The organism is Bacillus swezeyi (assembly GCF_001969815.1).
Classification (GTDB): domain Bacteria; phylum Bacillota; class Bacilli; order Bacillales; family Bacillaceae; genus Bacillus; species Bacillus swezeyi.
Genome location: NZ_MRBK01000008.1, coordinates 1 through 55,813 on the forward strand (window position 1 = coordinate 1; position 55,813 = coordinate 55,813).

The 55,813-nt window shown below is 43.8% G+C and carries 58 protein-coding genes, 2 tRNA genes, 1 rRNA gene and 1 pseudogene; 1 reads left to right on the forward strand and 61 read right to left on the reverse strand.

Features of this window, described 5'->3' with window-relative positions; all coding sequences use genetic code 11:
• Positions 1–220: 220 nt before the first annotated feature.
• From lysS to metG, 47 genes are all read right to left on the reverse strand, one after another.
• A complete protein-coding gene (gene lysS / locus BTA30_RS09320; protein WP_076760988.1) occupies positions 221–1,720 on the reverse strand; it encodes a lysine--tRNA ligase in 1,500 nt (499 codons plus the stop codon).
• An 84-nt stretch (positions 1,721–1,804) separates the two neighbouring features.
• Positions 1,805–2,806 (reverse strand): tRNA dihydrouridine synthase DusB, encoded by a 1,002-nt coding sequence (dusB, locus tag BTA30_RS09325; RefSeq protein WP_076760989.1) that lies wholly within the window; start codon positions 2,804–2,806, stop codon positions 1,805–1,807.
• A gap of 16 nt (positions 2,807–2,822) precedes the next feature.
• Positions 2,823–3,032, reverse strand: a complete 210-nt coding sequence (locus tag BTA30_RS09330) for a helix-turn-helix domain-containing protein (RefSeq protein WP_076760990.1) — start codon at positions 3,030–3,032, stop codon at positions 2,823–2,825.
• Positions 2,984–3,484, reverse strand: coding sequence for a 2-amino-4-hydroxy-6-hydroxymethyldihydropteridine diphosphokinase (gene folK, locus BTA30_RS09335; RefSeq protein WP_076760991.1), 501 nt, complete (start codon positions 3,482–3,484; stop codon positions 2,984–2,986). The genes BTA30_RS09330 and folK overlap by 49 nt, the downstream gene beginning before the upstream one ends.
• Positions 3,481–3,843, reverse strand: a complete 363-nt coding sequence (folB, locus tag BTA30_RS09340; RefSeq protein ID WP_076761040.1) for a dihydroneopterin aldolase — start codon at positions 3,841–3,843, stop codon at positions 3,481–3,483. The genes folK and folB overlap by 4 nt, the downstream gene beginning before the upstream one ends.
• Positions 3,836–4,693, reverse strand: a complete 858-nt coding sequence (gene folP, locus BTA30_RS09345) for a dihydropteroate synthase (RefSeq protein WP_076760992.1) — start codon at positions 4,691–4,693, stop codon at positions 3,836–3,838. The genes folB and folP overlap by 8 nt, the downstream gene beginning before the upstream one ends.
• A 17-nt stretch (positions 4,694–4,710) precedes the next feature.
• Positions 4,711–5,568, reverse strand: coding sequence for an aminodeoxychorismate lyase (pabC, locus tag BTA30_RS09350; protein ID WP_076760993.1), 858 nt, complete (start codon positions 5,566–5,568; stop codon positions 4,711–4,713).
• A complete protein-coding gene (gene pabA, locus BTA30_RS09355; RefSeq protein WP_076760994.1) occupies positions 5,565–6,149 on the reverse strand; it encodes an aminodeoxychorismate/anthranilate synthase component II in 585 nt (194 codons plus the stop codon). The genes pabC and pabA overlap by 4 nt, the downstream gene beginning before the upstream one ends.
• On the reverse strand, positions 6,146–7,576 hold the full coding sequence (locus tag BTA30_RS09360) for an anthranilate synthase component I family protein (RefSeq protein WP_076760995.1): 1,431 nt from the start codon (positions 7,574–7,576) through the stop codon (positions 6,146–6,148). The genes pabA and BTA30_RS09360 overlap by 4 nt, the downstream gene beginning before the upstream one ends.
• Positions 7,577–7,772: 196 nt before the next feature.
• Entirely contained in the window at positions 7,773–8,696 is a 924-nt protein-coding gene (cysK, locus tag BTA30_RS09365; protein WP_076760996.1) for a cysteine synthase A, read from the reverse strand.
• Positions 8,697–8,764: 68 nt separating this feature from the next.
• Positions 8,765–9,661 (reverse strand): peptidyl-prolyl cis-trans isomerase, encoded by an 897-nt coding sequence (locus tag BTA30_RS09370; protein ID WP_076761041.1) that lies wholly within the window; start codon positions 9,659–9,661, stop codon positions 8,765–8,767.
• A 54-nt stretch (positions 9,662–9,715) separates the two neighbouring features.
• Positions 9,716–10,585, reverse strand: a complete 870-nt coding sequence (gene hslO / locus BTA30_RS09375; protein WP_076760997.1) for an Hsp33 family molecular chaperone HslO — start codon at positions 10,583–10,585, stop codon at positions 9,716–9,718.
• A gap of 10 nt (positions 10,586–10,595) precedes the next feature.
• Positions 10,596–11,372 carry a type III pantothenate kinase gene (locus tag BTA30_RS09380; RefSeq protein WP_076760998.1) on the reverse strand — a complete coding sequence of 259 codons (777 nt, stop codon included), beginning with the start codon at positions 11,370–11,372 and terminating at the stop codon, positions 10,596–10,598.
• 208 nt (positions 11,373–11,580) lie between these two features.
• Complete coding sequence (ftsH, locus tag BTA30_RS09385) at positions 11,581–13,500, reverse strand: ATP-dependent zinc metalloprotease FtsH (RefSeq protein WP_076760999.1); 1,920 nt, start codon at positions 13,498–13,500, stop codon at positions 11,581–11,583.
• 97 nt (positions 13,501–13,597) lie between these two features.
• The gene (gene hpt, locus BTA30_RS09390; protein WP_076761000.1) at positions 13,598–14,137 is read right to left on the reverse strand and encodes a hypoxanthine phosphoribosyltransferase; all 540 of its coding nucleotides are present in this window, start codon (positions 14,135–14,137) and stop codon (positions 13,598–13,600) included.
• Positions 14,121–15,548 carry a tRNA lysidine(34) synthetase TilS gene (tilS, locus tag BTA30_RS09395; protein ID WP_076761001.1) on the reverse strand — a complete coding sequence of 476 codons (1,428 nt, stop codon included), beginning with the start codon at positions 15,546–15,548 and terminating at the stop codon, positions 14,121–14,123. The genes hpt and tilS overlap by 17 nt, the downstream gene beginning before the upstream one ends.
• A 101-nt stretch (positions 15,549–15,649) precedes the next feature.
• Positions 15,650–16,675 (reverse strand): serine/threonine protein kinase PrkT, encoded by a 1,026-nt coding sequence (prkT, locus tag BTA30_RS09400; protein WP_076761002.1) that lies wholly within the window; start codon positions 16,673–16,675, stop codon positions 15,650–15,652.
• Complete coding sequence (locus tag BTA30_RS09405; protein WP_275666987.1) at positions 16,641–17,399, reverse strand: VWA domain-containing protein; 759 nt, start codon at positions 17,397–17,399, stop codon at positions 16,641–16,643. Before BTA30_RS09405 ends, prkT begins: the two co-directional genes overlap by 35 nt.
• Positions 17,400–17,453: 54 nt before the next feature.
• Positions 17,454–19,943, reverse strand: coding sequence for a stage II sporulation protein E (gene spoIIE, locus BTA30_RS09410; protein WP_076761004.1), 2,490 nt, complete (start codon positions 19,941–19,943; stop codon positions 17,454–17,456).
• Positions 19,944–20,152: 209 nt separating this feature from the next.
• Positions 20,153–20,224 (reverse strand) — tRNA-Glu (locus BTA30_RS09415).
• Positions 20,225–20,234: 10 nt separating this feature from the next.
• Positions 20,235–20,308, reverse strand: a tRNA-Met gene (locus tag BTA30_RS09420).
• Positions 20,309–20,460: 152 nt separating this feature from the next.
• Complete coding sequence (locus BTA30_RS09425) at positions 20,461–20,847, reverse strand: S1 domain-containing RNA-binding protein (RefSeq protein ID WP_076761005.1); 387 nt, start codon at positions 20,845–20,847, stop codon at positions 20,461–20,463.
• Between the two features lie 79 nt (positions 20,848–20,926).
• Complete coding sequence (locus tag BTA30_RS09430; protein ID WP_076761006.1) at positions 20,927–21,304, reverse strand: FtsB family cell division protein; 378 nt, start codon at positions 21,302–21,304, stop codon at positions 20,927–20,929.
• A gap of 16 nt (positions 21,305–21,320) precedes the next feature.
• Positions 21,321–21,947 (reverse strand): spore cortex biosynthesis protein YabQ, encoded by a 627-nt coding sequence (gene yabQ / locus BTA30_RS09435; protein WP_076761007.1) that lies wholly within the window; start codon positions 21,945–21,947, stop codon positions 21,321–21,323.
• Positions 21,944–22,252, reverse strand: coding sequence for a sporulation protein YabP (yabP, locus tag BTA30_RS09440; RefSeq protein ID WP_076761008.1), 309 nt, complete (start codon positions 22,250–22,252; stop codon positions 21,944–21,946). The genes yabQ and yabP overlap by 4 nt, the downstream gene beginning before the upstream one ends.
• Positions 22,253–22,329: 77 nt before the next feature.
• A complete protein-coding gene (locus BTA30_RS09445) occupies positions 22,330–22,593 on the reverse strand; it encodes an RNA-binding S4 domain-containing protein (RefSeq protein ID WP_076761009.1) in 264 nt (87 codons plus the stop codon).
• Between the two features lie 6 nt (positions 22,594–22,599).
• Entirely contained in the window at positions 22,600–24,069 is a 1,470-nt protein-coding gene (gene yabN, locus BTA30_RS09450; RefSeq protein WP_076761010.1) for a bifunctional methyltransferase/pyrophosphohydrolase YabN, read from the reverse strand.
• Positions 24,059–25,651: a putative polysaccharide biosynthesis protein gene (locus tag BTA30_RS09455; protein WP_076761011.1), complete on the reverse strand. Its 1,593-nt coding sequence runs from the start codon at positions 25,649–25,651 to the stop codon at positions 24,059–24,061. Before BTA30_RS09455 ends, yabN begins: the two co-directional genes overlap by 11 nt.
• A gap of 226 nt (positions 25,652–25,877) precedes the next feature.
• The gene (spoVT, locus tag BTA30_RS09460; protein ID WP_076761012.1) at positions 25,878–26,414 is read right to left on the reverse strand and encodes a stage V sporulation protein T; all 537 of its coding nucleotides are present in this window, start codon (positions 26,412–26,414) and stop codon (positions 25,878–25,880) included.
• A 134-nt stretch (positions 26,415–26,548) separates the two neighbouring features.
• Entirely contained in the window at positions 26,549–30,082 is a 3,534-nt protein-coding gene (gene mfd, locus BTA30_RS09465; protein WP_076761013.1) for a transcription-repair coupling factor, read from the reverse strand.
• A gap of 64 nt (positions 30,083–30,146) precedes the next feature.
• Entirely contained in the window at positions 30,147–30,377 is a 231-nt protein-coding gene (gene fin, locus BTA30_RS09470; RefSeq protein ID WP_076761014.1) for an anti-sigma-F factor Fin, read from the reverse strand.
• Between the two features lie 57 nt (positions 30,378–30,434).
• A complete protein-coding gene (pth, locus tag BTA30_RS09475; protein WP_076761015.1) occupies positions 30,435–31,001 on the reverse strand; it encodes an aminoacyl-tRNA hydrolase in 567 nt (188 codons plus the stop codon).
• Between the two features lie 125 nt (positions 31,002–31,126).
• Entirely contained in the window at positions 31,127–31,729 is a 603-nt protein-coding gene (locus tag BTA30_RS09480; protein WP_076761016.1) for a 50S ribosomal protein L25/general stress protein Ctc, read from the reverse strand.
• Positions 31,730–31,809: 80 nt separating this feature from the next.
• Positions 31,810–32,763 carry a ribose-phosphate diphosphokinase gene (locus BTA30_RS09485; RefSeq protein WP_076761017.1) on the reverse strand — a complete coding sequence of 318 codons (954 nt, stop codon included), beginning with the start codon at positions 32,761–32,763 and terminating at the stop codon, positions 31,810–31,812.
• 20 nt (positions 32,764–32,783) lie between these two features.
• Positions 32,784–34,154 carry a bifunctional UDP-N-acetylglucosamine diphosphorylase/glucosamine-1-phosphate N-acetyltransferase GlmU gene (gene glmU, locus BTA30_RS09490; protein ID WP_076761018.1) on the reverse strand — a complete coding sequence of 457 codons (1,371 nt, stop codon included), beginning with the start codon at positions 34,152–34,154 and terminating at the stop codon, positions 32,784–32,786.
• A 319-nt stretch (positions 34,155–34,473) separates the two neighbouring features.
• The gene (gene spoVG / locus BTA30_RS09495; protein ID WP_003178198.1) at positions 34,474–34,767 is read right to left on the reverse strand and encodes a septation regulator SpoVG; all 294 of its coding nucleotides are present in this window, start codon (positions 34,765–34,767) and stop codon (positions 34,474–34,476) included.
• Positions 34,768–34,946: 179 nt separating this feature from the next.
• Positions 34,947–35,324: a 2-iminobutanoate/2-iminopropanoate deaminase gene (ridA, locus tag BTA30_RS09500; RefSeq protein WP_076761019.1), complete on the reverse strand. Its 378-nt coding sequence runs from the start codon at positions 35,322–35,324 to the stop codon at positions 34,947–34,949.
• A 17-nt stretch (positions 35,325–35,341) separates the two neighbouring features.
• Positions 35,342–36,175, reverse strand: coding sequence for a pur operon repressor (gene purR, locus BTA30_RS09505; RefSeq protein ID WP_076761020.1), 834 nt, complete (start codon positions 36,173–36,175; stop codon positions 35,342–35,344).
• A gap of 56 nt (positions 36,176–36,231) precedes the next feature.
• Positions 36,232–37,101, reverse strand: a complete 870-nt coding sequence (gene ispE, locus BTA30_RS09510; RefSeq protein ID WP_076761042.1) for a 4-(cytidine 5'-diphospho)-2-C-methyl-D-erythritol kinase — start codon at positions 37,099–37,101, stop codon at positions 36,232–36,234.
• Between the two features lie 277 nt (positions 37,102–37,378).
• Positions 37,379–37,564, reverse strand: a complete 186-nt coding sequence (locus BTA30_RS09515; protein ID WP_076761021.1) for a small, acid-soluble spore protein, alpha/beta type — start codon at positions 37,562–37,564, stop codon at positions 37,379–37,381.
• Positions 37,565–37,720: 156 nt separating this feature from the next.
• The gene (veg, locus tag BTA30_RS09520) at positions 37,721–37,981 is read right to left on the reverse strand and encodes a biofilm formation stimulator Veg (RefSeq protein ID WP_076761022.1); all 261 of its coding nucleotides are present in this window, start codon (positions 37,979–37,981) and stop codon (positions 37,721–37,723) included.
• 228 nt (positions 37,982–38,209) lie between these two features.
• The gene (gene yabG / locus BTA30_RS09525) at positions 38,210–39,088 is read right to left on the reverse strand and encodes a sporulation peptidase YabG (RefSeq protein WP_076761023.1); all 879 of its coding nucleotides are present in this window, start codon (positions 39,086–39,088) and stop codon (positions 38,210–38,212) included.
• A 154-nt stretch (positions 39,089–39,242) separates the two neighbouring features.
• Entirely contained in the window at positions 39,243–40,121 is an 879-nt protein-coding gene (gene rsmA / locus BTA30_RS09530) for a 16S rRNA (adenine(1518)-N(6)/adenine(1519)-N(6))-dimethyltransferase RsmA (RefSeq protein WP_076761024.1), read from the reverse strand.
• Positions 40,114–40,674, reverse strand: coding sequence for a ribonuclease M5 (rnmV, locus tag BTA30_RS09535; RefSeq protein WP_076761043.1), 561 nt, complete (start codon positions 40,672–40,674; stop codon positions 40,114–40,116). Before rnmV ends, rsmA begins: the two co-directional genes overlap by 8 nt.
• Before the next feature lie 165 nt (positions 40,675–40,839).
• Complete coding sequence (locus BTA30_RS09540) at positions 40,840–42,039, reverse strand: resuscitation-promoting factor (protein ID WP_239693595.1); 1,200 nt, start codon at positions 42,037–42,039, stop codon at positions 40,840–40,842.
• A gap of 245 nt (positions 42,040–42,284) precedes the next feature.
• Positions 42,285–43,052: a TatD family hydrolase gene (locus tag BTA30_RS09545; protein WP_076761025.1), complete on the reverse strand. Its 768-nt coding sequence runs from the start codon at positions 43,050–43,052 to the stop codon at positions 42,285–42,287.
• A 92-nt stretch (positions 43,053–43,144) separates the two neighbouring features.
• Positions 43,145–45,133 carry a methionine--tRNA ligase gene (metG, locus tag BTA30_RS09550; protein WP_076761026.1) on the reverse strand — a complete coding sequence of 663 codons (1,989 nt, stop codon included), beginning with the start codon at positions 45,131–45,133 and terminating at the stop codon, positions 43,145–43,147.
• Between the two features lie 506 nt (positions 45,134–45,639).
• Here metG and abrB point away from each other — a divergent pair.
• A complete protein-coding gene (gene abrB / locus BTA30_RS09555; protein WP_094777310.1) occupies positions 45,640–45,930 on the forward strand; it encodes a transition state genes transcriptional regulator AbrB in 291 nt (96 codons plus the stop codon).
• 48 nt (positions 45,931–45,978) lie between these two features.
• Here the strand turns inward: abrB and rsmI are convergent, their stop codons facing one another.
• The 14 genes and pseudogenes from rsmI to rrf all read right to left on the reverse strand — a co-directional run bounded on the left by rsmI (position 45,979) and on the right by rrf (position 55,765).
• A complete protein-coding gene (gene rsmI, locus BTA30_RS09560; RefSeq protein ID WP_094777311.1) occupies positions 45,979–46,854 on the reverse strand; it encodes a 16S rRNA (cytidine(1402)-2'-O)-methyltransferase in 876 nt (291 codons plus the stop codon).
• Positions 46,829–47,128, reverse strand: coding sequence for a GIY-YIG nuclease family protein (locus tag BTA30_RS09565; protein ID WP_076761029.1), 300 nt, complete (start codon positions 47,126–47,128; stop codon positions 46,829–46,831). Before BTA30_RS09565 ends, rsmI begins: the two co-directional genes overlap by 26 nt.
• Complete coding sequence (locus BTA30_RS09570; RefSeq protein WP_076761030.1) at positions 47,115–47,858, reverse strand: tRNA1(Val) (adenine(37)-N6)-methyltransferase; 744 nt, start codon at positions 47,856–47,858, stop codon at positions 47,115–47,117. The genes BTA30_RS09565 and BTA30_RS09570 overlap by 14 nt, the downstream gene beginning before the upstream one ends.
• A gap of 65 nt (positions 47,859–47,923) precedes the next feature.
• Entirely contained in the window at positions 47,924–48,286 is a 363-nt protein-coding gene (gene yabA / locus BTA30_RS09575) for a DNA replication initiation control protein YabA (RefSeq protein WP_076761031.1), read from the reverse strand.
• A 14-nt stretch (positions 48,287–48,300) separates the two neighbouring features.
• Entirely contained in the window at positions 48,301–49,128 is an 828-nt protein-coding gene (gene ricT / locus BTA30_RS09580) for a competence/sporulation regulator complex protein RicT (protein WP_076761032.1), read from the reverse strand.
• Between the two features lie 2 nt (positions 49,129–49,130).
• Complete coding sequence (holB, locus tag BTA30_RS09585; RefSeq protein ID WP_076761033.1) at positions 49,131–50,120, reverse strand: DNA polymerase III subunit delta'; 990 nt, start codon at positions 50,118–50,120, stop codon at positions 49,131–49,133.
• A gap of 11 nt (positions 50,121–50,131) precedes the next feature.
• The gene (locus BTA30_RS09590; protein ID WP_076761034.1) at positions 50,132–50,572 is read right to left on the reverse strand and encodes a YaaR family protein; all 441 of its coding nucleotides are present in this window, start codon (positions 50,570–50,572) and stop codon (positions 50,132–50,134) included.
• Positions 50,573–50,583: 11 nt separating this feature from the next.
• A complete protein-coding gene (darA, locus tag BTA30_RS09595) occupies positions 50,584–50,913 on the reverse strand; it encodes a cyclic di-AMP receptor DarA (RefSeq protein WP_076761035.1) in 330 nt (109 codons plus the stop codon).
• Positions 50,914–50,989: 76 nt separating this feature from the next.
• Entirely contained in the window at positions 50,990–51,628 is a 639-nt protein-coding gene (tmk, locus tag BTA30_RS09600) for a dTMP kinase (protein WP_076761036.1), read from the reverse strand.
• Complete coding sequence (locus tag BTA30_RS09605; protein ID WP_076761037.1) at positions 51,625–53,067, reverse strand: aminotransferase class I/II-fold pyridoxal phosphate-dependent enzyme; 1,443 nt, start codon at positions 53,065–53,067, stop codon at positions 51,625–51,627. The genes tmk and BTA30_RS09605 overlap by 4 nt, the downstream gene beginning before the upstream one ends.
• Before the next feature lie 165 nt (positions 53,068–53,232).
• Positions 53,233–54,407: pseudogene (locus BTA30_RS09610) on the reverse strand (toxic anion resistance protein).
• Positions 54,400–55,038, reverse strand: a complete 639-nt coding sequence (locus BTA30_RS09615) for a 5-bromo-4-chloroindolyl phosphate hydrolysis family protein (protein ID WP_076761038.1) — start codon at positions 55,036–55,038, stop codon at positions 54,400–54,402. The pseudogene BTA30_RS09610 and the gene BTA30_RS09615 overlap by 8 nt, the downstream one beginning before the upstream one ends.
• Positions 55,039–55,271: 233 nt before the next feature.
• Complete coding sequence (locus BTA30_RS09620; protein ID WP_076761039.1) at positions 55,272–55,463, reverse strand: sigma factor G inhibitor Gin; 192 nt, start codon at positions 55,461–55,463, stop codon at positions 55,272–55,274.
• 186 nt (positions 55,464–55,649) lie between these two features.
• Positions 55,650–55,765, reverse strand: a 5S ribosomal RNA gene (rrf, locus tag BTA30_RS09625).
• Between the last annotated feature and the right edge of the window lie 48 nt (positions 55,766–55,813).

A 55,813-nucleotide genomic window follows, 5' to 3' on the forward strand; every position in this document is an offset into this window, starting at 1 on the left:
TCAAAGATCATTGTTAAAGCGACTTTTATATTATATCTAATCCTCAATATAAAGTCAAGAACTTTTTTCTAAGTTCTTATTTTGTTTCATCGCCGTTTTTGCGGCAACGAATAATAATATACCACCGTATTTATGATTGCGCAATACTTTTTTGAGAAAAAATAAAATTTGTTTTTAAATAAGCAGCTGCCGTTTATATTGCAGCTGCTGCCCGAAGCTCTTAACGATGTCTCATTTGCGGGAATAATAAAACGTCCCTGATTGAAGGTGAATTCGTCAAAAGCATAATAAGCCTGTCAATGCCGATTCCTAAACCGCCGGTAGGAGGCATTCCATACTCTAATGCTTCGACAAAGTCCTCATCCATCATATGAGCTTCATCATTTCCTTCTTCACGTTCTTTTAATTGCGCCTCAAAGCGCTCTTTTTGATCAATAGGGTCATTTAGTTCAGTAAATGCATTTGCATGCTCACGCCCCACAATAAACAGCTCAAAACGGTCTGTAAAGCGAGGGTCTTCAGGATTTTTCTTAGCTAGCGGCGAAATTTCTACAGGGTGTCCATATATAAAGGTTGGCTGAATCAAAGTTTCCTCAACCTTTTGTTCGAAGAATTCGTTTATAATATGTCCCACTGACATACTTTCAGAAATTTCAACATTGTGCTCTTTAGCGTATGCTCTTGCTTCCTCCACCGAAACTTCTTTCCGGAAGTCGACACCTGTTGCTTCTTTAACGGCATCCACCATATGAAGCCTCTTCCACTCGGGTTTAAGATCGACTTCATCATCTCCATATTGAACAGTTGTAGTGCCCAGCACTTCTTCAGCAATATGAGCGATGAGGTTTTCCGTTAAGCTCATAATATCTTTATAGTCAGCATAAGCTTCATAAAGTTCGATCATCGTAAATTCAGGGTTGTGCCGCGTAGACACTCCTTCATTCCGGAATACGCGTCCGATTTCATAGACTTTTTCAAGCCCTCCGACAATCAGCCTTTTCAAATGGAGTTCAATCGCGATTCTCATGTAAAGCGGCATATCGAGCGCATTATGATGAGTGATGAATGGGCGGGCGGACGCTCCCCCAGGAATCGCGTGCATTGTAGGTGTTTCAACCTCTAAGTATCCGTGATCATCCAGGTATCTTCTCATTGATTGAATGATTTTGCTGCGCGTAATAAATGTATTTTTGCTTTCGGGATTCACGATCAAATCCAAATAACGCTGCCGATAGCGCTGTTCTATGTCTTTTAAGCCATGGTATTTGTCAGGAAGCGGGCGAAGAGCTTTTGTTAAAAGATCAAATGATGTTGCTTTAACAGACAACTCGCCGACTTTCGTTTTGAACATAACGCCTGTAACACCAATTAAGTCCCCCAGGTCAGAGCCTTTAAACAATTCGTACTGTTCTTCTCCGACGCTGTCTTTTCTCACGTATATCTGGATTTGGCCTTTTAAATCCTGAATATGTGCAAACCCGGCTTTTCCCTTGCCGCGCTTTGTCATCATCCGGCCTGCAATCGTTACTTCGATTGCTTTCTCTTCTAAATCTTCCTTTGTGTACTCATTATACAAATCAATTAGTTCAGCGGATTGATGGGAGCGTTCAAAACGCTCGCCGAAAGGGTCCTTGCCGCTTTCTCTTAATTGATTCATTTTGTCTCGTCTGACTTGCAGCTGGTCATTTAATTCTTCATGGTTATGCTCTTCATGACTCATCATATATCACTCCGTTACTTTTAGTCTTTCAGGAAAAAAGCAGAAAAACTGCCAGTTAAAACTGGCAGTGAGCAGAGGTCGGATTTATCCTACTTTTACATCCTGAAGCTCTTTTGCCTCGGCTTCAATCGTAAACGCATCTAAAAGCTGAACGAGCTCATCTCTCGTTTCACAATGGTTGATTTCATTCCGGACCTTTGCGTTTCCTCTTATGCCTTTTAAATACCAGGCTGCGTGTTTTCTCATTTCACGAACCGCCACATTTTCTCCTTTTAGTTCGATTAAACGGTCAAGGTGAAGTTTGCAGACGGACATTTTTTCACGCACTTTCGGCTCATCTTTCAATTCGCCTGTCTCCAGATAGTGAACCGTACGGTAAATCATCCAAGGATTTCCTAAAGCTGCACGGCCGATCATCACACCGTCGACTCCTGTTTCATCAAGCATGCGCTTTGCATCTTGAGGGGTTTTAACATCGCCGTTTCCGATAACAGGTATTGAAACAGACTGCTTCACTTCTTTGATGATATCCCAGTTCGCCGTTCCTTCATACATTTGCACGCGAGTCCTTCCATGAAGAGCCACCGCTTTTCCGCCAGCGCGTTCAACAGCTCTCGCATTCTCAACAGCGTATATATGGTCTTCATCCCAGCCCATCCTCATCTTAACGGTGACGGGCTTATCGACGGAATCAACCACAGCAGAAACCATCTCATAAATTTTATTTGGATCAAGCAGCCATTTGGCCCCCGCATCACATTTTGTAATCTTTGGCACCGGACATCCCATGTTAATATCAATAATATCAGCAGTTGTGTTTTGGTCAACGAATTTTGCGGCTTCGACGAGCGTTTCTTTTTCACCGCCGAAAATTTGCAGGCTCAGCGGCTTTTCCCGTTCATCGATGTAAAGCATGCCCATCGTTTTGGCGTTATTGTAAAGAATGGCTTTGTCACTGACCATTTCAGCACATACCAATCCCGCTCCAAATTCTTTAACAGTTAAACGGAAAGCGGAATTGCATACTCCGGCCATCGGCGCCAGCACCACTCTGTTTTTTAATTCGATATCACCGATTTTAAACATTTTTTGTCCTCCTTTCTTATTCTTCTGGTGGAGATAATTCCTCCACTGTTATATTTAAAGTATTGGCTACATCTCTAAGCATGCTTTCCGACGGCATTCGATTTCCCCGTTCTACTTCGCCCAGCACAGAAACGGACATACCCAGAGCTTTGGCAAACCCTTCTTGAGTATAACCTTTCAGCTTTCTGTACGCACGAATTCGTCTACCCCAGATTTCTGCTTCCATACTCTTACACCTTCTTGATTTTTCGCATGATCTACAGACCCCTCATAGTCCGGATAAATCTCCAGCAGCGGGACGAGTACAAACAAACGTTCATGCATTCTCGGATGGGGAACAATGAGTTGCTCTGTCTCAATATTTTCACGATTATACAGCAAAATGTCAAGGTCTGCCGTTCTCGGCCCCCACCTGATGTTACGCGTCCGGCCGAGTTCATTCTCGATACGCTGAGTCAAATCAAGCAATTCAAATGGGGAGAGCGACGTTTTAACGGCAGCAGCCATGTTTAAAAATGGATCCTGATCTGTGTATCCGACTGGATCTGTTTCATAGATAGACGAAACCTTTGTAACCGTCACAGATGGATGTTGATGAAGGAGAGCGACAGCTTTTTTTAAATATTCTTCCCGCGAGCCGATATTCGAGCCCAGCGCTATATATGCCGTGTGTTTCATTTTCGCTTTCTCGTCATCTCTATGGCTACGGATTTATAATGTCCGGGAATCGGCGGATCCGGCTTTATCACTTTAACCGTGCATTCCTGAACCGCTTCAAATTGCTTCAGCACTTTTTCGGCGATGGTTTCTGTAAGGGTTTCAACAAGGTTGACCGGCTCTCCTTCTACGACCTCTTTGCAAACCTTATACAATTCTGCGTAATTAATGGTCGTGTCAATATTGTCGGTCTTCCCCGCTTCACTTAGATCCAAAGATGCCGTCAAATCGACGCGAAACCGCTGGCCAAGTTTGTTTTCCTCCTGAAAAACCCCATGGTATCCGTAAAATTCCATACCCTCTACATATACTTTATCGATGATAAACGCCCCCTTTATCAATCATTGCATCCATCATTTTCGCCATTCTCGAGATTTGTTTAACATCATGGACTCTGACAATGTCGCATCCCTTTTGGATGCCGAGGCATACTGTCGCACCCGTGCCTTCCGCCCGCTCCTCAGGAGGAAGATCCAGGACGCGTCCGATAAATTTCTTGCGCGAGGTTCCCAATAAAACCGGGTAGCCAAACTCGCTGAACCGCTCAAGCTGATTCATGACCGCAAGATTGTCCTGATATGTTTTGGCAAAGCCGATACCGGGGTCAAGGATGATGCGGTGTTCTTGTACTCCAGCTGACTTCGCAACGCTCACGCATTCCATCAGATCAGACAACATGTCCGGTATTAAATCTGTATAATTTCGCTCAGGGCGATTATGCATCAAGATAATCGGTACATCATGCGCGGCCGCGACCGGAGCCATTTCGGGATCAGCTTTAGCCCCCCATACATCATTGATAATGGAAGCCCCGGCTTTAACGGCTTCTTCTGCCACCTGTGCCTTATATGTGTCGACAGAAATCGGCACATCGATTTCCTGTGCAAGCTTTTCAATGACAGGAATAACTCTGGCAAGCTCCTCATCAACAGAAACTTTTTCCGCTCCGGGTCTTGTTGATTCTCCTCCGATATCAAGGATATGGGCGCCGTCTTCTATCATCTGCTTTGCATGAATCACGGCGCGATCTATACTGTTATATTTTCCACCGTCTGAAAACGAATCCGGAGTGACGTTTAAAATCCCCATAATCAATGTCTTGTCTTCATATGACAACTTGTGTTGTTTTGCAATCAGCCGCTTTGGCCGAACCGTTGTTTGCAGCGCCATATCCTTCACCCTTTAGATCAATTATAGTCTTTTGTTGCTTGTCTATCGTTAGTGTATACCTCTTGCAGACTTTTTGTCAGGCTTCCATCCTTTCCCGGGAATGCGGCACCGCCGATTTTCCGGAGTGGGACGATTTCCTGAACGGAATTGGTCATCCAGGCTTCATCCGCATGGAGAAGGTGCTCCAATGGATATTCTCCCTGCTTGACTTCAACTCCCATATGTTTGAGACGCTCGATTAGATAACGCCTTGTCACACCGCCTAAAATGCCGGTCTTCAATGAAGGAGTATACACACACCCGTCTTTTTGCCAAAAAAGATTGGAAATGATTCCCTCGGCAACAGCTCCTCCGTCCGTCAGAAAAATCCCTTCTTTATCCGGCTCATTTCCCAACTCTCGTTTTCCGTACAGGTTATTTAAAAAATGATGAGATTTCAGGCGGAATGGACCCTCAGGCGTATTTCTGCGGACTTGCAAAACGACCCCTTCCTTTTCAGCGGGAACAGACGCCGGATGAAAAGCATTCATTATCACCATGATGCCGGGTTTTTTGTACGAATTTGGAAAAAGTCCCGGTCCGCCGGGCCCGGCTGATATATTCAGCCTGATTCGCGCATCTCCATTTGGCGGCTGATTTATTTCGAGCAGCTTGTCCAGCACAGCGAGTACATCGCTTTGCGTCAGGGCCGTCTCTATTTTCAGCTCACCTAATGCTTTCTCAAGCCTTTCCATATGCCATTCAAGCAGAAAAGGCTTCCCTTCATAAAGGCGAAATGTTTCAAAAACGCCGATTCCATATAAAAAACCATGGTCAAAAGGAGAAAGTCTTGCTTCTTCCTCCTTTACATATTGACCGTTCAGATAAATGATCATGCGTTCACTTTCTTTCGGTAAGACTCAATAAAGTTTTTGAGCATTTCTTTACCGAAGGATGTCATGATGGATTCCGGATGGAACTGTACGCCTTCGATCGGCAATTCTTTATGCCTGATGGCCATGATCTCTCCTTCTTCTGTCCAGGCGGATTTGATAAAGCAGCTCGGCAGGGTCTCCGGTTTGACAATAAGTGAATGGTACCTTGTAGCCGTCAACGGATTCTCCAAACCTTTAAAAACCGTTGATCCGTCATGAGAAATGCCGGACGTTTTCCCGTGCATCAAACGCTCTGCCCTGACCACGTCGCCTCCGAAAACCTGGGCGATCGACTGATGTCCGAGGCAGACACCGAAAATTGGAATCTTCCCGGCAAAATAGCGGATGGCTTCAAGGCTGATTCCCGCTTCATCAGGACTGCACGGACCTGGCGAAATCATGAGAAAGTCAGGAGACATATCTTCTATTTCCGCCACTGTAATTTCATCATTGCGTTTTACAACCAATTCTTCTCCGAGCTCACCTAAATACTGAACCAAATTGTAAGTAAACGAATCATAATTGTCGATCATCAAAATCATATCTCAGCTCTCCTCTGCTCTTTTTTCTCTTCTTCACTCAACTGCAGCGCTTTTGTCATCGCAATGGCCTTTTTCAATGATTCCTTGTACTCATGCTTAGGGTTTGAATCAATAACGATTCCTGCTCCAGACTGCATGAATGCATGGCCTGCTTTGACATAAATTGTTCGGATGACGATATTAAAGTGCATATCTTGATTATATCCGAACCATCCTATAGAACCAGTATAAAGCCCTCGCCTCGTCGGCTCAAGCTCCTCAATAATTTCCATTGTTCTGACCTTCGGTGCTCCCGTGATCGTTCCCCCCGGAAATACGGCGTGGATAACATCAACAGCATCACATTCTTCTTTTATTTCTCCGCACACATTTGAAACAATGTGCATCACATGTGAATATTTTTCAATCACCATGAATTCATCGACACGTACAGATCCGTACTTCGATACTCTGCCAAGGTCATTCCGCTCTAAATCAACAAGCATCACATGTTCAGCCCGTTCTTTTTCATTCATGATCAATTCATTTGCGAGCGACTCATCTTCCGCTTCATCAGCGCCTCGGGATCTTGTCCCTGCGATAGGTCTCGTTTCAAGAAGGGTTCCTTTCTTTTTAATGAGCAGTTCAGGCGACCCGCAAATCACTTGAAAATCAGGGGTTTGCAAGTATGCCATGTAAGGCGAAGGGTTTACTTTTCTTAACATTTTATATACGTCAAAAGGCGCCGCCGAGAGCTGCTCAGACTGCCGCACAGAAAGATTCACCTGAAACACGTCACCGCTGGCGATGTATTGCTTTATTTTTTCGACGGCCTGTGAGAAACCTGCTTCTGTAAAGGATGGGGCAAACGAAGCGTCTTTATCGTCTGCCGGCCCTCCATGCTCTGCCGTTTCAGGGTCTTCAAATTTCCATACATGTTCAAGCTGACTCAGTTTTTCTTCTGCATCAGAGAGCCCTTTCTCCGCGCTGTGCGTGATCAGCCAAAGCGTTTCATTCGCATGATCGTAGACAGCTAAATCATCGAACACGAGAAAGAATAAGTCAGGCGTTTGCAGATCATCGATAGACAGAATTTTAAATTTTTCAATATAGCGGGCATAATCATAGCTTAAAAAACCGACAGCCCCTCCCTGAAAATCGGGAAAATCTGCAACCGTCTCCGTTTTCAATGTTTGAAACCACCGGGTAAATTGTAAAAACGGATCTCCCTCTTTAAATAATGTTTCCCCTTTATAATGAATCGTGGTGATTCCGTCTTTCCCCTTTGCAACGGCGACAGGATCAAGCCCCGCAATACTGTATTCGCCGCCTCTGGCGCTTTCCAAAAGAACATGGTGTTCTTTATCTTTAGAAAGACGTTCATACTGTTTTAAAAAGCGCTCATGGGAAAAGGGGATCGTTCTAGCTAATGGCCTTCGTTGTGTCATTCTATCATTCCTCTGCCGTTTTCTATTGTCCTTATTGTAATGCAAATCTTTTTTCTAGGAAAAGAGAATTTCATTTCCAATATATAAAAAGCCCTTGAGCATTTCACTCAAGGACACCGTTTTTAAAGAAGACCGACGCCTCAGGTAAAAACAAAAGGCCGTCGACATTGTCGACAGCCCCGGCCTTTTCCCGTGTCTATTCAAATTGATAAAGAGGCGTGCTTAAGTATCTTTCTCCATTACTAGGAAGGACAGCAAGCACTTTTTTGCCTTTTCCAAGCTTTTTCGCAACTTGAACGGCAGCATAGATCGCCGCTCCTGAAGAAATTCCTCCGAGAATCCCTTCTTCTCTTGCAGCTTTACGGGCAAATTCAAAGGCTTCTTCATTTTTCACTTTGACAATTTCATCGTAAATATCCGTATTCAGAATTTCAGGAACGAATCCTGCTCCGATTCCTTGAATTTTATGCGGACCTGGTTTTCCCCCGGAAAGAACCGGAGAATCTGTCGGTTCAACCGCAAATATTTTAATGGATGGATTTTTTTCTTTCAGAACCTCTCCGGCTCCTGTAATGGTTCCGCCCGTTCCGATACCTGCGACGAACGCATCAAGCCCATCTCCAAATTGTTGAACGATTTCTTGGCCTGTCGTGCGGCGGTGAACTTCCACATTCGCAAGGTTGTTAAATTGCTGCGGCATAAAGTAGCCGTTTTCTTCAGCCAGCTCCTCAGCTTTTTTAATGGCGCCTTTCATTCCTTCAGTACCCGGTGTCAACACAAGCTCCGCTCCATAAGCGCGAAGAAGGTTGCGGCGCTCAGAGCTCATTGTATCAGGCATAACGAGGATTGCTTTGATGCCTTTTGCGGCAGCCACCATAGCAAGCCCGATGCCTGTATTTCCGCTTGTTGGTTCAATCAGTGTATCTCCCTCTTTTAGAAGGCCTTTTTCTTCGGCGTCTTCAATCATCGCAAGCGCAATCCGGTCTTTTACGCTGCTTCCGGGATTCATATACTCAAGTTTTACATAAACATCAGCACTGTTTTCATCAACTAGACGATTTAATTTAACGACAGGTGTGTTTCCGATTAAGTCGTAGACAGAGTTTGCAACGCGAACCATTTGAACACCTCAATTTCCGAGTAATTTTATTGGGATTATATATAATTTATCAATATCAAAATATTTTGTCAATCTTTATTTTTATCGTCATAAAACCACGATACTTTTGCATCTTTCCAAAGCGTTTTGACTGAAGCTCTGTCACCCAGCTGATCCATTGCAATCTGCCTTCTGATTTGATCCTTCACTTCACGAAAAGTGAAAGTCCGGCCGCTAAGCTTTTCCTCCAGCTGGATAATCGCATATCCTTGGCTTGTTTTAATCGGTTCATCCACCCACTGATTTTCTTTTAAATGTTCGGCCATTTGCAAATATTCCGGCGGAATGTTTTCGTTCTGATCATTGACAAATCCCAGGTCTCCGCCATAAGGAGCCGTGTACCTGTCGGTTGAGTGTTCAGCGGCGGCCGCTTCAAAGCTTGATCCGCCCTCTAATTCCTTTAAAACCTGTTCAACCTCATCTTTATCTTTTACCACAATATGCTTCAGACGGTAAGAGTCGTCAAACTTGTATAAATCCTTATTTTTCTCATAGAAGGATTTTAATTCGCTTTCGGAAATGACGATATCTTTTGTCAGCAGTTCTTCAAGAAGTATGTTATGCCTGATCTGATCTCTCCATTCCTTTTCCGTCGTGTCTTCGTCTTCATAAAAGGAATTATAAACCGCTTTGATCAGAAGAAACTCCCTGTCGATCTCATCATCAGAAACCTTGATGTTATTCTTTTCAGCCAGCTGGGTGACGACGCGATCATTGATCATATCCTCCAATGTCGCTTTACCGTAGCGCTCTTCCATTTCACTCAGCCATTCTTCACGCGTGATGCCGCTTTTCCCGATGTCGGCGATCACTTCTTGAGCCGCTGAAGTGGAAGCGGTCTGTGATTTTGTAAGGACGTATGCAATCACAATGCAATTGACGAAAATGGCGCCCAATATAATGGGCCATAGTGTTCTTGATTTCAAAATCGCTTTCTCTCCTTTCCCCATCGTAAAAGACCCGCTAATGGATAGCGGGCATTATATTTCATCTCTTAGCGCTTCAAGCTCTTCTTTTGTAAACAAATACGTTTCATTACAAAAATGGCATTGCGCCTCGGCTTTTCCATCTTCGTCAATCATGGCTTGAATTTCCTGTTTGCCGAGACCGATAATTCCTCTTGCAAAACGCTCTTTTGAACAATTGCATGTAAAACGGACAGGAACGGTTTCCAGTACTTCCGGATCTTCTCCCAAGACTGCGCTCAGCACTTCCTCAGGTGTCAGACCTTTTTGAATCAGCTTGGAAATCGGTTCCACTTGAGAAAGGTTTGTTTCCAGTCTTGTAATCGTTTCATCATCAGTCCCCGGCAGTAGCTGAATAATAAATCCGCCGGCCGCCAAAATCGTATTGTCAGGATTGACGAGCACACCGACGCCGACAGAAGAAGGGACTTGCTCGGAAGACACGAGATAATATGTAAAATCCTCGCCGACTTCCCCGGAAACGATCTCAACTTGACCCGTAAATAAATCGCGTAAACCAAGGTCTTTGACAACACTCAATGTTCCTGACGTTCCGACGGCCCTTTTGACATCGAGCTTTCCATGCTCATTTAAGTCAAAATGAACGTGCGGGTTAGATACGTATCCCCTTACGTCTCCCTTTGCGTTTCCATCTGCGACAATAGCTCCGATCGGTCCGCCGCCTTCAATTTTAACGGTAAGCTTGTCTTCGCCTTTAAGCATGGCACCGAGCATTACGGCTGCCGTCATCGTCCTGCCTAATGCAGCAGAAGCAGTCGGCCATGTATTGTGCCTTCTTTGCGCTTCATGAATCGTTTCTGTTGTTCTTGCTGCATATGCCCGGACTTTGCCGTCATATGCAATGGCTTTTACTAAATAATCCATAGTCATCCTCCTATACACTTTCAACGCGATTCCGTTCGTATATCAGCTCAAGCCCCTTTAAGGTGAGAAACGGATCAACAACATCAATACAGTCGGACTCATCTGCAATCAAGGATGCCAGACCGCCTGTTGCAATGACTTTCGGGTTTTGTTTGGACTGCCATTTCATCCGTTTGACAATCCCTTCAACTTGTCCGACATAGCCGTAAAGAATTCCGGATTGCATAGCGCTGACCGTACTTTTGCCGACGATGTTATCCGGCCGCGCAATTTCAATTCTAGGAAGTTTTGCGGCTCTTGAATAAAGGGCTTCTGTCGATATCGTGATCCCCGGTGCGATCGCTCCGCCCATGTATTCCTTGCGCTCGTTAATATAACAGTACGTTGTAGCGGTTCCAAAATCAACGACGATCAGCGGGCTGCCGTAGAGGTGAATCGCAGCGACTGCATTCACAATCCGATCCGCCCCAACTTCTTTCGGATTATCGTATTTAATATTTAATCCTGTTTTCATTCCGGGACCGACAATCTGCGGCTCGATCTGAAAATATTTTGTACACATTCTTTCAAGGGAAAACATGATCGGGGGTACAACTGATGAAATAATAATTCCTTCAATTTGATCAAACATTAGCCCCACGTAATCGAATAAAGAACGAAGGAGCATGCCGAATTCATCTTCGGTTTTATGGCGGCTTGTTTCGATCCGCCAGTGATATTCAAGCTCACCGTCGTGATATATACCAATAACGGTATTTGTATTTCCCACATCTATAACAAGTAACATCTGATCACCACTTTTGACTAGTTTCTCTTACTTGGACATAAAACATTCTACCATCATACAATACACGATGCCGATTCCGTTTGTAAACGAATCAAACCGGCAGGAAGAAATTCGCCAAAGCGGCTCCTGAAGAAGGCAATAAATAAGAAAAACTGCCAAATAGCGCAAGCTTGGCAGTTTTCTTTAAAAGAATCGAAAAGGGACAGGGTTACTCTTGGTTATCCTCTTTTCTTTCTTCATCTTCTCTTTTGTTGATGTTTACTTTTACATCGTCTTTTTTCTCTTGCTCATCTTCATAAGTACGGTCAGGCAGTTTTCCGTGTTCAGTCAAATGCTTGATTTGCTCAGCATCGAGCGTTTCGACATCCAGCAATGTTTGGGCTATCAGCTCAAGCTTATCGCGATTTTCGGTAAGGATTGTTTTAGCACGTTCATAGCAATCCTTAATGAAGTGCTGAATTTCTTTATCGATTTCATACGCGATCGCATCGCTGTAGTTCTGATCATTGTTGAAGTCGCGGCCTAAGAACACCTGGCCGCCTTGCGACTGTCCGAATTGAAGAGGACCGAGTTTTTCAGACATTCCAAATTCAGTAACCATTCGTCTTGCAATACTTGTTGCACGCTGGAAGTCATTGTGGGCTCCCGTGCTGACTTCACCGAATATAATCTCCTCAGCTACACGGCCTCCAAGCAGGCCGACAATTTTATCGAGAAGTTCAGGTTTCGTTTGGAAATAACGGTCTTCCTTAGGAAGCATAACGGCATATCCGCCCGCTTGGCCGCGGGGAACAATCGTTACTTTATGCACCATATCCGCTTCGTCCAAGACGAGTCCGATGACGGTGTGTCCGGCTTCATGGTATGCAACGATATTGCGTTCTTTTTTAGAAATCACCCTGCTTTTCTTGGCAGGTCCTGCGATGACACGGTCTGTCGCTTCATCAATGTCGCGCATATCGATTTTCTTTTTATCATGACGGGCTGCTACAAGAGCCGCTTCATTTAAAAGGTTTTCAAGATCCGCACCAGAGAATCCAGGCGTTCTCATCGCAATCGATTTTAAGTTGACAGCTTCGTCAAGCGGCTTGTTTCTCGCATGCACTTGAAGTACAGCTTCACGACCTTTGACATCAGGACGGTCAACTGTAATTTGACGGTCAAAGCGTCCCGGACGCAGCAATGCAGGGTCTAAAATATCCGCGCGGTTTGTCGCAGCAATGATAATGATCCCTTCATTCGCGCTGAATCCGTCCATTTCAACGAGAAGCTGGTTCAGCGTCTGCTCACGTTCATCATGTCCGCCGCCAAGACCTGCACCACGCTGACGCCCGACTGCATCGATCTCATCGATGAAAATCAGACACGGCGCATTTTTCTTGGCATTTTCGAACAAGTCGCGCACACGTGAAGCACCGACCCCGACGAACATTTCAACGAAGTCAGATCCGCTTATACTGAAGAAAGGTACGCCCGCTTCACCGGCACAAGCTTTTGCAAGCAATGTTTTACCTGTACCCGGAGGCCCGACCAAAAGAACACCTTTCGGGATCCTTGCCCCGAGTTCAGCAAATTTGCGGGGATCTTTCAGGAAATCAACGACTTCAACAAGCTCTTGCTTTTCCTCATCCGCTCCTGCCACATCTTTGAATTTGACTCGTTTCTTTTCTTCTGTATAAAGCTTAGCCTTGCTTTTACCGAAGTTCATGACACGGCTGCCGCCGCCTTGAGCCTGATTAAGCAGGAAGAAGAAAAGAATGAAGATAATAACAAAAGGGATGATGGTGGTAAAGAATGTCATCCATCCGCTTGTTTCCTGTGCGGGTTCAACCTGCACCTTCATTTTCTTAGCAACGTCAACAATCTGATCTGCCCCTTTTCCTTCAGGAACATGAGTCAGAAAATACTGGTCTTTCTCATAGTTCGCCAGCTGTCCGCGGACCTCATAAACACCCCTGACAGGCTGGATGGACACATTTTCAACCTTCCCGTTTTCAAGGTTTGAAACAAAGTCACTGTACGTCATATTTTCGGTTTTCGGATTTGCGGTTTGGAAGTAGCTCACAACTCCGATCACAACTAATAAAATAAGTAAATAAAAAATGGTATTACGGAAGACCCGATTCATTCCTTACCTCCTCCCACAGTAAGCACAACTATGTTCAATAGTATCATAGAAAATCGTTCCAATACAACAGATATCCCTTTTGCAGACAAGCCTCATATCAGCTTTCATAAACCGCTGGTTTGAGTACTCCGATATACGGAAGATTGCGGTAGCGTTCTGCATAATCAAGGCCGTATCCCACAACGAAAGCGTCGGGAACTTCAAAGCCGACATAATCCGCTTTGATATCTGCTTTACGTCCGCTCGGCTTATCAAGAAGGGTCACAATCTTAATCGATTTTGCTTTGCGGTATCGGAAAAGCTCTACAAGATAACTTAAAGTCAGCCCACTGTCGATGATGTCTTCAATAATTAAGATGTCACGGCCCTCTACTGATGTATCCAAATCCTTAATGATTTTGACTTCACCGGAAGAAACCGTGGAATTGCCATAGCTTGATACATCCATGAAATCCATTTCCAAATATGTATCAATATGCTTCAAAAGATCGGCCATAAACGGCATGGCTCCCTTTAACACACCGATGGCCAACGGGAACTTGCCGCTATACTCTTCTGTTAACGCTGCGCCGAGCCCCTTGACTTTTTTTTGGATCTCTTCTTCAGAGATCAAGATATTTTCAATATCCTGTTTCATTCTTTGCTAGCCCCCTACACTTTTCATGCTGTCTATATTGTAATACAATGCGATCATTGTTTGTAACATCAAGTTCCTCAAAAATGGTTTTTTTCAGACCAGGTATCCAGACAATTCGTCCAATCGCGTCTGTAACAATGGGCCAGCTGTCTCTTTTTGCAAGAGGCACTTTTTCATCAATAAATATATCTTTTACCTTTTTTGAGCCGTTCATCCCTTTAAGTTTGATTCTGTCTCCTTTTTGCCTTGTCCGGACATAGAGAGGGAAATGAACCTGCTGCGGACTTGTTGCAAAAACTTCATTTCCATTGGGCACAGGGGCTGAACCTTGTCTGCTCACATGAAGGGAAAAACCGTTAGGAAGCATCAGGTCTTCTTCTGCACCGCTTATTTCATAATGATAGGAAATATTTTCACATTGCACACGCTGAAATGTAAACAAACATGTATGATAAGATTTAACCACTTTTAGCCCATTTGGGAAATCAAGAGAACCGGAAGGATCCGCTTTTGAAATCCATTCCAGAAACACCTTAATATGATGGGCTGAAAACGCAGATGGAACGTTTTCATAAAGATAGTTTAATATTAGTTGAACTCCCCTTCTTTGTAAAGGCATAGGGAGCTCAAGAAGGTGCTTGACGCTGATTTTCACACCGGAACTTGACTTGCTTGTGATTACTGTATTCATTTTCTCTTTTGTTAATGCCTGCAAGTATAATTCGTCCTCAGTCAGCGATTCACTGACGGATTGAAACCGTTTATGGACATCTTCCGACTCTTTCTTTAAGAAAGGGAGAACATGGTGTCTGAATCTGTTCCGTGTATAATCATCCTGATCATTGCTCGGATCCGTCCTGAACGGTACATGATTCTCTTTGCAGTAAGCCAAAAGATCTTCTTTGGCAAGCCCGAGAAACGGCCTGATCAGCCATCCGTTATCAAAACGGCGCTTCGGCTGAATACCGGCAAGTCCCATACCGATGGTGCCTTTCGCCAATTTCATCAGCATTGTCTCGATCTGATCATCACCATGGTGAGCAAGGGCCAAATATTTCGCTTGATGATTTTTCATTTGCTCCTTAAAGAACTGGAATCTGCATTCTCTTGCGGCCGCCTGTTTATTAAGACTTTTTTCGGACGCATACTTTTGAACATCAATTTGCTGCGCCTCACAGCGAATGCCCTCTGCTACGCAATATTCCTGCACAAAACGCATATCTTTTTCAGACTCTTCGCCTCTGAACTGATGATCGACATGTGCGGCAATGAGTATCGCAGTGCCGGGAATCTTATGATGTAATGCATGAAGCAGAGCCATGGAATCAGGTCCGCCGGAGACGCCGGCGATGATCGTTGCCCCATCAAAAGCCAGTTCGTATTTTTCAATAAAATCTTCTATGCTTTTCACAATGTCCTCCCACTAAGAGCAGGGTGATTTTCAAAAGATATAAATAATCCTAACACTTTCAATCAGTCCCTGCAAAGAAGAGCTATCACCCTTGTGATGTCTCAAATAAAAAAGAGCACGATATAGGCGAAATAAAGGGCAAGCACACTCACAACGATCAGCAGCGTCTCAAAGATGCCGCCGGATTTTTGATGATTTTTCCGCACCTTGCGACCGCTTCTCGACCGCTGCTGAGGCGCCGTCCGCCTCCTTTGTCCCGTCCCTTGCGACGAGGCCGGTATTGAAGATGGACGGGCGGTTCTCGATTGACGGCGGCTCGGGCGGCCCGCCTCAAGCAAGTCAGCCTTCATTTCATCCGCTGTATTGTATCTTCCTTTTAAAGCCGATAATAAAACCGCTTTATATTTCGTCAAAAACGGGTGGCTGTCGATGACCGACAAAAGCTGATCCATCGGTTTGCTTGTTTTCTTAAATTCTTTCTTTGTCACGCAATTCACCATAATCATGGCCACGGAAAACAGATCATATGAAGGTTCAGCCTTGCGAGTTCCGCATTCCCAGTATCCTCTGTCAAAAAACTCAGTGTATTCCTTGATGGCCCGGCCTTCTTTCGTCGTCCCGCCGACATCAATACAGCGAATCCTTGCCGGAGGTCCCGTCACGATCAAGTTTTCGGGTTTTAAATCTCCAAACACCCATCCTTCGCGATGAATGATGGATAAGTTTGATAAAAGCTGGCTGATCAATACCGGAATCCACTCCTCTCCTTTCTCGTTGATATAACACAAAAGCAATGGCCCCTCAATATATTCCATTACATAAAATGAGAGCTTCTTTCCGGTATTGGACACTGTCATGTCGTCCACATCAAAAAAAGAAGGCCCCATTGCTCTTGCCTGGGCCTTTGAGAAGGATTTCAGAACATTCACTTCCGAGGTAATCGACAGGCTGTCATCACTCACCTTGAGTGCCACGCGGCCTTTTTTTGAATCGGCCAGGTAAACAACGCCATTAGCCCCTTTTCCAAGCTGTCTGATGATCCTGTAGGAATGATTATTCCATTTCCCAACTACGGCTGAACCCGGCTTTAAACTATCCGCCAAACTCGTCGAAGCGTCTTTCATCATCTTCTAACATGCCCCTTCTTGAGCCGATTTTATTGAAATGCTGTATCGCCTCTCTGATTGCCGGTCCTGTCGGCGTGATTCCTCCGGCCGCCAGTTTGGAAAATATCGAGGAAAGAGATTCAAACTTCGGCGTCCAATCCAGCACAAGTTCAACCTCTTGTTTTTTCCCGGGAAATATAAACATGGCAAATTCGTTTTCACCGATTCTTGAGTTCAGACTGATGGACAAATCAATCAATGCTTCTTTGACTGTCGGGAGCTTTGGATTCATGCTTGCGCTCGTATCGACAAGAACCAAGACGTGTAAATGAACAGTTTCTCCAAGTTCATCCACGACTTCCATGACTTCTCCTCGTTTATCAGGGGGCAGTTCATCCATTTCAGAATGCTTGCCGAGAATTTGTTTAAGCTCATTGTTGACCACACCCTGAAGGGTTTGTGTCATTGCTTTTTTCGTCACCATTTGTACCGTCTGTGACAGCTGTGAAGCATAAACAACCTGGTGAACCCCGCCTCCAGCGAGAGCGATGCCTTCAACTTCTTTCATCGCATCTTGATCCATCGCATTTTCTTCCATAATCCCAATGACATTTACGGTAATCCCCTGCTCTTTTGCAAAGGCTGCCATCGCCTGCGGATCTTCACCGCGGTTCGAACAGCCGTCCGTAATAAGCAGGATTTGATTCAAGTGCCCCTTTTTCATGTTTTTATTCCTCCTGGACAAAGATATCTTTATTTAATTCCATCATCGCCAGAAGAAATTTGATTTATACGAGAGCTAAGAAATCTCTTGATTCTTTTGGAAAAAAGCGGGGGCCGGAATCGACGCCCACTTTGGCGTATTATGATCTATCTTTATGACGATCACCGTCATATCATCCTCAATCAGACCCGACCTTGTCCGAATGACCTCTTCCATGATCAAATCGGCGATTTCCTGAGGGTCCTCTGTTTTAAGCGACTTCAATTTTCTCTTCATCCAAAGATCATGATTTTCTACATGTCTCGGCCCTTCAAAGATTCCGTCACTCATCATGATCAGAATGTCTCCAGCTTTTAATTGTTCGCTGACAACATCGACATCAAACTCGGTAATGATACCGATCGGCAAATTGCTGGCCTGAACTTTGATGATCTGATCTGATCTCTTAATAAAACTTGGCGTCGAACCGATTTTCAAGAATTTGCAGCTGGCATCTTGCAAATCAATAATAGATAGGTCCAGCGTCGAGTAAATCTCATCCGTCGTTCTTAATGAAAGGATGCTGTTGATGGTTTTAATTGCGACCTTTTCATCAATGCCTGACTGAAGGATTTTTTCAAGAAGCTTGATCGTTTCATTGCTTTCAAAGTGCGCCCTGGCGCCATTTCCCATGCCATCGCTGATAGCGGCTGCATATTTGCCTGCTCCGAGTTCCATCATATTATAGCTGTCTCCGGAGACGAGGCCCCCGCCTTTCGCCGCGTGAGCCGCCCCTGTCACAACACGGTAGGATTTTGCAGATCCGAAAGCGACATGACAGTATCCGTTCGGGTGGCCGGCACATTGTTCAGCCTTTACGATGATTTGCTCCTCCAAAATATCAGACAGCATCGGGGCAATGATTTTCTCACATTCTCCATGTCCGTTGCAGTACGGAATACTCATTTCAATATCGATGTTCCCCTGATCTAGACTGTAGATTTCGACTTGCTGTATTTCTATGCCGAAATGCTGCAGCGCTTCCCTAATTTGTTCTTCCTGGATAAAGTGCTGCTCCCGTTCCCTTTTGATTTCCCGAGAAAAGTCAGACATCACCTGTGATACACCGAGAAGCTGTTCTGCTACAAGACGTCTGCTGTCATGCACCTTTTGCTTCAACGTCTGATTGGCTCTAAAGTTTGTCAGCTCGTCCTCTATCAGCGCTTCAACTTGTTTTGATTTAGAACAGTGCTGATTGAATTCTTTTTTCAGCCTGCGGTTTTGATAATATTGCTTTTCCTCTGTTTCTTGCATAACCCGTTTCATCAAATCATATGTTTTATCAAAGTTCTGTACCCAGCACTTGTTTTTCTTATAGCAAGATTGGCAGGAATGTTCTGTAACCGTGCTTAAAAACAGGTCAATTTCTTTTTCTTTCCCTTCCTCATCAGGAACAGAATGATAAAATGTGGTAAAACTTTCAGATAAAGCATGAAACACGGTTGAAAATTGATCGACTTTTTGGGCGGTGACATCTCGGATTTTTCTTGCATATTGCTGCTGCTCTTGCGCGTGCTCGACCGTACCCGGTATATATTTGGCCACTTTTTTCGTAATCGACTGCGGTGTTAAAAGAAACAGACCGATCGCGATCAAGGATTCATAAAGCGTTGGTACAAGTTCTGCGGAACCCCCGCCATAAAGAGAAATCAACAAAGATCCGATCAAAAGGCCGACCGCCGCGCCCGCTTTTTTCCCTTCTTTTAGCAAACCGCCTAGAAGTCCGGAAAAAGCCAGCAGACTCATCTGATATAGATTGCCGATATTTGAGAGGCTGAGGATCAAGCCTGTCACAACCCCGACGGTACAACCGATGCTGGCACCTCCGATAAACGCGAAAGTCAGCACGACATAACGGGCCAATATCAGTTCAGCCTGCATGCCTTGAAATGAAACACCCGTTAATCCGGTAAGAACCGATGCAATTAAAATCATAAAGCAGATGATTTCCTCAATCTTCAACGATTGTTTGGCCCGTTTTGAAGTCACAATCGGCAGGCTTTGCAAAAAAATCAGCGTTAAAATAAAGGATAATCCGGCTTCAACGAAAGCCATAATGTAATGATAGCTTGAAACCGTTCCATATTGTGTGTAAACAAACCCGCATCTTGTCAGCGCCATTGCCAAAAAAACAACGACGGGCAATGTTCTGACTTGATCCTTTATAATAAAAGAGGTCAATTTTGAACATATCGCAAACGAAACAATTGCTGCGAGCACAAATAAGGAATGCTGGGGCGATATACTCAGAGCCCCCGCAAGCAGCGCCAAAAACGCCAAGAAAGCTTTGTCTTTTTTGATTAAAAGCATCGCGCCGAAAAATGGAAGAGCAAAGGGTATCACCTCTGACAGAATGAAGGCTCGTCCCAATAAAAAACCGATGATCATATAGATAAACCCTTTATAGAAAAAGAGCGAATATAAATGCTGCATCATAAGCTTCGTCATTTTGCCAAACCATGAGTACATCTTTTGCACAACTGGTCCTGCTATTGGGCTGTTAACCCTTCTTTCCGCTTTTTCCATGATCTCATCCCCCACTCGTTTATTCGTTGCTTGCCATTATAGCGAAAGATGAAATAGGATTTTGTCAAAAGAAGGTAACGATTTAAAAGAACTCTTCGACGGTTTTTGTAAGGAGCTTCAATCACTCTTGATAAGTCGAGTCGATTCTCGTTATTTTGCATTTTTTCCGAAACAAAAAAACCGGCTTCATAAGAAACCGGTTTTTAAGATGACCCGTACGGGATTCGAACCCGTGTTACCGCCGTGAAAGGGCGGTGTCTTAACCGCTTGACCAACGGGCCTTGATAAAAGTAGCGGCGGAGGGGATCGAACCCCCGACCTCACGGGTATGAACCGTACGCTCTAGCCAGCTGAGCTACACCGCCATGTTATGATTTTGTTCTTTTAACGCACAAGTTCTATAATACAAAGGATTGTCCCGTCCGTCAATAGAAATTCGAATAAAATTTTTCGGAAAAATAAAAAGGCATCCGCTGGGATAAGACGAATGCCTTTCGTTTATATAGAAAGCAGCAAGTTAACCTCTTCTTGCTCCGCGCCCTCCACGTTTTGATTCCGTGTTACGTTTTAGAGACGATAAGCGATCTTCACTATCTTTTAAAAACTTATTCATTTTCTGTTCGAACGTTTCTTTAGAGCGGAAATCATTTCTAGGTCTTGATTGAGGACGGTCTACAGCCTTTTTGATGGACAAACCGATCTTGCCATCTTTCTCTACATTGATGACTTTGACTTGTACTTGATCACCGACCTTGAGATGATCATTGATGTCCTTGACGTAATTATCGGCTACTTCACTGATATGAACGAGACCTGTTGATCCTCCAGGCAATTCAACAAATGCTCCAAAATTTGTAATACCTGTTACTTTCCCTTGCAACTTGCTGCCAACTTCAATCGACATAAAAAAAGTGCTCCTCCTTAGACTTAAAAAAGATCATTTCTTTAATTATACATAAAGAAAAAAATAAGTGTCAACAAGGCTACTTGCTCTTCTCATCAAACTTGAAGATGATTTCCCCTTCCTTTGAGAGGTAATAATCCTTTCTGGCAAGCTCTGCAACGTAATCCTCGTCCTTTAATTTGACAATCTCATCTTTTAAGTTTGATTTTTTTGCTTCCAGCTGATCCAGCTTTTTCAAAAGCTCTTGTTTTTTCTCTTCTTTTGCACTGATATCTGAGGTCTGCGACCAAAGCGAGCTGACCATCACGATCGCCGAAAGCAGCGCGACAGCCCCAAATACCGTCAACCGTCTGTATAGACCGCGCCTTTTTCGTTTCAAATGCTGCTGTTTCCGTTCCATTTGCTCTTTATATTCATTTTGAATTTGAGAAATATTGCGTTTGCTAGTATCGTTCAATTCCAGACGGCCTCCTTCATTTTTTTAGTAATTTCGTTTTAATTGTTATGAATAGTTTCTTTCCCTTTTTGAAAAATCCTGCTCCCTTTTGTAAAAAGCGTCTCAGCATTCCCCGAATACGGGCGGGAAGAAGCCTATAGCATTGATATATTAAGAAATAAAACGGATAGCCTGCGAATTTTAAGATCTTATATAAACATACCGCAAAAAAACGAAAAAGAACATAGATATTTCTCATCAAGAACAGAATAATTGCCAAAAAGGACTGAAATGTCCACACAACAGGGCGAAATATCACCATCTGCATCATTTTTGATGTCATACGGCAGATCAAAACAAAGAAGGAGATCATCCATCCCAAGATTTTAATATAGATTTGCTTAAAAAGGCTTTGATATGCGGCAAATCCCAGCATGACCGCCAAAAAGATGTAAATTCTCAACTCTCCTTCATTTACGCTGAGCAGAACATAGAAAAAAAGGAGACCTTGTACCATCCAAAACAGCAGATCATGGATAAATAAAAGCCACCTGGCGGTTTTAGCGCGAATCACAAATCGGGTGTAGGTATCAAGGGAAGCGCCCAGCCATGCCCCCATTCCGGCCATGGCGAGCATCGTATAGAACTGTGTGGTCAGCGTCATTTAAACAACTTGCTAAAAAACCCTTTAGCTTTCTCCCCCTGCTGCTCATCCAAATAGACGAGATCAAGCACTCTTCCCTTAATGGAGACAACTCCTTTTTCCACATCCAGATTTTTCATCTGCAAGTTTTCGCCTCTGACCGCCAGCATACCCATCACGGTTTCAAGCAAAAATTCCTCATTATCAAAGCTCTCAACCTGTTTGACGCCGGAAATATCCAACAGCTTGCGGCCCTTCATCATGACGTTATGTTCCGGGACAGATGACCCGTTGGAAGGGTTATGCTGGTCATAGTATAAACTCATCTATTCATCCCCCATATCCTCATACTATAAGATTCGTTACTGCATTGTATGAGATGAGGTGTTTTTTTAGAACAAGCCTATTCCCCTCCGAGTTTCTCTTCTTTCAGGACGGTGTACATATTCGCAGCCTCTTCTTTTTTCGTCGTGTCTTTCAGTTCATTGACTTTGACAGTAACGAGTTTTTGACCGAAGCGAACCTCAAGCTCGTCTCCCGCTTTAACATCAGAGCTTGCTTTTGCCTGCTGGCCGTTGATCGAGATCCTCCCCTGATCCGCCACTTCTTTGGCAAGCGTCCGTCTTTTAATCAGTCTTGATACCTTTAGAAATTTATCAAGTCTCATGGCTTATCAGCCCCTTTCGATTTCTTTCGCTTCATTCCAGAATTCGTCCATTTCCTCAAGCGTCATGCTTTCGAGGTCCTTTCCGACGCGTTTTGCCGATTGTTCAATATGCTTGAACCGTCTGTAAAACTTGGCATTTGTCATAGTGAGCGCTTCTTCGGGCTCAATTTTATAAAACCGGCCGATGTTGACGAGAGCAAATAAAAGATCTCCGAATTCTTCTTTTATTTTTTTGCCGTCCTGTTCAGCTTCGGAAATTTCTAAAGAAAATTCTTTCATTTCTTCTTGAACTTTGTCCCAAATATCTTGAACATCAGACCAGTCAAATCCGGACTTTGCTGCTTTTTTCTGAAGCTGATTCGCTTTTGACAGAGCGGGCAGCGGCTTCGGAATATCATCGAGAAGCGATATTTTATCGGTCTGTTTTTCCTGCTTCTTAATCTCTTCCCAGTTTGCCATGACGTCGGCCTCATCATTTACTGCAGCATCCCCGAAAACATGCGGATGCCTTCTGATCATTTTCGCAGTGATTCCGCGTATGACATCATCAATGGCAAAGAGACCTTCATCTTCACCGATTTGCGCATGGAGAAGGACTTGCAGCATGACATCGCCAAGCTCTTCAACCAGATGATCAGAATCCTCTTCATCGATGGCTTCCAGCACTTCATAACACTCTTCTATTAAGTATTTTTTCAATGATTGATGAGTCTGTTTTTGATCCCAAGGGCAGCCGTTTGGTCCGCGAAGCTCCCTTATGACGCGGCGGAACATCGAAAATTCCTGATAAAGAACAGCTTCGTCTTTGACAGGAGGAACGTAAACGCTCGTCAAATTGGTGATACCGACACTTCTGTCCAGTTCATAAAGCGGCACTTTTCTGACCTCTTCTTTGCTGCTTCCCGCCGCCGTTACGATCACAACCTCATAATCATCAGGCAGCTTTTCCATCAATGTAAGCTTTACTTCGGAAGCGGTCATTTGATCATAAACCTGGCAAATAATGAGGTGATGGCAGAGCTCCACTTCATCTGCTGAAAATTGAACGGCATCAACAAATTGAAATCCTTCAATCGGATCGATCTCCAAGGCGTTAAATGTCGCATCAAGAAAACTGTGGCCGCCCTCCACCTCTACTTCCGCTTGATATATATGCTGTCTTTCAAGCAACAGCTGCACGGTTCTTTCCGCTACAAACGGATGGCCCGGAACGGCGTAGAGCACATCCCGCTTCTCTGCTTCCTGAAAAAGCCTTGCAACGATTTCTTCATAAACCTCATCGAATTGATCATGCTTTTCATAGATCTCATCAAAAAAATGAATGGTCGGAATTTCTTTTCTCAGCTCTTCTATTAATGGATGGTCTTCCGTCCGGACGTATAGCACCTCAGCTTGTGTAAGGCGCTTATAGACGCCAAGAGTTAATTGATTCATATCGCCTGCCCCGAGACCGACAACTGTTATTTTACGAGTCATTCCCGCCGCCCCTTTCTCGTTTGAATGTCAGGAGCTTGCTGCCAAAAGGTACAAGCTCGAGTTCTTTTTCTGAAAACACGCGTAATTTTAATATGCTGTACAAAAAGACTGCTCCGCCGATGAAAACCGCACTGAGGCTTTCTGCTGCCGACAGCCATCTGCTTTCATGCGGCAGCACTGTTTCAAACGCATAGAGCCAAAATGACAAGACCGCCGCCATGATGAATGCCGAGATCAAAATCCCGGAGATTCTGTATTCCGAAAGTTTGATCAAGCCCTTCCTTTTCAGCTGTAACAGGTTAAGCCCGGCGACAGCGGCGAATGCCGCGACAGTAGCCAAGGCTGCTCCGGATATACCGAGGGAAGGAATCAGCATGAAGTTGAATACAGCTTTCAGCAAAAAACCGCTGAAAACGGAGACGGCCGGAAAAAATGTATCCCCGAGACCTTGTAAAACAGCGGTGATGGTCAAAGCAAGCGACGCAAAAAAAATTGAAATACTGAACATTTGAAGCGCTGCCGTCCCTTCGCTGTTTTTAAACAGCATGACATTAACCGGCTCCAAAATGCAAATGAGGCCTACCGCCGCACCAGTGCCAATCACCAAGCTCATTTTAATTGAAGATTGGATTTTTTCTTGTGCAGCCTTGATTTCCTCCTGTTTTCTCGCTTTAGAAAGAGATGGGACAAGAGCAGTCGCAATGCTCGCCGCAAAAACGGTTCCTAATTGAAGCAGCGGCTGGCCTCTGTCATAAACACCTTTTGTATGTTTCGCCTGAAGCTCGTCCATTCCTTGTCCCGCCAGCAATGAATATAAGTTCAGCGCGTCAACAAGCTGGATGAGAATTAGCATGAGGCTGGCAGCACAGATCGTCACCGTGTACAGACAAAGCTGTTTGACAATCGTTTTCGTCTCAACACCCGCATGATGAACAGCGCGGTTTCTTTTCCTCTTTACCCAAAATGCCGCCAAGATGAAAAATGCTGTCAGGCCTCCGACCAGAGAGCCAAAGGCTGCTCCGGCTCCGGCATCATATAAAGAGTATCCGTTCTTTACAAGCCACCACGTCAAAATGAGGATGGCTGCGACACGGAAAAACTGCTCGCCGATTTGTGAAAATGCCGTCGGCAGCATCTGCTCGCTTCCTTGAAAATAGCCTCTGAATAAGGATACGAACGGGAGCAGCAAATAAGAAAACGAAACGGCGCGGATGACCTGGGCAAGCTCCGGGTCGCCCATCAGGCCTGCAATAGACGCAGCTCCGATAAAAAGAAGAAGAAAAAAAACAAGGCCGACTCCTGACACAAACAGCATAGACACGCGGAGAATCTTCCCGCGGCTGTCCGCACCGTGATCATTCAAAAGCTTGGAAATGATGACCGGAAAGCCGGATGTCGCAAGCAGCACAGATATTCCTATCATCGGATACACTTGCTGAAAAATATAAAAACCGACATCTCCCACTATATTTTGAAAAGGCACTCTATAAACAGCGCTTAATATTTTTGATAAAATTCCCGCCAATGACAACACAAAGGCGCCTTGCCAAAGAAGCCGTCTTTGGCCGTTTAAAAAGCCCATTCTGCAAGCTCCTTTCAATGCGCTTTTCATCTCTTCCTGAAAAGCACATGAAACGTGCTTATTATACCATATACCGTGCAGTTCCCTCCCTTTTTAACCGCCAACTAAAAAAAAGAACAGCCCAAAAGGGTGCTGTTCCGACTGGTTGATACGATATTCCGGGCGTGTTAAACACTTCGGCATTCCTGCCTGAACGGCAGGAATGTCCAAATAAAAGGAATGAGACCTATTGTTCCATTTGACGCGCCAGGAAACCGGCGGCAGTTTCGACTGCTTTATGTTCCACTTCACCAATTGACTGGTCTTTAGAAAAAATCACGACAGCTCCGATCGGATCACCGTTTGCAACAATCGGGCCCACTGTATAAGATGCGACTTCTTCGTCAATGCCGTCAATCAGCTGGATCGTCTTCGCATCCCCGTCCAACACGGAGTTTCGCTGGTCCATCGCTTTTTCTACCATATCGCTGATGGACTTGTTTAAGTAGTCTTTTTTGGAGCTTCCCGATACTGCGATATACACGTCACGGTCGCAGATCAGTACAGAATGCCCTAAACTGTCATAAAGCGCGTCTGCGTATTCTTTAGCAAAATCGCCAAGCTCGCTGATAGGAGAATATTTTTTTAAAATAACCTCCCCATCCCGATCCACGAATATTTCTAAAGGGTCCCCCTCACGAATACGCAAGGTTCTTCGTATTTCCTTCGGGATCACGACCCGGCCTAAATCATCAATCCGACGTACAATACCAGTTGCTTTCATCTGTGCTGCCTCTCTTTCATTTGATGATATATCTGGTGGATGTAACAGAGCTGTGTACTTGAAACACTCTCCACTCTTGATTGATTTTAGTATCCTTCACATCAAATGTAATATACGTGAGTAACAACAAAAATTTACGATGAAGCAATGGTTTGTTTTTTAACGTCTTGCAAGCCTTTTAAAATCTCAAGCAGCGTCTCCAGCCACTCTTCAGGTTTGCGGTTTTTCACCTGAATCGAGATTTTGAGTTTCTTGCCTTCCATTCCAAGACCGATCTGCCTGCCGTATTTGCTGCCGAGTTCAAACAGCTTTTGTCCATCGATTTCAGAGCTTGCCTTTTCGTCGATCGTCAGTCTGACGGCTTCTTTCTCCTGCTTAATCAGCTCGACGCGCTCTCTGATGGCATATACCTTCATTTCTGCAATCGCAAATAAATACTCGACTTCTTTCGGGTACTCGCCGAAACGGTCGATCATTTCATCCTGCAGCTCGCTTTTTTCTTCAGCGGTTGCAACGGATCTGAATCGTTTATACATATCTATTTTTTGCTTGCCGTCCGTCACATAGGTCTGCGGAATATACGCATCAAGCTCCAAATCGATTTCCGGTTCAAACTTTTCAGCTTGCGGCACATCACCCTTGCGCGCTTCAATCGCTTCCTTGAGCATTTGCGAGTATAAATCAAACCCGACGGAATCGATAAACCCGTGCTGTTGTGCACCTAGAAGGTTGCCGGCTCCGCGTATCGTCAAGTCGCGCATGGCGATCTTGAAACCAGACCCGAGTTCAGTGAATTCCTTAATAGCCTGAAGTCTTTTTTCAGCCACTTCTGTCAGGACTTTGTCTTTTCGATACGTAAAATAGGCGTAAGCTACCCGATTAGAGCGTCCGACACGGCCTCTCAGCTGATACAGCTGTGAAAGGCCCATTTTGTCGGCATCGTACACAATTAACGTATTGACGTTTGGAATATCGACGCCGGTTTCAATAATTGTCGTACTGACGAGAACATCTGATTCTCCCTCTAAAAAGTTCAGCATAACCGATTCAAGTTCGTTTTCTGTCATTTTCCCATGGGCATACGCCACCTTGGCATCAGGCACAAGCATTGAAATTTCTTCAGCTTTTCTTTCAATGTCCTCGACCCGATTGTACAAGAAGTATACTTGGCCGCCTCTGGCGAGCTCTCGTTCTATCGCTTCCCTCACCAGCGCCCCGTTGTATTCGACAACATATGTCTGAACGGGAAAGCGGTTTTCCGGAGGGGTTTCGATCACTGACAAATCCCTGACTCCAAGCATGGACATATGAAGGGTTCGGGGTATTGGAGTCGCCGTCAAAGTCAGCACATCGACATTCGCTTTGATTCGTTTAATTTTTTCCTTATGTGTGACTCCGAACCTTTGTTCTTCATCAATGATGAGCAAGCCCAGATCTTTGTACACGACATCCTTTGACAAAAGCCTGTGGGTTCCGATTACAATATCGATCGTGCCGTTCTTCAGGCCTTTAATCGTTTCAGTCGCTTCTTTTCTAGTCCGGAACCGGCTGAGCAGGCCGATGTTAACCGGATAATCCTGGAATCTCTCCAATATTGTTTCATAATGCTGCTGGGCCAAAATAGTAGTCGGTACAAGGATAGCCACCTGCTTTCCATCTGCAATCGCTTTAAAGGCGCCACGGATAGCAACCTCTGTCTTGCCGTACCCGACATCTCCGCAAAGCAGCCGGTCCATCGGCCGTTCTTTTTCCATATCTTTTTTAATTTCATGAATCGATCTCAGCTGGTCCTCTGTTTCTTGATAAGGAAAAGCGGCTTCAAATTCGCGCTGCATTTCGTGGTCTGGAGAAAAGGCATAACCTTTGCTTGCTTCTCTTTCCGCATAGAGCTTAATCAAATCGTCTGCGATATCCTGAACAGATGTTTCAACCTTTTTCTTGACCCGCTTCCATTCGCTTCCTCCCAGTTTGTACAGCTTCGGTTCTTTGCCTTCTGAACCGACATATTTCTGAACCTGGTCGATTTGATCAACGGGCACGTAAAGTTTATCGCTTCCCTGGTAATGAATGTTCAGGTAATCCTTGTGGATGCCGTTGATTTCAAGCGTTTCGATGCCTAAATATTTTCCGATTCCATGGTTGACGTGGACGACATAATCACCGACCTGCAATTCTGAGTAGCTTTTGATTCTTTCTGCATTTGTCAGCTTTTGTTTGCGCGCCTGCTTTTTTACGCGTTTCTTAAACAATTCTTCCTCGGTGATGACAGCCAGCTTCATCAGAGGAAGCTCAAAACCCGATTGAAGGCCGCCTTCCATGATGTAGATTTGTCCTTGGGCAAGCGCCGCGTCTTGATCTGCTTGCGCAGCTTCTATGTCATAATCCGACAGAACCGATGCGAGCTTTTCGACGCGCTCCCGGCTGTCCCCTAGAAAAACGGTCGTGTATTTGGATTTTTTAAACCGTTCAATCTCGTTTTTGAGCACATTCATCTGACCGTGAAAGCTTTGCATTTGTTTGCTGGAAACATTCACGATGTTTTGCGGACTTGTATGCTGAACATGCCTCAAAAACAGCGAATAGTACAAAATCGGGCGAGACTGTGTCGAGATGAGATTGTGAAAAGGGAATGACATGGACATGTCATGAAGAATTTTGCCTTCTTCAAGAAGACTCGTGATCCATTCAGCCTCTTCCTTTTGCAGCTGGTCTTCCATTTCGTGAACACGGCTGATCTCATCCAGTATGAGCAGAGTATTTTTCGGGAAATAATCTAGCAAACTAGCAGGATTCTCATAGAAATAAGAAATGTATTTGACCATTTCCTGGCCAATGTTTCCTTCCGTGAGCCGCTCTTTGTCCTCCGCTATATTTTGATGGAGGATTTCTTTTTGTTTATCCAGCTTCAGTTTCTTAAGACTGCTGGCAAGGCCTTTCTCCATTTGCTCAAGCGCCCTTTGCCGATCTTCTTCCCGTACGATCAGCTCCTTTGCCGGGCCGATCTCCACTGTATCGCGCGTCTCCAGAGAGCGCTGATCATCCGTATTGAAAATGCGAATTGAATCGATCTCAGTATCAAACAGTTCTATGCGGATAGGGTTGTCTTCTGTCAATGAGTAGACATCGATAATGCCCCCGCGAATGCTGAATTCCCCGGGAGCTGCAACCATATCGGTCCGTTCATATCCAATTTGAACGAGGGTCTGAATCAGTTTTTCCGGATCGATTTCCCGGCCGGTTTCAATTTGGATCTGGCTCTCCTTCCAAACCTCCGCAGGAGGCAGCATTCTTCTGACAGCCGCTGCGGGCGCAACCACGATCGGTGCTTCCCCGCTTGAAAGCCTATTTAACACATCCAGTCTTTGCGAACGCAGCTCAGGGCTCGCAACCGCAATTTCCGATGAAATCAATTCATTGACAGGATATAAAAGGACAGGCTGATCGTTTATCAGCCCTGTTAAATCGTCTGTAATTTTTTGAGCCTGATAAAGGTTATGTGTAATTAAAAATAACGGCCGTTTAATTTCTTTTGAAAGAGCGGCTGTAAATAATGAGCGGGCAGATCCGGAGAGCCCCGCAAGCAGCTGCTCCTTCAGCCCTTCGTTCAAACCGTTCACGATGGATTTAAAATCATCGCTTTTTGTAATGTAGGATTGAATATTGTTCAAATGAGCCCCTCCTCTCTTCCTCAAATAGAAAAATGCTTTGGTCTAGTCTCTACACCAAAGCTTTTTATTGAATAAATGATTGATATTGATGATAATCCGGGTTTCGTTCCAGCGCTTCCTGACAATCTTCACATATCGTCATGACGTGTAAATCCCCATTATCTTTATAAGAAATCATATCGTTTCTTTCCTCATTTGTTAAGTGATGAAACCCCAATTGTTCACTATTGACATAAGAATGGTCAAGACTTCCTACTTTCACGCCGCAATGACGGCAGTAATAATGCAAAGCCATAAAGGAACCTCCCATAGCCAGTCTTTTTAAGACTAGTATGTTCTGTTCCTAATCGTCTTATACCTTTGCATTAAATTCATTCATGACTTCTAAAAATGGTTTATCCAGAGAAGCTTCACATGCATTGACCGATTTTCGGACAGCTTCCTGTACAGCCGGTTCTTCTTCTGACGTAAAAGCGCCCAGGACATAATCCGTTATCTTCATGCCGTTTACCGGTCGGCCTATTCCGATTCTGATTCGGTTAAAATCCGATGTCCCAAGATGCTGAATCATCGATTTAATACCGTTGTGCCCTCCGGCGCTTCCTCTCGTCCTCAGACGGATTTTTCCGGTCGGAAGATCCAAATCATCATAAATCACTTTCATATTCTCAACAGGGATCTCGTAATAGTCCATAAGCGGCCTCAAACATTCTCCCGATAAGTTCATATATGTAAGCGGCTTAACAAGTAGAACCTTTTTGCCGGAAACAAATCCAATTCCATATTGTCCGTTGAATTTTGTTTTATCAAGGGCAATGTTCCATTCCTTGGAAAGTTCATCGATCGTCATAAACCCTACATTATGCCTCGTTTTTTCGTATGTTTTTCCCGGATTGCCCAAACCTGCAAACAAAAGCATTGTATATCCTCCCTTAATCAAAACCCTGCCTCAGGCATACCTGAGGGGAGCGTCCTAATTCCCCTCATTCTAGCACAAAAGACGTAACCGCGGGAGGGTTACGCCTTAGGTATTTATTCGTTTTTTTACTCTTCTGGTTCCTCAACTTCTTGAGCTGCTGATTCGGCTTCCGTTTCCTCTTGCTTTTGGGGAGGGAGAATGGATGCAACGACTTCATCAGGCTCATGATTGAATGAATAATCACCTTTTGCCGGAATGTCGCCAACGGTTAGAACATCATTAACTTCGAGACGAGAAATGTCCGCCTCAATCGTTTGCGGGATGCTCTTCGGCTTTGCAGTAATAGAAAGTTCGTAGAGCGGCTGCTGAAGTACGCCGCCCTGCTTGATACCCTCGGCTTCACCCGTTAGATTAACAGGGACGGCTGCTTCCATTTCCGCTTCCATATCAACCACTTTGAAATCAGCATGTACAATTGCATCTTTCAGTGGGTCTGTTTGTATTTCAGTCACCATGACAGAGTGCCGTTCACCATTGATATCCAAACTGATAATCGTATTTTTCCCCTCATTGCGCAAGACTTTTAAAAGCTCAATACTATCCAGTGCAACAGACTTATTCTCCAAGTTTTTTCCGTAAATCACGCCAGGCACAAATCCCGATAACCGGATTTTCCTTAAAGAGGAACGTTTGTCGTCCGTTCTTTCTTCCGCTTTTAAAATTGCCATACTCAGCACCATCCCATCGTTAGATTGGTCTTCCTAAAACCATACCCATAACGACAAAACTTTAAACCAGAATCGCCAAATTAATCGAACAGGAAGCTGACAGATTGTTTTTCATGCACGCGAATGATGGCTTCCGCCAATAGCGGTGCGACAGAAAGCTGTTTGAACTTCTCGATTTTCTTTTCTTCCGGCAGCTCGATGCTGTTTGTCACAACAAGCTCTTTTATTTTGGAATTATTGATTCTTTCAATTGCCGGACCTGACAGAACAGGATGCGTACAGCAAGCATACACTTCAGATGCACCGCTTTCGATGAGCGCATTGGCTGCCAATGTAATCGTTCCTGCCGTATCGATAATATCATCAATTAAAATAGCCGTTTTCCCTTCAATATGTCCGATAATATTCATAACCTCAGCTACATTCGGCTTCGGACGGCGTTTATCGATAATCGCAATCGGAGCTTTCAAGCGGTCTGCCAGCTTACGGGTCCGCGTTACCCCGCCGTGGTCAGGAGACACAATAACAATATCGTTCAAATTTTTCTCTTCAAAATAACTTCCTAAAATCGGAACACCCATTAAATGGTCGATCGGTATATCGAAGAAACCTTGAATTTGCGGCGCGTGCAGATCAAGGGCAATCACCCTGGTAGCACCGGCTGTTTCGAGCAGATTCGCCACCAATTTAGCAGTGATCGGCTCACGTGAACGCGCTTTTCGATCTTGACGGGCATAGCCGTAGTAAGGCATCACGATATTAATCGTTTTAGCAGAGGCGCGTTTCAGTGCATCAACCATAATTAAAAGCTCCATAATATGTTCATTAACGGGAGCGCTTGTAGATTGAATGACGTAGCAGTCGCAGCCGCGGATGCTTTCTTCAATATTGATTTGAACTTCACCGTCGCTAAAGCGTTTAACAGAACTCTTTCCCAGCTCCACTCCTACGATATCTGCGATTTCTTTCGCAAGTTCCGGATTTGAGTTTAAGGAAAAAATCTTCAAATTGTCGTCTTCGTATTGATTAGACATGGTAAACCTCCGATTTAGGATTATTTTTTGTGTTTATTCTTAGCGTAGTCTTCCTTGTTGACTTGTCTTGCTCTAGCAATAGACAAAGCCCGGCCGGGTACATCGTCTGTTATGGTTGAACCCGCAGCTACGTAGGCGCCCTGGCCAATTGTAACAGGAGCGATCAAATTGGAGTTGCAGCCTACAAATGCTCCATCCTCAATTTTGGTTGTAAATTTATTTTTCCCGTCATAATTAACGGTAATCGAACCACAGCCGAGATTAACATCCGTTCCGATTTCCGCGTCCCCTATGTAGCTTAAATGAGATGCTTTGCTGCGATCTCCGAATTGTGATTTTTTCACTTCTACGAAATTGCCGATCCTTACCTCATTGCCGATTTTCGAGTCAGGTCTGATGTGAGCAAACGGACCGATTGTCACATCGTCGCCCACTTCACTATTCACGACAACGGACTGTTTGATCACCGTCCGGCTTCCAATCGTACTGTTTTCCAATTCGCTGTTTTGTCCGATTATCGTATCCTCGCCGATGACAACGCGGCCTTTAATCATCGTTCCAGGATAAATGACAGTATCCCGGCCGATGACGGCTTCCGGTGAAATGTATGTGTTGAGAGGATCGATTAAGCTGACGCCGTTTTGCATGTGACGTTTATTGATGCGCTGCTTCATGTAAGCTTCAGCTTGAGAAAGGGCGACCCTGTCATTGACTCCGAGTGTTTCTTGGAAGTGATCAGTCTGATAAGCGGCAACAGTTTCACCTTGATTCTTTAAGATTTCAATCACATCAGGAAGGTAGTATTCCCCTTGGACATTATCATTTGATACCTGCTCTATCGTCTCGAAAAGAGCTTGATTATCAAAACAGTAAGTTCCCGTGTTGATTTCTTTGACAAGACGTTCCTCATCTGTTGCATCTTTATGTTCGACAATTTTTGCAACATCGCCGTTTTCATTGCGGATGATGCGTCCATAGCCTGTCGGATCTTCTGCAACTGCCGTCAAAATCGTGACCTTTGCTGCTTTTTCCTGATGCTCCCGGAGCATCGCTTCCATTGTCTCAGCCGTTAACAGCGGAGTATCTCCGCAAATGACGATCGTCGTTCCCTTTTCGCCCGCAAGAATTGATTTGGCTTGCTTAACAGCGTGTGCCGTACCGAGCTGTTCAGCTTGAAGGGCATATTCACTCTTTTCCCCGAGCTGTTTTTTGACATCTTCTGCACCATGTCCGACAATTGTGACAAGTTTAGCCAATGATAGCTTACGAGCTTCATCGACAACATGTTCGACCATCGGCTTTCCGCAAACAGGATGAAGAACTTTATATAACTTTGATTTCATTCTTGTTCCTTGACCAGCTGCTAATACAACTGCAAACCGCTTATCCATTTATTGGCCTCCATTATCCCTATTATCCATAGAAAAATATATCCTAAATATGAGTTGATTTCAAGCAAGCCAAAAAGAGAAATCAGCAAATGAAGGCGACAAATTTTAGATGTTTTAGAACATATCTGGAATTCTGCAATTGAGCAGGTTCCTCAGCTTTTCATGTCAGCCCGCTGGCCAAAAGCTGTGTTCTCAACTCTTCAATTGTGCTTTTCGCCCATTTACTGATATACGCTTGAAACAACCATATATTGTAATTTAATTATTATACCATCATTTTTTTCAAAACAAAAAGGGCTTATTCATAAGCCCTTCTTTTTTAAGAAGCTCCCGCTTCTTCATATTCTATTTCCTCAACGTCACCCAAACGATGATATTCATTTAACACCGCGTCCTGAATTTTTCCGCGGGTGCTTGAGTTGATTGGATGAGCGATATCACGAAATTCTCCATCAGGTGTACGCTTACTTGGCATCGCAACGAAAAGACCATTGTTTCCATCAATTACACGAATGTCATGCACGACAAATTCGTGATCCAGCGTGATGGATGCAATCGCTCTCATGCGACCATCGGTATTCACGCGGCGTAATCTTACGTCGGTAACTTCCACAGTAGTTCACCACCTTTTCCCAATATAAAAACATTAGTGTAATTATTCAACGGTTTTTTCTGTTTTCCTGCATAATTAAAAATATTTTTCTAATATTGGGATAAAAACACACTGTATTGTCAAAATTTCCAACAAAAAAAGATGATTTTGATATACAAAACCACCTTTTCATCATTCATCTATTTCACGAGGGCAATGATTTCTATTTCAACTAATGCATCTTTCGGGAGACGCGCCACCTCTACACATGATCTTGCCGGTTTATGCGTATTGAAGTACTGGCCGTAGACCTCATTAACCTCAGCAAATTGACTCATATCAGCCAAAAACACAGTCGCTTTCACAACGGTTTCAAGTGAGGCGCCCGCTTCTTTCAGCACAGCTTTTAAATTGCGGAAAACCTGGTGCGTCTGTTCAGTGATGTCTCCGTCCACCATTTCACCTGACGGAGTCAAAGGAATCTGCCCTGAGCTGTAAAACATGTTATTAACAATAATCCCTTGCGAATAGGGTCCAATCGCTTCCGGTGCTTCTTTTGTCTGAACAACCTTTGTCATCTCAAACTCCCCCATCTTTATTCATTTTCTTTAAAAAAACGCTGAAAGTTTCCGTTTTGTATTTCTACGACCTTTTCCTTTATATCGATTTCTGAAAGGGTAAGAAGTGACATATACTCATCAACCAGCCGCTCCTTCACTCCCTGAGCTTCAACAAGGACTCCGATTCCTGCAACATGCGCATTGAATTCATCCAGCAGATTGATCATGCCGTTGATCGTACCGCCCGCTTTCATAAAATCGTCGATAATTAAAACGTTTGAACCCGTCTTTAAGCTGCGTTTTGCAAGCGACATCGTCTGTATGCGGTTGGATGAACCTGAAACATAATTGATGCTGACCGTTGAACCTTCTGTAACCTTGTTGTCCTTTCTGACGACGACAGTGGGCACATCTAAATAACTCGCCACCGCATATGCCAGAGGAATTCCTTTCGTGGCCACCGTCATGACCACATCGATTTCCCTGTCTGAAAAAGCGGAAGCAAAAATCTTGCCGGCCTTCGTTAATATAGAAGGCTTTCCGAGGACATCGGTCAAATATAAATAGCCGCCGGGAAGAATGCGTTCCGGATCGATCAATGACTCCCCGAGTGTCTTGACAAACCCCTCTGCTTCATCAACCTTTACCTTTGGAATGTATTTAACGCCGCCCGCTGCACCCGGTACTGTCTGCAGCGTCCCGATTCCTTGCTGCTCAAATGTCTGCTTAATAATGGTCAAATCTTCACTAATGGATGATTTAGCAGATTGATACCGTTCTGAAAAGAAGGTTAATGGCACTAAGACATGCGGATGGGCCAACAAATAATTTGTCAGATCCACCAATCTGCCGCTTCGACGAAACTTCATGCACTTACCTCCAAAATCCGAATATTTTTAAGAATAATATAACTTAACATACGGATTTAATCAAGGTCATTTTGTTCTCCGATCATCCGGACAGCATATACCTGATCGCAAAACCCTCTTAACCCGTTATATATTCTTTGCACTTTTGATTCATATTGCACCAGCCCGAACACCGTCGGACCGCTTCCGCTCATGAGCACAGCGTCAGCTCCAAAGCGTTTCATCTGATTTTTAATCATCGCTACTTCAGGGTGCATGTTTAATGTAACAGACTCGAGAACATTTCCGAGTTTATCACACATCTTATGGAAATTTTTCTCTTCGATTGCAGAAATCATACCTTGAACATCCGGATGTTCGATTTTGTGAAGCTTTAGCTGTCTGTACACCTCTGCGGTTGATACGCCGATCGTCGGCTTTGCCAGTACGACCCAGCAGTGTGGCGGTGTCTCAATATGCTGAATTTTTTCTCCCCGCCCAGTTGCCAGAGCCGTTCCGCCGTGAACGCAAAATGACACATCAGAGCCGATTTCTGCGCCAAGTTCGGCCAGTTCATGCACAGAAAGCTTCAGATCCCACAGGCGGTTCAGACCTCTAAGGACAGCCGCCGCATCACTGCTTCCCCCTGCAAGCCCCGCAGCCACAGGAATGACTTTCGTAATGAAAATTGAAACACCTTTTGTCAGGCCGAAGCGTTTTTTCATGAGCATCGCAGCCTGATAGGCTAGGTTTCGCTGATCGTCCGGAACAAAACGGTTATGTGAAGAAACCGTTACTTTATCTTCTGCCAGCTCCGTTAATTCAATCCGATCCGCTAAATCAATTGTCGTCATCACCATCTCAACTTCATGATACCCATCAGAACGTTTGCGGCGAACGTCGAGCGACAAATTAATTTTAGCCGGCGCCTTCTCTAAAATACGCAATCCATTCACCTACTTCTCCATCTAAACATAAGTATCCACATTGTAACATATTTTGAAGTAGAGGACGTACAAATGCATGAGGTGCGGCAGGTCGCCGCCTTTTAGCATATGGTCCTATTCCGTAAGTACGAATCCATGCGCTCGTGCGTCCTCATAAACACAGTTTATTTCGCGTAAAATCAGCCGGCTGACCGCACAGAGAACGGTTCACAGCCTTCAAGCATACCGTTGATGATCAAAAAACGGAGGACGCGCTTGTCCTCCGTTTGTCACTGTTTTATTGATTTTCTTGATTTTGAGCCATATGCTGTTCAGCTAATTCAATGGCCCTCTTCACCATATTACCGGCGTCTCTGGCCCGAATTCCGCCCCAGCCCTCGGTTTTTACCGTATCGTAAAAGCCAAGATCTTTAGCCAATTCATTTTTGAATTCCTCTGACATGATGCTTCGTCGTCTGCCCATACGAAACAGCCCCTTTCAAGTATCATACCATTCGTCTGACTCATCATAAAACAAGTGACATTTATTAGCTTTGCTTTATCTCCTCAGAACTTGCCCGAAAAATATTGGATAAAAAAAGACAAAACAAAAAGCAGTAAACATGTTGTCTACTGCTTATTAAAGGGCCACTGAGCTCGGTTTATCGTCAGAAAATCTTAACTCAACCGTCTCAGTAAGGATATCTGCATAACTGTATGAAACTCTTTCAAACGAATTCTCGTCTTGGTCTAGTTGTATCACAAAAACAGAAGGGTACGTCTCAGCTAAAATGCCCGAACGCTCAATCGTTTTTCGGCGGCCACCGTTTGCTTTTAACGTCAGCCTTTTTCCTAAATGTCCATCAAGCGATCTTTTAATATCGGACAATGTTTTCGCCATTGCATCCACCTCACTATAGTCATTATACACTAGGAGCCCATTTTTGTCAAATAAAATTTAAATTATATCAACGTTTATAAGCCCCTGTCAATAAAATATTTGTGACAAATTATACGTCAACTTTCCCTTATTTTCCTCAATTTTCGTTCAGTTATGTATGCTTTTTAAAAAAAGGGAAAATTTTTTCAGCGAAAAAAGCGAAAACCCGCCGGCAGCGGGCGGGCTTAATTATGTGTTTTCGTTTTTATACGGCATTCCGATTCTTAGAACGCCGCGGGTTTCAATACCTCCTAGACCCTTCTCCCTCGTTAAAGTATTCCTGAGCACCTCCCAAACGTTAATGCGGTCCATAAACGGAGTGAAGCTGATTTTTGCGACAATATAGACCGGATCAAGCGCATGGATGTTGACTCTTGACGGAGAGCTGGCAAAATTCGCCCCGGCTCTGATCAATGATTCAAAATGGGACTGGCACGCCCCGGCAAAAATGACAAGCTGATCAAGATGGGGAATTTTTTTTCTCGCTTTTTGAACGGTTTCGATAAAATCTTTGGAATGCCTGTAAGCATCCAGATTGTCAATGTCCCCTTTCTGTTTTGAATAGGCATCATGTCCGGTGATGACGAGGAGATCTGGCCGATATTCATCAATAAGCTCCTCAATGACGGAAGACATTTTCTTTTCATAGCAATGTATCCCGTATACAGGAACTCCGATCTTTTCATACAATGCCAGGCACTTTTTCAAATAAGCCGAATCTCCATCTAAATGCAATACCCTTCCAGGCATATGAAAATACTGCTGCTGGTTGTTATATTGGTTAGTGGCACGGTATTCATGTTTGTCACGAAGAAGCTTATAATCCTGGCGAAGCAGGTCGAGGGATTCCTTCATTTTTGTTTCTTCTTCCCTTTTTCTCATCTGCCGCTCAGCCTCGCGTACAATCTCCAGGTCTGCCAAATGCGCATCAGCGATTAATCTGACCTCATCTCCGTGCAAAACGGCTATAGCATCTCCTTCTACCGATTGATCAATTCGTATGATTCGAAATAATATATCTCTTCGATAAGATTTTCTTACTACCATATCGCCTATTTTAAATTGCATGCTTTTCACTCCACACATAGACTAAGCCCCATATAATGAATGGAAACAGTAAATAAAGGTGCTTCTTTAGCCTATGTACCTGCCGTTCAAGAGGTGACCAGCTGACAAGCCTTATCAGCTCTGTGTTCCGGCTTCATGAAAAAAAGCCCTCTTTTTAAAGAAGGGCTTTGGATAAATGACCAGAAAGTGCAGCGAACTCCTCAATACTCAGCGATTCTCCGCGCCTTTTCCCATCAATGCGGGCATCTTGGAGGGCTAGTTCAATATCGGCTTTATGCTCTTTGCCATTCGCCAAGTTATTGACGAGATTGTTTAAAAGCGTTTTGCGGCGCTGGGCAAAGCTCGCTTTAACCACCTGAAAGAAAAACGCTTCATTTTGAACGGCAACAGCGGGTTTTTCCCTCAGCGTCAGCCTGATGACGGCAGAGTCAACGTTTGGCTGAGGGACGAACACGGTTTTCGGCACGCTCATGACCGTTTTCGGCTCGGTATAAAACTGCACTGCAATGGAAAGCGAGCCGTATTCTTTTGAAGACGGTTTTGCAGCCATGCGGTCTGCCACCTCTTTTTGAAGCATGACAACAATTCCTTTCAAAGGCAAACCTTCCTCTAAAAGCTTCATAATAATAGGAGTGGTCACATAATAAGGCAGATTTGCGACAACCATCACTTCGTCACAATCTTGAAACTGCTCATCCATCACCTCTCTAATGTCTGCTTTCAGGACATCCTGGTGGATCACAGTCACATTGTCGTACGGAGAGAGTGTGTCCTTTAAAATCGGCAAAAGCCTTTGATCGATTTCAAAAGCCGCGACTTTTTTTGCACGCTTTGCGAGCTGCTCGGTCAACGCCCCGATTCCCGGACCGATTTCAATCACGCCCGTCCGTTTCGTCACTTCGGCGTGATCGACGATTCTGTCCAAGATATTTGTGTCAATTAAGAAGTTCTGACCCAAGCTTTTTTTGAATGAAAACCCGTATTTGTTGAGAATTTCTTTTGTCCTTATTGGGGTGGCGATATCTTTATTCATTCTCTTCCTCCCGCAGCACAGCATCCAGTGCGCTTAAATAGTCACTTTTTTTAATTTGAAACATTTGCAGCCGTTTTTGAAGCTGTTTTCCGTTTGTATAGCCGATATTTAAAATCTCACCGAGCCTCTCCCGCCTTTGTTTCGCAAGGGGACCTCCGATCAGGCCGGCTTCGATTAAATCCTGTGCATCAATTTCTGCTTCCGTCACTTCCATTTCTTCTTGAACGGTCTTCAAGCAGTCGCGGATGCTTTGAAGCGAAGCGTGCTCCACACCAATTCCGCGTTTATTTTTAGGCTTTGCCAAATGCTTGGGTAAAAATGCATGTTTGCAGCCGGGCACTTTTTCGGCAATTGTCTTCCTGATTTTTTCCCCGGGATAATCAGGATCGGTTAAAATAATGACGCCCCGCGTTTTCTGAGCCAGCTGAATTTGTCTAATGACATCTTCTCCTATGGCAGACCCGTTCGTTTCAATTGTATCCGCATCAACAGCCGACTTGATTTTAGCTGTATCATCACGTCCTTCAACAACAATGATTTCTTTAATTTTCATTTCTTCCTCCGCAATCATGAAAAACCTTTTATTACATTTTTAAAAAAACTGAAACCTTTTTGTAATAAAACCGTCTAATTTATTAGAAAACAAGATGGATCTATTATAACCAAAAAAACAGAGGGCGAAAATCCCTCTGCTTGCATATGAATAATAAATGTATATTTAGTTCAAAACCTTGATTTTAACTTTTTTGTTTCCCCACCGGTAAGCGGCAGACTTGTTTGGAAAGAATACATCAATTTTACGGCCTTTAATTGCTGAGCCGGTATCGGCTGCGACAGCATAGCCATAGCCTTCTACGTGTACTTTAGAGCCCAATGGAATGACGCTTGGATCTACAGCGATCACCTTGGAGCCCGGATTATTTTTCAAATTAACGCCGGTTGCAGTATGGCCTGAGCATCCGTTACAGCTTGCAGTATATGCTGTTGAAGATACATAAAACTCTTTTCCTGAGGATTGATTACCGCGCGATACATTCGCGCTGGCTTGAGCCACTGTTTTTTGCTTTGTGCCGACGGCTATTACTTTGGCTTTGCTTTCTGCTGCAGTCTCCTCTTTAATCAGTTCTCTGGAGACTTCTTTGCCATTTTTCATCACAACGGCATAATGCTTTTCAAGCTTGCCCGCTTTGCCGGGTTGAATAACCTTTTTTTCGCCTTTTTCCAGAGATGAATCTTCTTTCTTCTCGACGTCAAAAGGGATATCCTCTTCCACTACATCGGTGACTTTTTTGATACGAGTAATGTGAACGTCCGCCTGATCCTTTGTCAGTTTTTGATCGAGTGCAGGCTTGACTTCATCATCGCCCTCTATGCTGATCTTATGGTGTTTTAAAAAGTCAGCGACCGTAGTCGAAGTTGTCCATATGTCCTTATCTTTGCCGGAATCCTTAACGGTTACTTTAAAAGCCCTTTGTAAAGTCAGCTTCATGTCTTTTTTTATCTCTTTATCAACTGAGGGGTTAATTTGATCGTGTTCCGCCAACTCAAGATTTAAATCTTTAAGAAGCTTGCCGACTGTACCCGCTGTTGTCCATATTTTCTTTTTCTCTCCGTCCATCGTGAAGTGAACGGGTTTTGCAGCAACATATTCAACATTCATGTTGCTTGTAATTTTTGTATCTTCAGCGGGAGAGATGTGATCTTCTTTCCTCGTTTCGATGTCTAAGCTTTTCAGCAGCTCACCTACGGTTTTAGCATGCGTGCGAACGTCCTGCTTTTTACCGTTAATAGAAATTGAGATTTGTTGTTTAGCGAGCTCTTGTGCTCCGTAAGCAGTTCCGCTTCCTGCCACAAGCAGTCCAGCAGCAATCAGTATCCATCTGCTTTTGCTAAGCTTTACGGAAAACAGCTTTTTCATTTTTTGTATGATGAAAAACGCCTCCTTCTCCTCGGGGAGATTATATAGAGTATCTACAAGACTGTCAACCCTCCTCTCTATTTTCTCCGCAAGCCCGCCATCTCTTTTATTATGGAAACACCACTTTATAAAAGAAAGAAAGACTTGTCGACAAAGATATCCTATGAGTGTAAACAGACATGTAGAACTTTTAAGAACCCTCCCCCGAAAAGACAAGCTTGTACAAAGGTCGATATCAAATGCTGTCAGCTGATGCCGAAAAGTTTTTTGGCATTTTCTGTTGTCATGACTGCTACTTCCTCGTAAGTAAGCCCTTTTAATTCGGCAATCTGTTCCGCGACAAGTTTGACATAGCTTGGTTCATTCCGTTTCCCTCTGTATGGGTGAGGCGTTAAAAACGGGCAATCCGTCTCAATCAAAATCCGGTCATTTGGTATTTGTTTGACAACTTCTTTAGGTTTTTTGGCATTTTTAAATGTAACCGGACCTCCGAAAGATAGGTAAAAATTCATATTGATACACTCTTTCGCAATTTCGGCGCTGCCGGTAAAACAGTGCATAATTCCGCCGACTTCTTCCGCCCCTTCTTCACGTAAAATCGCCACCACGTCCTCTGTTGCATCACGGTTGTGAATCACAATTGGCAAGTTGACCTCTTTAGCCAAAGCAATCTGTTTCCTAAACACATCTTTTTGAATATCTTTTGGCGACTTATCCCAGTGATAATCAAGGCCCATTTCTCCAATGGCCACGACCTTCTCATGGGAAGAGAGATCTTTTATCCACGCTAAGTCTTCATCCGTCATATCAATCGCATCAACCGGGTGCCAGCCGATGGCGGCATAAATAAAATCATATTCTTCAACCAATTCCATCGCGCGTGTGATTGTTGGACGGTCAAAACCGACAACGACGATGTGTTCCACTTTTTCTTCCTTTGCCCGAGCAATGACATCTTCCAAATCGTCGTTAAACTGCTCGGCATTTAAATGTGCATGCGTATCAAATAACATAAAAACGCCACCTTTTAATGTTTATTGTCGATAAAAACAAAAGGTGTTCGACGAAATGTTACACGTGAAACACCTTTTGTTTGTTGTTTGATTTATTTAATTCGTGTTCCGTTTGCTAATGAGCTGTCAATAGATGCCAGTGAAAGAACCCCATTGTCTTCTCCGGCTAAAATCATGCCTTGGGACAATTCTCCTCTTAGTTTAACCGGTTTTAAGTTGGTTACACAGATGACTTTTCGGCCGATCAACTCTTCCGGTTTGTAATGCTTCGCAATTCCGGATACGACCTGGCGCTTTTCAAATCCAAGGTCAAGCTGGAGTTTTAACAGACGGTCTGCTTTTTTGACAGGTTCAGCATGGATGACCTCTGCTACCCGCAGCTCGGTGCTCATAAAGTCGTCAAATGTAATTTCCGGAAGTCTTTCCGGGGCTTCCGCTTCTTTTTTCGGTTCTTCTTTAGGAGCTGATCCCTGCATTTTTGCTTTGATATAAGCCACCTCTTCCTCAGCATCAAGCCGCGGGAATAATGGTTCGCCTTTTTGGACCTGCACAGATTTCAATTGTCCGAAACTTTCGATGCTATCCCACGCTTTTAGCGTCGAATCCGTAATGCCGAGCTGTGAAAAAATCTTTTCCGGTGTCTGCGTTAAGAATGGCTGAAGCAACACGGCGGTGATTCTCAGTGATTCTGCCAAATGATACATCACAGATTGAAGCTCTTTTTCCTTTTCTTTATCTTTTGCAAGAACCCAAGGAGCTGTCTCATCAATATATTTGTTCGTTCTGCTGACAAACTGCCAGAGAGATGAGAGTGCCACAGAGAATTCCATGTTTTCGATTGCCCGTTCATACGCTTGGACCGTCTTTTTCGCAAATGACGATAATGGTTCATCATAATCCGTGACAGGACCTTCATAGGAGTTGATCTGTCCGTCAAAGTATTTATTAATCATGGCGACTGTTCTGTTCAAAAGGTTGCCTAAGTCATTTGCTAGATCATAATTAATCCGCTCAACAAATCCTTCCGGTGTAAATACGCCGTCAGAACCAAACGGGACTTCGCGAAGCAGATAGTAGCGCAAAGCATCAAGGCCATATTTGTCAATTAATGTAACAGGGTCCACCACATTCCCTTTTGACTTCGACATTTTTCCATCTTTCATTAGGAGCCATCCGTGCGCAAACACCTTTTTAGGCAGCGGAAGGTCTAATGCCATCAGCATGATCGGCCAGTAGATGGTATGGAAGCGGACAATTTCCTTGCCGACAAGATGAACGTCTGCCGGCCAATATTTTTTATAATTTTCATCATTTGCCGTATTAAAGCCAAGAGCCGTGATGTAGTTAAACAGCGCATCTATCCATACATATATGACATGCTTTGGATTTCCCGGCACTTTGATGCCCCAGTCAAATGTCGTCCGGGAAACAGCTAGATCCTCCAGACCCGGTTTAATAAAGTTGTTGATCATTTCGTTTTTGCGGGATTCAGGCTGAATGAATTCAGGATTTTCTTCATAGAAACCCAGCAAACGGTCAGCGTATTTACCCATGCGGAAGAAATATGATTCTTCCTTAATCAGTTCTACAGGATGCCCGCTGTCAGGACTTTTCCCTCCGATGACCTTGCCGTTTTCGTTGCGTTCAACATCGACAAGCTGAGTTTCGGTATAAAATGTTTCGTCAGGAATGCTGTACCAGCCCTCATATTGGTCAAGATAAATATCACCATTGTCGAGCAGCTTTTGGAAAACCTTTTCGATAACGATCTTATGGCGTTCTTCTGTCGTCCGAATGAAATCGTCATTGGATATATCAAGCTTTTTCCAGAGCAGCTGAATATCCTCTGCCGCACGATCCACCAATTCCTGCGGAGTAATATTTGCTTCATCCGCCGTTTTCTGGATTTTCTGTCCGTGCTCATCTGTTCCTGTTAAGTATCTTACATCATAGCCTCTCATTCTTTTATACCGAGCCATTGCATCGCCGGCAACAGTCGTATAGGCATGTCCAATATGTAGCTTTCCACTCGGATAGTAGATCGGTGTTGTAATGTAAAACGTATTCTTTTCTTGCGGCATGATGGAACCTCCCAATTAAAATGTCAAAAAACTCCCGCCCAAAGGACGAGAGCGGTCAATGTCTTCATTCAATCATCACTTATACATAATCCCTCTTTATATGATACCATCTTAGCCTTTAAGTTCAAGAAAATATACATTGTCGATAAACAATGAATTCAGTCGATTACAAATTTTGAATTGAAAAGAAATATTATACTTCGACAAAAAAATGCTTTCATTGTCGAATAATGTCGTATATAATCGATATGAAGAAAAACCTTAGTTCGAAAGTCTTGATTTAAGTACGTTTTTTAGGATGATCGCGTGGTTTTATCATCTTCAAATCCCTTGTTTAATCAGTTCTTCCAAGGTCTTTTGACTATATGATCTAATTTTTACAAACAATAGAAAAGAAAATGATTGACGTATATTGGAAACCTTGTTATGCTAGGACTGTAAGTATTTTGTCGAATAATGACGAAGATAAATAACACCTAATAAAATAAGATTCTTTCGGGAGGAGAATGAATATGAAATCTACAGGTATTGTACGTAAAGTTGATGAGCTAGGACGCGTGGTGATTCCGATTGAACTTCGCCGTACACTTGGAATTGCAGAAAAAGACGCTCTTGAAATCTATGTAGATGACGAAAAAATCATCTTGAAAAAATACAAACCAAACATGACTTGCCAAGTAACAGGTGAAGTTTCTGATGACAACCTTAAACTTGCAGGCGGTAAATTGGTTCTTAGCCCAGAAGGCGCTGAGCAAATCATTAGCGAAATTCAATCACAACTTCAATCTCAAAAATAATTATTTTGATTATACAAAAACCGTTCTTGCCGAAGCAAGAGCGGTTTTTTAATTTTGAATATGGTATGCGTCATATATTTGTCGTTTAGGGACGCTGCGGTCCACAGCGGTTTTTTTAATCGCTTCTTTTGAATGGATCCCTTTGCTGATATAATGTTCAACATGTTCTTTTTCTGAAAGGCTCTCCCACCAAACCGTTTCTTCCACGACTTCTTCAGCCGTCCCTTCAATCACAAGGCAAAACTCTCCCCGAACTTGTTCCTGCTCGGTCCATGCTATCACTTCTTCAACGGTCCCTCTTATAAATTCTTCAAACTTCTTTGTCAGTTCTCTCGTCACTGCCATTTTACGGTTTCCCCACACATCGTAAATCGCTGAAAGCGTCTCCTTCAGCCTATGGGGCGATTCATAAAAAATAATCGTTTCCCGCCTGTTTTTTAGGGCGTCAAGCTGTTTTTTTCTTTCGCGCTTATTTCGGTCCAAAAATCCGAAAAAGAAAAATGGCTGCGGAGCCAGGCCTGAGGCAATCAGTGCGGTCAAAGCGGCATTCGCACCGGGCAGCGGCACGACATAACCGCCTGTATGAATATAATCGCGGACGATTTCAGCGCCTGGATCAGAGATCGTCGGCATGCCGGCGTCGCTGACCAAAGCGACATTTTTTCCTTCCTTTAACCATTCCAAAATTTTATGTCCGCTGCTTTCTTTGTTATGTTCATGGTAGCTGACAAGCTGTGTTTCAATCTGATAGACATGGCACAATTTCTTTGTCTGCCTTGTATCCTCTGCGGCGATGATGTCGGCTGTCTTCAATGTATCAATAGCCCGAAATGTCATATCCTCTAGGTTTCCTATTGGCGTCGGCACGAGATATAAAATCCCCATCTCTGATTTTTGGTCAAAACTCTTTTGTCGATTGATGATCAACATCCTCCCTTCTCTTTTGTTTTTCTTCTATATACCGCTCTTTGTTTTTTCTCGATAATTTTTTGAAATAATACTCGGCCTGCATGGCCTCTCTTTTCGTTGAAAAGCGTTCCGCATAATGGAGCGTAACCGGCAGCCTTGCTCTTGTATATTTGGCTCCCTTCCCGTCATTATGGGTTTTCAAGCGTTTCTCAATATTATTCGTATAGCCCGCATATAAGCTGCCGTCCCGGCATGCCAGCACATAAAAGTAATGATTACTTGTCTCCATATAAAATCTTCCTTATCTCGCTTGTATATTGATCATGCTCATCATATACAAACAGAGGAGGCAAAATTTTCAGGTCAGGCCGTCCGTTTTTAATTCCTTCAACTAAAATTGTATTGGCTTCTTTGCTCTGTTTTGGATAGACAAATTGTACACGTTTCGGCTCAATCTGATAGGCCTTCATCAATTCAAATATTTCGAGCAATCTTCCCGGCCTATGGACAAGTGCCAGTTTTCCGCCTTGTTTTAAAAGCTTGCTGCTGACACGAATCACATCCTCAAGTGTGCAATAAATTTCATGTCTGGCAATGGCCAGATGTTCATTAAGATTTTGTTCCGTTTTTTGAGGTGTTTTAAAATAAGGGGGATTGCAAGTGATAACATCGGCCTTATTGTAGCCAAGCACCTGCGGCATATTGTTCAAATCATCCCTGATAAGGTGAATCTGTTCTTGAAGCTTGTTGTATGCCACACTGCGCAGGGCCATATCATACAATCTTTCTTGGATTTCAACCCCGGTGATTTCCGCTTTTGAACGGGTGCTGAGAAGCAGCGGGACAATGCCGTTGCCCGTGCATAAATCAATGATCTTTCCTTTTTGGATTGGAACATAAGCAAACTTCGACAGCAGCACCGCATCTAAAGAAAATGCAAAAACCGTCGGACTTTGCACGATCTTCATATTCTCCGCCAGCACATCATCCAGTCGTTCATCATCTTTTAATTGAATCATGTTTTTTTCCTTTCCTGCAAAATCTGTCCCGTTAAAAGGGCTTCCGTTCCACCGGAAGCCCTTGCTTATTTCTTATTTAGAAACGACAGGCAGAACAGGCAGTCTCCTTCTTTGCGGACGCTTCCGTAATGGATATTGCAAATATGGAAGCCCTCCTGATACAGGCGGGCCAGATTATCATGGCCTTCTCCAATATCAGCATGCCCTGTCTTCTCCGCTTTTATCTCTTTCTCATCCGCTTTTACAGCTTTCAGCCTTTGATCTGTCTCTTCCAACCGCTTGCGCAGATGTTCGTTTTCCAGCTGCAAATGATTGTTTTCTTCGATCATTTCCCCGATATGCTGCTTAAGATCTCCAAGCTGACGGTAAAGGGACCCGATTTGTTCTTCTAAACTTATGACTGTATCAAACAATTCTTTTTTATCCAAGGTTTCACACCTCGTTAATCTGTGGTTTGTGCAGATACGACACCTTCTTGCAACAACTCATCCCACGTGTATTCCAAGACTTTTTCGCAATCTGTCAATTCGACTTGCAGGATGCGTTCCAGAATATTCAGTCCGACGACTTTCGCCGGTCCATTGGACGTGGCGATCACTTCCCCGATATCCGGAAGCTGTTCTTTGGCTGTTTCGTATTCATCGTTTTCATATTTCAGACAGCACATCAGCCGTCCGCATAGGCCAGAAATCTTTGTCGGATTAAGAGATAGATTTTGATCTTTTGCCATTTTGATAGAAACCGGCTCAAAATCGCCGAGAAACGTCGAACAGCACAGCATTCTACCGCACGGCCCGATGCCGCCGAGCATTTTGGCTTCATCCCTTACGCCGATTTGTCTGAGTTCGATTCTCGTTTTAAAGATCGATGCTAAATCTTTCACAAGTTCTCTAAAATCGACTCGTCCGTCAGCCGTAAAATAAAAAATGACTTTATTTCGGTCAAAGGTAAATTCTACATCGACCAATTTCATTTCCAAGCCGTGCTCATTGACCTTTTTCTGGCATACGTCAAAGGCGGACAGTGCAGCCTCTTGATTTTCTTCAACAATCAGCCGATCGCGTTCATCTGCCACCCTGATGACTTTTCTTAAAGGCAGCACAACATCGTTCTCGTCCACCTTCTTATTCGCGATGACAACCTGCCCGTATTCAACACCTCGAACAGTTTCAACGATCACACAGCTGTCTTTATCTATCTGAAATCCATTTGGATCAAAGTAATAAATTTTGCCCGCTTTTTTAAAGCGAACACCAATGACGTTATACAAGCTTATCCCTCCTGCAGCATTAAAACCAAGTGCTCCATTAAACCTTGAGCATTCACATTGGAATAAAGCCGTTTTTTTGCTTCTAAAACAGCAAGTATCTGGTTTGTCACTCTTTGTTGTGTCGATTGCAGCGCGTGCTGTTTTAATGATTGGAATAAGTCCTGAAATAGTATTTTATCCTCATGTCCTATCTGAATGGACAACACATCACGATATATAAATAAAAGCATGTCAAGACCCATTTCTTGGTGGTCTTTCTCCTTGAAAAAGGGCATCCACTGATCTTGAATATAGAAAAAAGCATGTCCTTTTCGCTGGTGTAAGACTTCATACAATTTTATCACTTTCGCTCTCGACTCTGCAAACTGATCATTTCGACTTAATTCGAGCGCTTCCGATAAATTGTTGGTCATATTCGACAATATCGCCGCAAGATGTGGTGCAACCTCTTGTTTGATCAGTTCCTTTTCAATCGATTCAGGCAGCAGCGATTGAAAAGACAGAACCTGGCACCTCGATATAATCGTATCAAGCAGCTTTTGCGGCTGTTCAGTTAAAAGAACGGCTATCGTATCATTGCTCGGCTCTTCTAAAAACTTCAGCAGACTGTTGGCTGCATTTGCCGTCATCTGATCTGCATGGGAGATAATGTACAGCTTTTTATGCGATTCCAAGCCGGTTTTTGAGAATTCTTCCTGAAGGGCCTGAATTTGTCCTTTTTTAATCGACAAGCCATCCGGATGAACGACGTGTACGTCAGGGTGGTTGCCTGAGTCAATCCGCTGACAGTTTCGGCAGGATTCACAAGGCTCAGTCCCGTCTTCAATGCAAAAGAAACTTTTCGCCAGCAATACAGCTGTATCTAATTTGCCTGTTCCTTTTCGCCCTTCAAGCAAATAAGCATGTGCAAGACGATTTCGTTCTACACTATTTTGCAAAAGCTTCATGACACGCGGCTGAAGCTTTTGCATTTCTGTCCAGGTTGTAGCCATACCATCACTCTCTATGTGTAAAGGTTTATCAATAAACCTTTTATTTCTCCAATTCGGTCCAGCAATTCGATAGAAGGTTTTTCTTGATCCATTAATTCCTCTGTTAATTGTACAAGCTTTTCGTCAAGCTCTTTTACAATACTTAATGTCCGGCTGTTTCCGTATAAATCAAAACTTCTTGAACTTTCAACCGTTAGGCCGTTTTCAACGGTTTCTTTCACAAAACGTTTAACCAAACCTTTAAAACGTGCAAGATCTTTGAAGTTTCTCGATTTCGTCAGCCGTTTTCCAAATGTTTCAATATCGGTCAAAAGCATTGTCAGCTGTTCAAACCTGAGCTTGCCGCTTTGTATATTCATTTTCTCCTTAAATGAAGAAAATGTGTTTTCTCCTCTTATTGAAGGAGCTTGCTGTTTTTCTATCATCGTCCGCAGTTCTTGACTTATTTTCATATCCTCAACCCTTAAAATTGATGGAATTGCTCGATCGGCAGTACAAAAACGGTTGCTCCGCCTACTTCAACTTCAACAGGATATGGGACATATGAATCCGCATTCCCTCCCATTGGAGAGACAGGCGCGATCAGCTGATCCCGTTTGCTTCCGTTTTCTTTTATCAGATTTAACGCTTTATCTACTCGAATATCATCTACGCCCAACATAAAGGTTGTGTTTCCCGATTTCAGAAAGCCGCCGGTTGTCGCCAGCTTAGTCACGCGAAAATTATGATCGGTCAATGCCTTTAAAAGCCGATTGCTGTCTTGATCCTGAACAACAGCTATAATTAACTTCATATGAAAAGCCTCCTTTTGATTGGAAACACCTAAAAAGATATTCTTGTTACCATTATAACAATGAATGGTAATCAGGTCACAATTGAATTTTTTTTAATGCTTCCTCAATCATTTCATTTACCCTTTTGATTACATGGTCAATGGTCTGGCTGGCATCAACCGTTCGAAATCGCTCCGGAAACCGGCTGATAACCTCTTGATAGCCTTCCTGAACAAGCTTATGAAAATTGATTTGTTCAAGATCAAGACGGTTTTTCTCACGAGCGCGATTGGCATGAATCCGTTTGATCCCTTCTTCCGGATCGATGGCAAAGTAGATCGTAGCATTCGGCATCATCCCGCCGATCGCAAATTGATTGATGGAGAGGACTTCGTCAATCCCAAGGCCCCTTGCATAGCCTTGGTAGGCAAGCGAGCTGTCGATAAACCGGTCGCATAAGACGATTTTCCCTTCATCAAGAGCCGGCTTTACTTTTTCAATAAGGTGCTGCCTTCTTGCCGCCGCATACAACAGCGCCTCTGTTTTAGGGTCCATGCCTGTATTTTTTGGATTGAGAATGACCTCGCGAATTTGTTCAGATATGTCAATGCCGCCCGGCTCCCTTGTTGTGAGAACGGAATGGCCGTTTTTCATCAATTCTTGTGCTGCTGCCTGAAGGACGGTTGTTTTTCCCGCGCCTTCAGGCCCTTCAAAGGTAATAAATAAACCGCTCATGATTTCTCCTCTTCCATGTATACAGATAATTGTTTATGTTTGAGCTGAATGCCTCCCTGGATGTGCGCCTTCAGCTCGACAAGCCGTGTTAACTGACAGATGCTTTCTTTGGTTATTCTTTCTCCTGCCATGATCAAAGGAATGCCAGGCGGATAAGGGATCACCTGCTCTGAGCTTATCCTGCCGGCAGCTCTGCTGAAAGGCACGCACTCCTTTTTAAAGGAAGACAAGATGTTTTTCTCGTAAGGCAAGGTTGTGACTTTTTCGAAAGGCAGCTCGATCCGGGATTGGCTGCCATTTTCAGCCGGCCTGTCATTGATCTCCTTGTCAATCCTCTTGATGAGTTCCGATGAAAGCCGGCTTTTCCCTCCTAATGGAAGGATAAACAGCACCTGCTTTTCATCTGCCAATTCAGGATGCACGCCGTTCGCCTCAAATATATTTTTCAGTTGGTAGCCGGAGTGGCCCCGTTTCGATCTGAGGCATAGCTTCAGCGGATCTTGCCGAATACCGGGGTCAGCCGGTTCAATGATTTCCACACCTTTTATTTTCAAAAAAAGCTTTTTCATCTCAATGAGCTCTTTTTCAATATTCGTTATGTGATTTGTTTTGATGATTTCTTCGGCATATGCCCTGGCTAAATCCAATGATGCCATAATGGGATAAGACGGACTGCTGCTCTGCAGCATGGTTAGATAATGTGACAATCTGTCTCTGTTTATTCTACCGCTGTTGAGGTGCAGATAAGAACCCATTGTCATTGCTGGAAGCGTTTTATGAGCCGACTGTACGACGACATCTGCTCCAGCTTGCAAAGCCTGCGGCGGAAAAGGGCCGTTCAATACAAAATGGGCGCCATGTGCTTCATCGACAAGAACAGGGATATTATATTTATGGGCTTCTGCGATGATTGGCGTCAAATTAACGGCATGGCCGTAGTAATTAGGATATGTCAACATCAGCGCTTTTGCCGACGGATATTTCGAAATCGCCTCTTTGACTGTCTCTTGTAAAATATGTGTAGGAACTGCCAGCGTTTCATCAACTTCAGGCGTCAAAAAAACCGGATGAGCGCCTGAAAGCTCAATTGCATGAAAAACCGACTTATGGCAGTTTCGCTGAACGAGCAAATGGTCGCCCGGCTGGCAGACTGAAAGAATCATTGCCAAATTGCCGACTGTCGAACCGTTAACAAGAAAAAAGCTTTCTTTTGAACCATACAGCTTAGAGGTTAAATCTTGTGCTTCCTTAATTATACCTGATGGTTCATGTAAATCATCTAGACCCGTCAATTCGGTTACATCGATTTTCAGAATGGATTCAAACAGCGTTTTCGCTTCATCAAAAAAGACATCTCCATTGTGATGTCCCGGAACGTGAAAAGAATGATAATTTCCTTCTGCATGGTGAACCAATGCTGTATATAAAGGTGTTTTCATATGAACCGATCCTTTAGTATAAGCCGAGAGAATGGTCAATCTCCGGCATCTCTCTTTTTGTTTCAGGCATCCAGCAGCTGCCGGATGCCAATGTGAATACTGCCCTTATTATACCCTTCAAAGTGAAGAACTTAAAGGGATGACCTTTTGGTAATTCTTCTGATTTCACGACTGATTTTCTTTTATGTTCAGAAGCTTGACTTTAAGACGTCCTCCATCGCTCTTAATTCTTCTTTTGCCTGCAGGCGTTTCGTGGCGCCCTCTTCTTGAATTTTGAGGGTCTCTTCAAGTGTGCCGATTAAACTGTCCTGCACATTTTTCAAGGTTTCAATATCGATGAAGCCGCGTTCGTTCTCTTTCATAATTTCAACCGTATTGACTTTCATCATCTCCGCATTTTTTAAGAGGAGCTCATTTGTCGTGTCTGAGATCTGCTTTTGAGCTTTTACAGCGCGGCGCTGCCGCAGCAGGGCAATCGTAATGGACACTTGGTTTTTCCAAAGAGGGATGGCTGTCATAATCGAAGACTGGATCTTTTCAATCAGCACTTGATTGGTATTTTGGATCAGACGGATCTGCGGTGCGCTCTGCATCGTCATTTGCCTGCTCAAATTCAAATCATACACCCGTTTTTCCAAGTAGTCGGCAAACTGAATCAAATCATTCACTTCTTGAACTGCCATTGGATTATGCACTGCTGTTTTTATTTTTACCTTAAGCTGAGGAATGGTTTTTGTATGTAATTCCTCAACCTTCAGCTGTGCGGCGGCAATATAGACATTCAGCGCTTCATAGTATTCCTTATTCTTTTCATAAAGCTGATCAAACATCTTGTTGTCATTGATCAGCGCATCTTTGGATTGCTCAAGCTTTACACTGATTCTGTCAATTTGGGCGCCTGTTTTTTGATATCTCGATAATACCTCTTGAACCGAATGGGAAACCTTGCCGAAGAAGCGGAAAAAGACATTCTTTTTTTCGGCCTGTAATTCATCAGGGCTGACCTCTTCAAACTTTTTCATCAAATCGCTTAAGACCTGACCGATTTCGCTGACATCCTTTTTTTGAACATGCTCAAGCATTGCATGGGAAAAATCTAAAAGCTTTGATTGAGCTTGAATTCCATACAACGTAATACTTTGATGATTCTTCGGGTCAATCCGTTCTGCAAGCTGTAACGCTTGTCTTCGGATTTCTTCAGGCAATGCATCAATCAGCTTCGTCTGTTCTTCACCTTTTTCCGAGGCGTGCTGCCCGCCTTGTCCAAAAGGATCTGAAAGAAGATCATCAAATTCAAGCCCTGCCTCTGTCTTTTGTAATGACAGTTTAGATTCACTCATTCAGCTTGCCCCCTTCAGCTTTTCTTAAATGAGTTTTTGCGACATCCAGCTCAAATTCCAAGTGGTCGATATCTGTCTTAAGCAGGTCATAAAGGTCTTCTTCCAATTGTTTAGCAAGCTGTTCAATTGTCATTCGTGTGTCACTCAAAGAAACTTCGAGCTTCGCGTTCCTCTTCGGCTGTGAGGCTAAAAATGCATACTTTTCAGTCAGCTCAACAATCGAATCAAGGTTTTGATAGTAAAAGCGCTCCACTTGATAAAAACGCCTTGGTTCATTCTTTGTGATCATGTAAATTTTTCTGACGATACGGAGGATTTCTATATTTTGTTTTATCGTTTGTATGTTTTTGACGGCAAACAGCGCTTTTCTTAAACGGGCAATTTTCAATTTTGCTTCCTGCAAATTTTGTTTAATATAGGCATATTCACGTCTTGTAAGCTGATTGTCTTTTAAAATCATATAGGTCCCGTACCATTTTCCTCCGAGGTAAATGACAATCCAAGCTCCTGCGGCATAAAAAGACGACAGCAGGAACGTCTGGTTAAAAGCAAAGAAGCTGGTAAACCAAAGGAGCACGGACACTGAGCTTGCGGCGGCTACACGAATCAAAAAATGAAGAATCGATTTCATCAGACCATCTACTCCTAAAATATATTTTCATGGGAGATCAAAGTTTCTTGGCATTAGTCTCTCATACGGATGATGACTAAACAGCGTTTCAGGTGAAAAGCCATGTTATATATAGTAAAAAAGACATCTTCGTCCGATGTCCCAAAAGAAATGCGTAAGTTCATTATACCCTGCCCCTATAGAAACTTGAAGAATTCCTGTTTTATTTGCAAAAAAAAAGACCTTGGGACGGTCTAAGAATACAATGGCGGTGTTCGAAGACTTTTTAATTTTTTCACATAATCAGAGTATTGAGGGTCGGACGTTGATGTACAGATAATCTTTTTCTCGCAATCTGCACATAAAAATTTTGTATAAAGGTGAATACCTTCTGTTTTGCTTTCTTCACAAATGATACACGTTTCCCCATGATCAGACTTACTCATCCATTCCACCTCCATGGTATAAGTATTTCCAACACGCAGTATTTGTATACAAAATTAAGAATGTTTTTGAAGGTTAGAATTAGTATATGTAAGGACGAAATATTAGGTGTTTGTATCAATATCCTTATTTCGTTGGAGCCGGTTAAAAACAAAAAGACCAGCTGATATCAGCTGGTCTTCCTAAGCGCTTGGCGGCGTCCTACTCTCACAGGGGGAATCCCCCAACTACCATCGGCGCTGAAGAGCTTAACTTCCGTGTTCGGCATGGGAACGGGTGTGACCTCTTCGCTATCGCCACCAAACTATGCCTTCAGGACGAAGGTACTGGGCGTTCCTCACAGGAAGTGAGG

Coding starts and splice junctions, on each gene's coding strand:
- lysS (WP_076760988.1), bottom strand. CDS start 1,720: ATGAGTCATGAAGAGCATAACCATGAAGAATTAAATGACCAGCTGCAA.
- dusB (WP_076760989.1), bottom strand. CDS start 2,806: ATGTTTAAAATCGGTGATATCGAATTAAAAAACAGAGTGGTGCTGGCG.
- BTA30_RS09330 (WP_076760990.1), bottom strand. CDS start 3,032: ATGGAAGCAGAAATCTGGGGTAGACGAATTCGTGCGTACAGAAAGCTG.
- folK (WP_076760991.1), bottom strand. CDS start 3,484: ATGAAACACACGGCATATATAGCGCTGGGCTCGAATATCGGCTCGCGG.
- folP (WP_076760992.1), bottom strand. CDS start 4,693: ATGGCGCTGCAAACAACGGTTCGGCCAAAGCGGCTGATTGCAAAACAA.
- pabC (WP_076760993.1), bottom strand. CDS start 5,568: ATGATCATTTATCTGAACGGTCAATATGTAAAGGAGGAAGAAGCAAGA.
- pabA (WP_076760994.1), bottom strand. CDS start 6,149: ATGATTTTGATGATCGACAATTATGATTCGTTTACTTACAATTTGGTT.
- BTA30_RS09360 (WP_076760995.1), bottom strand. CDS start 7,576: ATGACACAACGAAGGCCATTAGCTAGAACGATCCCCTTTTCCCATGAG.
- cysK (WP_076760996.1), bottom strand. CDS start 8,696: ATGGTTCGCGTTGCAAACTCTGTCTACGACTTAATCGGAAACACACCT.
- hslO (WP_076760997.1), bottom strand. CDS start 10,585: ATGGATTATTTAGTAAAAGCCATTGCATATGACGGCAAAGTCCGGGCA.
- BTA30_RS09380 (WP_076760998.1), bottom strand. CDS start 11,372: ATGTTACTTGTTATAGATGTGGGAAATACAAATACCGTTATTGGTATA.
- ftsH (WP_076760999.1), bottom strand. CDS start 13,500: ATGAATCGGGTCTTCCGTAATACCATTTTTTATTTACTTATTTTATTA.
- hpt (WP_076761000.1), bottom strand. CDS start 14,137: ATGAAACAGGATATTGAAAATATCTTGATCTCTGAAGAAGAGATCCAA.
- prkT (WP_076761002.1), bottom strand. CDS start 16,675: ATGATGAAAGACGCTTCGACGAGTTTGGCGGATAGTTTAAAGCCGGGT.
- spoIIE (WP_076761004.1), bottom strand. CDS start 19,943: ATGGAAAAAGCGGAAAGAAGGGTTAACAGCCCAATAGCAGGACCAGTT.
- BTA30_RS09425 (WP_076761005.1), bottom strand. CDS start 20,847: ATGTCGATTGAAGTTGGCAGCAAGTTGCAAGGGAAAGTAACAGGTATT.
- yabQ (WP_076761007.1), bottom strand. CDS start 21,947: ATGACGCTGACCACACAGTTCTATACGATGCTCGCCATGGCCGGAATG.
- yabP (WP_076761008.1), bottom strand. CDS start 22,252: ATGAGTTTATACTATGACCAGCATAACCCTTCCAACGGGTCATCTGTC.
- BTA30_RS09445 (WP_076761009.1), bottom strand. CDS start 22,593: ATGAGACTTGATAAATTTCTAAAGGTATCAAGACTGATTAAAAGACGG.
- yabN (WP_076761010.1), bottom strand. CDS start 24,069: ATGACTCGTAAAATAACAGTTGTCGGTCTCGGGGCAGGCGATATGAAT.
- BTA30_RS09455 (WP_076761011.1), bottom strand. CDS start 25,651: ATGGGCTTTTTAAACGGCCAAAGACGGCTTCTTTGGCAAGGCGCCTTT.
- spoVT (WP_076761012.1), bottom strand. CDS start 26,414: ATGAAAGCAACTGGTATTGTACGTCGGATTGATGATTTAGGCCGGGTC.
- fin (WP_076761014.1), bottom strand. CDS start 30,377: ATGGCTTTGCATTATTACTGCCGTCATTGCGGCGTGAAAGTAGGAAGT.
- pth (WP_076761015.1), bottom strand. CDS start 31,001: ATGCTTTTGTTTGCAGGTTTGGGCAATCCGGGAAAAACATACGAAAAA.
- BTA30_RS09480 (WP_076761016.1), bottom strand. CDS start 31,729: ATGGCAATTTTAAAAGCGGAAGAAAGAACGGACGACAAACGTTCCTCT.
- BTA30_RS09485 (WP_076761017.1), bottom strand. CDS start 32,763: ATGTCTAATCAATACGAAGACGACAATTTGAAGATTTTTTCCTTAAAC.
- glmU (WP_076761018.1), bottom strand. CDS start 34,154: ATGGATAAGCGGTTTGCAGTTGTATTAGCAGCTGGTCAAGGAACAAGA.
- ridA (WP_076761019.1), bottom strand. CDS start 35,324: ATGACAAAGGTTGTTCAGACAAAAGAAGCACCGGAAGCGATTGGACCC.
- purR (WP_076761020.1), bottom strand. CDS start 36,175: ATGAAGTTTCGTCGAAGCGGCAGATTGGTGGATCTGACAAATTATTTG.
- BTA30_RS09515 (WP_076761021.1), bottom strand. CDS start 37,564: ATGGGCAGACGACGAAGCATCATGTCAGAGGAATTCAAAAATGAATTG.
- veg (WP_076761022.1), bottom strand. CDS start 37,981: ATGGCGAAAACATTGTCCGATATTAAAAGATCGCTTGATGGACATTTA.
- yabG (WP_076761023.1), bottom strand. CDS start 39,088: ATGCAATTTAAAATAGGCGATATGGTAGTAAGAAAATCTTATCGAAGA.
- rsmA (WP_076761024.1), bottom strand. CDS start 40,121: ATGAATAAAGATATCGCCACCCCAATAAGGACAAAAGAAATTCTCAAC.
- rnmV (WP_076761043.1), bottom strand. CDS start 40,674: ATGAAAATTAAAGAAATCATTGTTGTTGAAGGACGTGATGATACAGCT.
- BTA30_RS09540 (WP_239693595.1), bottom strand. CDS start 42,039: ATGAAAAAGCTGTTTTCCGTAAAGCTTAGCAAAAGCAGATGGATACTG.
- BTA30_RS09545 (WP_076761025.1), bottom strand. CDS start 43,052: ATGTTATTTGATACGCATGCACATTTAAATGCCGAGCAGTTTAACGAC.
- metG (WP_076761026.1), bottom strand. CDS start 45,133: ATGCCGCAAGAAAAGAATACGTTTTACATTACAACACCGATCTACTAT.
- abrB (WP_094777310.1), top strand. CDS start 45,640: ATGAATATGAAATCTACAGGTATTGTACGTAAAGTTGATGAGCTAGGA.
- BTA30_RS09565 (WP_076761029.1), bottom strand. CDS start 47,128: ATGGAGACAAGTAATCATTACTTTTATGTGCTGGCATGCCGGGACGGC.
- BTA30_RS09570 (WP_076761030.1), bottom strand. CDS start 47,858: ATGATTCAATTAAAAGATGATGAACGACTGGATGATGTGCTGGCGGAG.
- holB (WP_076761033.1), bottom strand. CDS start 50,120: ATGGCTACAACCTGGACAGAAATGCAAAAGCTTCAGCCGCGTGTCATG.
- BTA30_RS09590 (WP_076761034.1), bottom strand. CDS start 50,572: ATGAAAATAAGTCAAGAACTGCGGACGATGATAGAAAAACAGCAAGCT.
- darA (WP_076761035.1), bottom strand. CDS start 50,913: ATGAAGTTAATTATAGCTGTTGTTCAGGATCAAGACAGCAATCGGCTT.
- tmk (WP_076761036.1), bottom strand. CDS start 51,628: ATGAGCGGTTTATTTATTACCTTTGAAGGGCCTGAAGGCGCGGGAAAA.
- BTA30_RS09605 (WP_076761037.1), bottom strand. CDS start 53,067: ATGAAAACACCTTTATATACAGCATTGGTTCACCATGCAGAAGGAAAT.
- BTA30_RS09615 (WP_076761038.1), bottom strand. CDS start 55,038: ATGAAATCGATTCTTCATTTTTTGATTCGTGTAGCCGCCGCAAGCTCA.
- BTA30_RS09620 (WP_076761039.1), bottom strand. CDS start 55,463: ATGAGTAAGTCTGATCATGGGGAAACGTGTATCATTTGTGAAGAAAGC.